Genomic DNA, 57,671 nt, shown 5'->3' with positions numbered 1-57,671 from the left:
CAAAAAAAGACGCCCATCAGCCGCATGGCGATGGGCGCTTCAACAATTGATCCATCGGGGTAGTGGATCAATTGACAGCACAATGTCGTCGGAGCCGCCGCGGTACGGCCGGCGGACTCTTCCCCTCGACTACAGCTTCGTATGCGTGATATCGCACGGATTGCCGCACCGCCTCTCCCGTGCTGCCCGGCCCGGTCTTGCCGATTCGTCGCGCACGGTCGCGGGCGGCATGCGGATGCATGCGGCGCGCGCCGCGCACGAGTTTCTCGTGCGCGTGAATGACGATCCGGAGTTCATGCTCGCCCATCTGCGTGTACGGGCGGTTGCCCCGCGACGGCCAGCCGGCGTCGGCCGGGCCTCGTGCGTCATGCATGCACGCCGTCGTTCGGGACAAACCCGCGTGGTTCGGATGGAACGGAAAGCCGCGCGTTCACGTCGCCGTCATCGGCGGCGAAGCGAACTCACGAGCAGGTCGGCGATTCATGTTTGCAACACGACACGTTGCGATTCGGTCTGTTCTCATTCTCTTGTCCCCGTCTTCGATGCATCCGACCCACTGAAGCGATTGCCCGGGCCTTACTCCACCGGTGATCGCGCTCACGGCGCATACAGACATGCAAGGAGCGCACCATGCATCGCAGTGCAAGGCTGCACGGGCCCTCAAATGATCGCGGGGCAGATCGCGCGACCGCACATCCGCCCGAATGTTTCGAAACTGAAACTGAAACGGCGGCAAACCGCTCGCGCGATCGGCAGCCGGCCGCGACGCCGGCGTTGCGGGAATGAAATGCGCTCTCGCCGGACGCCCCATCTGCACGATGCCGACGATCCGCTTACAATCGCGCGATCCCGGCCGCCCATGCTGGAACGATCCGACGCGCTCGTCGAACCTGCGCGCCTCGCCTCCAAGGAGTCGACATGACCCTGCCCGCCCCCGATCGCACCGACGCCGCGCGCCGCGTGTTCGCGTCCGAGCGGCTGTCGCTCGGCCTGACGCTGCCGCTGCTGCGCAGCGGCCGGACCGTCGCCGATTTCAACGAGCAACTGGAGCTCGCGGCGCTCGCCGATGCGCTCGGCTTTCGCGCGCTGTGGATTCGCGACGTGCCGCTGAACAGCGCCGACTACCCCGACCCGGTCGGGCATCTCGATCCGTGGGTCCTGCTCGGCGCGCTCGCGTCGCACACGCGCCGGATCGCGCTCGCCAGCGGCGCGATCGTGCTGCCGCTGCGTCATCCGCTGCACGTCGCGAAAGGCGCGCTGTCGGTCGCGACGCTGTCCGGCGGGCGCTTCATTCTCGGCCTCGGCTCCGGCGACCGGCCGCCCGAGTACGCGGCGTTCGGCGTCGATGCCGACACGCGGCGCGATCGCTATCGCCGCCATTGGGACATCGTCGCGGCCGCGCTCGGCGTGCCGTCCCGCGTGCTGCCCGACGAGACGCCACGCGACGCGCCCGAGTTCGCGCTGCTGCCGCGCGGCGGCGCTCCAGTCCCGATGCTCGCGGTCGGCTCGGGCGGGCAAAGCGTCGACTGGATCGCGCGCCACGCGATCGGCTGGATGACGTATCACCGCGACCCGGACACGCAACGCGCACGTCATTCGATGTGGCGCGCGGCCGTCGACCGCCTCGCGCAACCGGCGTTTCGCGCGTTCGGCGTGTCGATGCGGCTCGATCTCGATGCGAATCGCGACGCGCCGGCCACCGCGCTGTCGCTCGGTTACGCGACCGGACGCAATGCGCTGATCGACATCCTGCGCGACATGCGAGCGGCCGGCACGCACCACGTTACGCTGAATCCGGGCTCGGACCGGCCCGTGCGCGAGGTCGTCGAGGAACTCGCCGAGCATGTGCTGCCGGTCTTTCACGACGAGAACGACTGATTCATCAGGAATCCGGAGCGGACCGAGCCGCTCACGCAGCACCAGCCGCGCGTTGCAACGGATCGGTCCGCCGCGCAGGTTTCGTTCCCGTCTCGACTGCCGCCCGGGGCCGCGTTGCTGCCCGATGATCCAGCCGTAGCCGCCCGCCCGAATTCCGGATCGTGAACGACATCGGCCGGACCCCGTCTGCCGTTGACGCATGCGACCCGGCGAGCACCGCCCATCCGGTTTCCCCATGCTCGATGCGAAGGTTCGCCGACGGAACTATTCGATTCCGATCGCGATCATGTTAACTTCCGTCCATCGACTCGACCGCCGGGCCACGCACCGACGCGCGCCCGCATGCCCACCCATGCGAAACCTCCTGCTCGGCTGGCTGCTCGCCGCCGTCGTCTCGGCTGCCCATGCGGCGGCCGCTCCCGCCGCCGCATCGGCTGCTTCCAGCGCCGCACCCGTGCTGACGCCGCAACAGGCGCAGCAGGCGCTCTCCGTGCTGCAAAACCCGCGCGAGCGCCAACAGGTCGAAACGACGTTGCGCGCGATCGCGGCCGTCGGCGTGCTGAGCGCGCCCGCGCTGCCGGCAAGCGGCGCGGCGCCGGCGAGCGCGGCATCGGCCGCCGCCCCCGCCGCGCTCACGACGAACGGGCTCGCGTCGATGGTCGTCCGGCAAGGGTCGCGCTGGGCCGGCGAAATCGGCGGCGCGCTGAACGAATCGCTGCGCTCGCTGCTCGACGTCGGCTCGGTCGGCCGCTGGTGGCATGAGCGGCTCGCGAACGCCGACGCACGCGCGAACCTCGCGCGCGCGCTCGCCATCATCGTTGCCGTGCTGGTGCCTGCGCTGGTCGTCGAATGGTTCGCGAAGCGGCTGCTGCGGCGTGCACTCGCCGCGCTGAGCGCGCGGCGCGCCGAAGCGTCGGACCACACCGACGCCGAACCCGTCGAACCCGAGCCGCCCGGAACCGGCGACGACCCCGCGCCAGCGCACGAAGCGGCAGCAACCGCAGCCGGCACCGCAACGGCAAGCGACGCGACCGACACGACCGCCGCGGCCGGCGCACGCCCTGCTGCGTCGCAAGGCCGCGGCCACGCGCGGCGTCAAACCACGCTGCTGCGCCGGATGCCGCGCGCGCTCGTCAGCCTCGCGCTGCGCGCGGTGCCGCTGCTGGTGTTCGTCGGCGTCGCGAGCCTGACGATGTCCGTCCTCGACGGCGCCGGCACGCCGACCGACACCGCACTCGAATCGCTGATCGACATCTACGTGATCTGCCGCCTCGTGACGATCGTCAGCCGGTTGTTCTTCCAGCCCGATGCGCGGCAGCTGCGGCTGCTGCACATCAGCGACGCATGGGCCGCGTTCGCGCAGCGTTCGATCGCGCGGATCGTGATCGTCGTCGGCGCGTGCACGGCCGCGGTCGAGATCGCCGGCAGCTTCGGCCTCAGCGACGCCGGTCACGTCGCGCTGCTGAAGGCGGTCGCGCTCGTCGGCCACCTGATGATCTCGGCGCTGATCGTGCGGTGCCGCCAGCCGGTCGCCGTGCGCATCCGCGCGGCCGGCGAAGCGCGCCCGGCGTTCGCGACGCTCACCCATGCGCTCGCCGACGCGTGGGCGCCCGTGTCGGTGTTCGTCGTGATGGCGTTGTGGTTCGTGTGGGCGCTCGACGTCCATAACGGCTACCGCGTGCTGATCACGCTCGGCGGCCGCTCGATCGCCGTGATGATCGGCATGCGGATCGTGTCGATCGTCGTGTTCGGCGGGCTCGCGCGGCTGTTCCAGCGCCGCGACGACGACCGCACGCTCGTCCATCTGCACGCGTATCGCTACTACCCGCTGGTGCGGCGGATCGTGTCGGCGGTGATCGCGGTCGTGACCGCGATGCTGCTGTTGCAGACCTGGGGCGTGCCGATCTTCCACGCGTTTCAGGCCGGCACGATCGGCCATCGGCTCGCGTCGGCGCTGTTGACGATCGCGATCGCGGCCATCGCCGCGCTGATCGTGTGGGAAGCCGCGAACATCGCGATCGAGCGCCGTCTGCAGCTGTGGACGCGCGAAGGCAACCTCGTGCGCGCGGCGCGCTTGCGCACGCTGCTGCCGATGCTGCGCTCGCTGCTGTTCATCATGATCGCGCTCGTCGTCGTGTTGACGGGCTTGAGCGAAATCGGCGTAAACATCGGGCCGCTGCTTGCCGGTGCGAGCATCTTCGGCGTCGCGCTCGGCTTCGGCTCGCAGAAGCTCGTGCAGGACTTCATTACCGGGATCTTCCTGCTGATGGAAAACGCGATGCAGGTCGGCGACTGGGTCACGCTCGCCGGCGTGTCGGGCACGGTCGAATACCTGTCAATCCGCACCGTGCGGCTGCGCGCGGGCGACGGATCGCTGTACACGATCCCGTTCAGTTCGGTGACGACCGTCAACAACACGAATCGCGGGCTCGGCAATGCGGCCGTCAAGGTCAGCATCGCGTACGGGCAGGACATCGACCAGGCGATCGCGACGCTGAAGGAGATCGGCGCCGCGCTGCGCGACGATCCCGATTACAAGGACGGCATCCTGTCGGACTTCAGCTACTGGGGCGTCGATCAGGTCGACGGCGCGACGATCACGCTGGCCGGGCAAATGCAATGCAAGGACTCCGCACGCTGGGGCGTGCAGCGCGAGTTCAATCGGCGGATCGCGGTGATGTTCCGCGAACGCGGGATCTGGATCGCGAACCCGCAGCGCAGCGTCGTCGCGTATGACCCGACCGCGCAGCCTGTCACGGCCGGGAACGGCGACAGCCGCGAGGACGGCGGCAACGCGGGCGGCCCGCCGGCTGCCGAACCGCCGCCGCCCGCTGCACCGGCACACAAGCCGGACTGATCGCGCGGAGGCCGGCGGCATGGCCGCCGCGCATCGCGCCGGGCTGCTCCGATGAGCGCCGCGCTCAACGCGCGGCGGTTTTCTTCGCGCGCCGAACGCGTTTCGCTGCGTCTCCCGGCGCGGCCGGTTTCGCGCCGGCGCGCACGTCGCCGCCCGCTGCGCCGCGCTGCGCATGCCAGTGCTCGAGCAGCACGCGTGTCTGATCGGCAACGGTCGCCATCACGAGCACGCCGCCTTCGCCGTCGAAGCTGTCCCAGTCGAGCAGGCGCAACGCCGAGCGCGGCACGAGGTGGAATACCGTCAACTGGCCGAACAGGCTCATCACCCGCAGCCGCGTGACCGGATCGTCCGCCGGACGGCCCGAAATCCGGCCGATCAGTTCGGCGCTCACGTCGTTGAGCGGCTTGCGCACGCGCTTCATCAGGATTTCCGTCGCGCTCGCCGGCTCCTGCCCGAGCTGCTCGCGCGCGAAGAACATCCGCTGCCCGAGCGTCTTCGGCGCCGTGAACATCCGGTCGGCCAGCATCCGCAGGATGCCGATGAACGCATCGATCAGCGCATCGACGTCCGCATCGGCGTCCAGCACCGCCCGTGCGTGTTCGATCGCGGGGCCGAGCACGCTCCAGCCGAGTTCGGCCATCGCGTCGACGCACGCGCGGTAGACGCCTTCCTTGTTCTCGAAGTAGTACTGCAGCGCCGGCGCGTTGACGCCGGCCTTCGCGGCGATGTCGCGCGTCGATGCGCCGGCGAATCCGAATTCGCCGAACAGCTCGATCGCCGCCTCGATGATCCGCTGGCGTGTCTCGTCGCCGCGCGCGTAGCCGCTCGTCGATGTGCGACGCAGCTTCTTCGCTTCGTTCATGCGTTCCTCGTCATTCGATCGACCAACATTCTACTTGACACAATTTTAGCAACTGGAATAATTCTTCCGATCGGAATAAATTGGATGCCCGCATGTCCACGCAGCAAGACCCGCCATCGCAAGCAAACCGTCAGGAAACCGCATCATCGCCGCGCAACGGCGGCTCGAAGCGGCGCATCGTGTTCGCCGTCGTCGTGGTCGCGGCGATCGGCGGCGCCGTATGGTTCGGCCGGTGGTGGACGGTCGGCCGCTTCATCGAAAGCACCAACGACGCGTACCTGCAGGCAGACAACATGACGGCCGCGCCGAAGGTCGCCGGCTACGTGACCGACGTCTACGTTCGCGACAACCAGGCCGTGAAAGCCGGGGACCCGCTCGTGCGCCTCGACCTCCGCCAGTACCAGGTCGCGCTCGCGCAGTCCACAGCGACCGTCGACGCGCGCCGCGCCGACATCGCCCGCGCCGAAGCCGAGATCAGCCAGCAGCGCGCGAATCTCGCGCAGGCCGAAGCGCAGGCGAAGGTGTCGCAGATCAACGCGCGGCACGCGAGCGACGAATACGTCCGCTATGCGCCGCTCGCGGCGACCGGTGCCGAAACGCAAGAACGCGTCGCCGATCTGAAGAGCACGCGCGACCAGGCCGCCGCGACGCTCGCCGCGAACAACGCGGCGATCGCCGCCGCCCGCACGCAGATCGCGTCGTTCACCGCGCAGCTGCAGCAGGCGCGCGCGCAGCTCGAAGCCGCGCAGGCGAGCGCCGCGCAGGCGCAACTGGACCTCGACAACACGATCGTGCGCAGCACGCTCGACGGACGCGTCGGCGACCGCACGGTGCGCGTCGGGCAGTACGTGCAGCCCGGCACGCGCCTGCTGACCGTCGTGCCGGTCGATTCGATCTATCTCGTCGCGAACTTCAAGGAAACGCAGATCGGCCGGATGCGCATCGGCCAGCCCGTCGAGCTGCACGTCGACGCGCTGCCCGACGACACGCTCACCGGCACCGTCGACAGCTTCGCGCCCGGCACCGGCGCGCAATTCGCGCTGCTGCCGCCGGAGAACGCGACCGGCAACTTCACGAAGATCGTGCAGCGCGTGCCGGTACGCATCCGCCTCGCCGCGAACGCGCGCGCGCAGCGGATGCTGGTGCCGGGGCTGTCCGTGACCGTCGACGTCGACACGCGTCCGGACGGCGCCGGGAAGCATCATGGCTGACGCCGCGAACACCGCCGCGCCTGTCCCGCCGCACGAAGGCCGCGCGAGCGTCACCGACTGGATCGCGGTCGCGGCCGGCGCGCTCGGCGCGCTGATGGCGACGCTCGACATTTCGATCACGAACTCCGCGCTGCCGCAGATCCAGGGCGAAATCGGCGCGACCGGCACCGAAGGCACGTGGATCTCGACCGGCTACCTGATGTCGGAAATCGTGATGATTCCGCTTGCCGCGTGGCTCACGCGCGTGTTCGGACTCCGTAACTTCCTGCTGACGAACGCGGCGCTGTTCATCGCGTTCTCGATGATGTGCGGCTGGTCGAATTCGCTCGCCATGATGATCGCCGGACGCATCGGTCAGGGCTTCACGGGCGGTGCGTTGATCCCGACCGCGCAAACCATCATCCGCACGCGGCTGCCGCTGTCGCAGCTGCCGGTCGGGATGACGCTGTTCGGGCTGATCGTGCTGCTCGGCCCGCTGTTCGGCCCCGTGCTCGGCGGCTGGCTCGCGGAGAACGTCAGCTGGAGCTGGTGCTTCTTCCTGAACCTGCCGGTGTGCCTGCTGCTGATGGCGCTGCTGGTATTCGGACTGCCGTCTGACAAGCCTCAATGGACCACGTTCTTCAACGCGGACTGGCTCGGGATCGCGGGCCTCGCGATCGGGCTCAGCTCGCTGACGGTCGTGCTCGAGGAAGGTCAGCGCGAACGCTGGTTCGAATCGCAGATGATCGTCACGCTGAGCTACGTGTCGCTCGCCGGGATGATCCTGATCGCGCTGTCGCAGCGTTTCGCGAAGCGGCCGATCATGCGCCTGTCGCTGATGCGCAATCCGCGCTATGCGAGCGTGATCGTGATCGTGTCCGCGGTCGGCGCCGGGTTGTACGGCGTGTCGTACCTGCTGCCGCAGTTCCTCGCGATCGTCGCGGGCTACAACGCGGAGCAGGCGGGCGCGATCATGCTGCTGTCGGGCCTGCCCGCGTTTCTCGTGATGCCGATCCTGCCGCGCCTGCTCGGCAAGGTCGACTTCCGCATTCTCGTCATCGCGGGGCTGCTGCTGTTCTGCCTGAGCTGCATGCTCGACATCAGCCTGACCGCGCAGAGCGTCGGCCACGATTTCGTGTGGTCGCAGCTGATTCGCGGCGTCGCGCAAATGCTCGCGATGATGCCGCTGAACCAGGCGTCGATGGCGGCCGTCGCGCGCGAGGATTCCGGCGATGCCGCCGGGCTCTACAACATGGCGCGCAACCTCGGCGGCTCGATCGGACTCGCGATCATCGGCACCGTGATCGACCGGCGCACGACCTTCCATGCAGCCGCGATTCGCGAATCGGTGAGCGCGAATTCGCTGATCGGGCAGGAACGGCTGTCGGCATATGCGGCGAACTGGTTCGCGCATACGGGCGACCTCGCGTATTCGAACCTGCGCGCGCTCGGCCAGCTCGCGCGGCAGATCCAGATCCAGGCGATCGTGATGACCTACTCCGAAACTTTCTACGTGCTCGGCCTCGCGCTGCTCGCGTGCGTGCCGCTCGCGCTGTTGCTGAAGACGCCGCGCGGCCCGCAGCCGGCGTCGTCCGGCCATTGAACCGTCTTACGCGATGAAGCCCTTCTCCCTGCCCCGCCATCCTGCGCTCGCGCTGTGCGCGGCCGCGTGCGTGCTCGCCGGCTGCACCGTCGGCCCCGACTACCGCGGCGCGCCTGCGGCACCCGACGCGCCGACCTTCGTGCGTGCGCCGGCTACCGGCATCGATACCGCCGCCCCCGCGCCGAGCGCATGGTGGCATGCGCTCAACGATCGCCAGCTCGACGACCTGATCGCCGCCGCGCTCGCGCACAACCCCGATGTGCATGCGGCGCAGGCGCGGCTGCGCGCAGCGCGCGCGCAGCTGTCGCAACAGCGTGCGGCGCAGTTGCCGAAATCGTCGGCCACCGTCGCCGCGATCCGCATGCGCGAACCGGACGTCAGTGCGCTCGGCTCGTTGCTGCCGTCCGGCAATTCGAACCAGCCGGACGGTTCATCGCCGTCGTTCGGCGGCACCGGTCCGCTGCAGCTCTATTCGGCCGGCTTCGATGCGACGTGGGAAATCGACCTGTTCGGCGGCACGCGCCGTGCGGTGGAAGCCGCGTCCGCGCAAGCCGAAGCAGTCGACGCCGACCTCGCCGACACGCAGGTGTCGATCGCGGCCGAAGTCGCAACCGCGTACGTCGATCTGCGCGACCGGCAGCAGCGGCTCGCGCTGTCACAGCGCACGGCCGAGCTGCAACAGCGGATGCTCGAACTCACGCAGCAGCGCCGCGCACGCGGTGCCGCGGCCGACGTGGACATCGAGCGCCTGACCACGCAAGTCGAGAACACGCGTGCGTCACTGATTCCTCTCGATGCGCAGGTGACGGAGTCGCTCGACCGGCTCGCGATCCTGACCGGACGCGCGCCCGGTGCGCTCGACGCGGCGCTGTCGGCGTCGCGCGCGGCGCTGCCGACGCTGCCGGGCAGCGTGCCGGTCGGCGATCCGGCCGCGTTGCTCAAGCAACGCCCCGACATTCGCGCGGCCGAGCGCCGGCTCGCGTCGAGCAACGCGCAGATCGGCGAGCACGTCGCCGACTATTTCCCGAAGGTCACGCTGCTCGGCGATCTCGGTTTCAGCGCGACGGACCCGGGCCACCTGTTCCGCAAGCAGAACTTCACGTGGGTCGGCGCGCCGTATCTACAATGGAACATCCTCGACTTCGGCCGCACGCGCGGTGCGGTGCGCGCGGCCGAGGCGTCGCGCGACGAAGCGCAGGCGAATTATCGGAAGGCGGTGCTCGGCGCGTTGCAGGACGCCAACACGGCATTGCAACGCTACGGGCACCAGCGCGATCACGTCGTCGCGCTCACCAAGGTGCAGACGTCGGCCACGCATTCGGCCACGCTGATGGACCAGCGCTATCGCGCAGGCGTCGCATCGATGATCGATCTGCTCGATACCCAGCGCGAAGCGCTGGCCGCGCAGCAGAACGTGATCGCCGGGCAAGCCGAGCTGATCAAGGACTACGTATCGCTGCAGAAGAGCCTCGGGCTCGGCTGGCAGACGAACGCGGGGTGATGCACGGCCGGGCGTAACCGGCGCCCCGGCCGATCCCTCGCCACACGCCCGCCGCGCCAGCTCGACGCGGCACGACACCGAACGACGATCCCGGCGCGGCACCGCGCGCCGCCGGGCCGGTTCGTCAGACGACATTCTCGTCGCCCGTTCTCCCGCATTCCGTCCTCGCACTTCATCGGCCGCGGCGATTCTTTCGCCGTCTCCATCGAATCTCCATCTTCCCGCATGAAAGACGCCAACCAGGCGCCTCACACTCCAGCCCGTCAAAGCAGGCAGTGGGCTGCCTGCGCTTCCTGGAGTCGCTATGAAGAATCAACAACGATGCCGCTACGGCGCCGCCTGCGCGCTGATGGCGGCCCTGCTCGCAGGCTGCGGGCCCGCGCAGCCACAGGCTGCCGCGCCGGCCATTCCGGTCGCGGCGATGACGCTGTCCGCCGCGCGTCTCGACGTGACCGAGGATCTGCCCGGCCGCGTCGCGGCGGTACGAATCGCTGAAATCCGGCCGCAGGTCAGCGGCATCGTGCAGCGCCGGCTGTTCGAGCAGGGCACCGAAGTACGCGCCGGCCAGCCGCTGTTCCAGATCAATCCCGCGCCGTTCAAGGCCGACATGGACACGGCCGCCGCGTCGCTGCAACGCGCGCAGGCCGCGCTCGAACGCGCCAAGGTGCAGACGGCGCGCTTCAAGCCGCTCGTCGAGGCCGACGCGATCAGCCGCCAGGTGTACGACGACGCGGTGTCGCAGCGCGACCAGGCCGCCGCCGACGTCGCGCAGGCCCGCGCAACCCTCGCGCGCCGCCAGCTCGACCTGAAATTCGCGACCGTGGAAGCACCGATCGCCGGCCGCATCGACCAGGCGCTCGTGACCGAAGGCGCGCTGGTATCGAGCACCGACGGCCAGCCGATGGCACGCATCCAGCAGATCGACCAGGTCTACGTCGACGTACGCCAGCCGGCCGCATCGCTCGAAGCACTGCGGGGCGCGCTCGCGGCGCAGCCGCAAGCGGCCGGCGGCAACGGCCTGCCGGTCGACGTGCTGCGCGACGACGATACGCGCTACGACGCGCGCGGCCGCATGCTGTTCTCCGGCGTCAACGTCGATCCGGGCACCGGCGACGTGCTGCTGCGCGTGCTGGTCGACAACCCGAAGCGCCAGTTGCTGCCGGGCATGTACGTGCGCGCCCGCATTCCGCGCGCGCACTACGCGAACGCGGTGACGGTGCCGCAGCAAGCCATCGTGCGCGCCGGCGGCAAGCCGCAGGTGTGGGTGCTCGACGCGAAGGGCATCGCGCATCTGAAGGCCGTCGAGGTCGGCGAGCTGACGAACCGCAGCTACCGCATCGAGTCGGGCCTGCAGGCCGGCCAGAGGATCGTCGTCGAAGGGATGGAGCGCCTCGCCGACGGCGCGGCCGTGACCGCGACCGACTGGAAGGCGCCCGACGCGGTCGCCACCGCGGCCGCGCACTGAGCCGGGGAGCATCCAGTCATGGCTGAATTCTTCATCCGCCGCCCGATCTTTGCGTGGGTGATCGCGCTCTTCATCGTCCTGACGGGATTGATCGCGATCCCGCAACTGCCGGTCGCGCGCTACCCGTCGGTCGCGCCGCCGTCCGTCACGATCACCGCGAGCTACCCGGGCGCCACGCCGCAGACGATGAACGACGGCGTGCTGAGCCTCATCGAGCGCGAGCTGTCCGGCGTCAGGAACCTGCTGTACTTCGAATCGTCGGCCGACACGTCCGGCAGCGCGCAAATCATCGTGACGTTCAAGCCTGGCACGAATCCGGAGATGGCGCAGGTCGACGTGCAGAACAAGATCAAGTCGGTCGAGCCGCGCCTGCCCGCGGCCGTACGCCAGAACGGGCTGATCGTCGAATCCGCGTCGTCCGGCTTCCTGATGCTGATCGGCCTGCGCTCCGACAACGGCCGCTTCGACGAAGGCGCGCTCGCCGACTACATGGCGCGCAGCGTGTCCGAGGAGTTGCGGCGCATCGACGGCGTAGGCCGCGTGCTGCAGTTCGGCTCCGAGCGCGCGATGCGCATCTGGGTCGATCCGCAGAAGCTGATCAACTTCGGCCTGTCGATGAACGATCTGACGACCGCGATCGGCCAGCAGAACGTACAGATCGCGCCCGGCAGCCTCGGTGCGCTGCCCGCGCTGCCGGGCCAGCGCGTGACCGTCCCGCTCACCGCGCAGGGCCAGCTCATGACGCCGGAGGAATTCGCGAAGGTCGTGCTGCGCGCGAACGCGGATGGCTCGAAGGTCGTGCTCGGCGATGTCGCGCGCGTCGAACTCGGCTCGCAGAACTACACGTTCGTGAGCCGCGAGAACGGCAAGCCGGCCACGCTCGCCGGCGTGCAGCTCGCGCCGGGCGCGAACGCGGTGAAGACGGCCGACGCGATCCGCGCACGGATGGCCGAGCTGAGCAAATCGATGCCGGCCGGCATGACCTACTCGATTCCGCTCGACACGTCCCCGTTCGTGAAGATCTCGATCGAGAAGGTGATCGCCACGCTGTTCGAGGCGATGGTGCTCGTGTTCCTCGTGATGTACCTGTTCCTGCAGAACGTGCGCTACACGCTGATCCCGGCGATCGTCGCGCCGGTCGCGATGCTCGGCACGTTCGCGGTGATGCTGCTGGCCGGCTTCTCGATCAACGTGCTGACGATGTTCGGCATGGTGCTCGCGATCGGCATCATCGTCGACGATGCGATCGTCGTCGTCGAGAACGTCGAGCGCCTGATGGCCGAAGAACGCCTGTCGCCGAAGGAGGCCACGTCGAAGGCGATGAAGGAAATCACCGGCGCGATCGTCGGCATCACGCTGGTGCTCACCGCGGTGTTCATCCCGATGGCGATGGCGAGCGGCTCCGTCGGCGTGATCTACAAGCAGTTCACGCTGTCGATGGCCGTGTCGATCCTGTTCTCCGCGCTGCTCGCGCTGACGCTCACGCCGGCCCTGTGCGCGACGATGCTCAAGCCGGTCGAACCGGGCCATCACGAGAAACGCAGTTTCTTCGGCTGGTTCAACCGCCGCTTCGAGCGCCTCACCGCGTGGTACGAAACGCGTGTCGGCCGCCTGGTCGGCCGCACGGGCCGCGTGATGCTGGTGTTCGTCGCGATCTCGGGCGTGCTCGTGTTCGGCTTGCGCAGCCTGCCGTCGTCGTTCCTGCCCGACGAGGACCAGGGTTATTTCATCACCAGCTTTCTGCTGCCCGCGGACGCTACCACCGAGCGTACGCATGACGTGGTCAAGACGCTGGAGAAGCATCTTGCTTCGCGCCCGGCAATCCAGTCCAGCATTTCCGTGATGGGTTACGGCTTCTCCGGCCAGGGCCCGAACGCCGCGATGAACTGGGCCGTGCTGAAGGACTGGAAGGACCGCCACGGCTCGTCGACCCTCGAGGAAGGCATGCTCGCGCAACAGGCGATGACCGGCGCGACCGAAGGCATGGTCATGAGCCTGCTGCCGCCGGCCATCGACGAACTCGGCAACAGCTCGGGCTTCTCGATGCGTCTCGAAGACCGCGCGAACCAGGGCAATGCGGCGCTGAAGGCGGCCGAGGCGAAGCTGCTCGAGCTTGCCGCGCAAAGCAAGGTCGTGACAGGCGTGTACCCGGACAGCCTGCCGGCCGGCACGAGCATCCGCCTCGAGATCGATCGCGCGAAAGCGCAGGCGCTCGGCGTGTCGTTCACGACGCTCAGCGACACGCTGTCCACCGCGATGGGCTCGACCTACGTGAACGACTTCCCGAACGCGGGCCGCATGCAGCAGGTGATCATCCAGGCCGACGCACCGGCCCGCATGCAGATCGACAACGTGATGAAGCTGTACGTACGCAACGCGGCCGGCGGGATGGTACCGCTGTCCGAAGTGGTGCGCCCCGTGTGGGCCGACACGCCGCTGCAGATGGTGCGCTTCAAGGGCTATCCGTCCGCGCGGATCTCCGGCAACGCGGCGCCCGGCCAGTCGAGCGGCGCGGCGATGGCCGAGATGGAACGCCTCGCCGCGCAACTGCCGCCCGGATTCGCGGTCGAGTGGACCGGCCAGTCGCTGCAGGAGCGCCAGTCGGCATCCCAGGCGCCGATGCTGATGGCGCTGTCGATGATCGTCGTGTTCCTGGTGCTCGCCGCGCTGTACGAAAGCTGGTCGATCCCGCTGTCGGTGATGCTCGTGGTGCCGCTCGGCCTGCTCGGCGCGATCGGGGCGGTGCTGTTGCGCGGCTTGCCGAACGACGTGTTCTTCAAGGTCGGGATGATCACCGTGATCGGCCTGTCCGCGAAGAACGCGATCCTGATCGTCGAATTCGCGAAGCAGTTGCGCGAGGAAGGCAAGGGACTGATCGAGGCGGCCATCGAATCGTCGAAGCTGCGGCTGCGCCCGATCCTGATGACCTCGCTCGCATTCGGCCTCGGCGTGGTGCCGCTGATGGTCGCGACCGGCGCCAGCGCCGAAACGCAGCACGCGATCGGCACCGGTGTGTTCGGCGGCATGGTGACCGCCACGGTACTGGCCGTTTTCTTCGTCCCGGTGTTCTTCGTGTTCGTGACGAGCATCCAGGAACGCATCGGGGCCGGGCGCGCTGCGCGCCGGAAGCCGGATGCGCTGCATAACGAACAAGGAGATTGATCAGATGCGAATGCTCATTCTTTCCGCCGCGGTTTCCGGCGCCCTCGCGCTGTCCGGCTGTTCGCTGACGCCGGCGCTGGTGAAACCCGCGATGCCGGTGCCGACCGCCTATACGGCCGCAGCGGCCGCCGATCTCCACGCGAACGCGGCCGATCTCGGCTGGCGCACGATGTTCGGCGATCGGCGCCTGCAGCGCCTGATCGAAGTTGCGCTGCGCAACAACCGCGACCTGCGGCTCGCCGCGCTGAACGTCGAGGCGGCCGAAGCGCAGTACGGCATCCAGCGTTCGGCGCGCCTGCCGTCGATCGACGCCGGTGCAAGCTTCACGCGCCAGCGCACCGCGGCCGACACGCAGTCGAATCCGCCGCTGTTCGATTCGACGCGGAACCAGTACGGCGTGAACGTCGGCGTCAGCGCGTTCGAGATCGACCTGTTCGGCCGCGTGAAGTCGCTGTCGGATGCGGCGTTCGCGCGCTATCTCGCAACCGATCACGGCCGCCGCGCGGTACAGATCTCTCTCGTCGGCGCGGTGGCGGATGCGTATTTCGCCGAGCGCCTCGCACTGGAGCAGCGCGCGCTGGCCGAGCGCACGCTCGCCGACTGGCGGCAGTCGCTCGACCTCGCGCGCCGGCTGAAGGACGCGCACCAGGCGAGCGGCGTCGACATCGCGCAAGCTGAAGGGCAGGTCGCCAGCGCGAGCGCCGATCTCGAGGCGCGCACGCGGGCCGTCGAGCACGCGCGCAACGCAATGCGCGTGCTGCTCGGCAGCGAGCCGCCGAAGGACCTCCCCGCCCCGCTGCCGCTCGAGCAGCAGCCGGTGATCACGCAACTGCCCGCCGGGCTGCCGTCGGAGCTGCTGTTCCGCCGGCCCGACATCCAGCAGGCCGAACAGAACCTCGTCGCGGCCAATGCCGACATCGGCGCCGCGCGCGCAGCGTTCTTTCCGCGTCTGTCGCTGACCTCGTCGATCGGCTTCCTCAGCCCGGCGATGGGCAGCCTCTTCGCCGGCGGGCAAAACGTATGGAGCTTCGCGCCGCAGGTCACCGTGCCGATCTTCCAGGGCGGCCGATTGCGTTCCGAGCTGCGCGTCGCGGAAGTGCGCAAGTCCAGCGCGGTCGCGGAGTACGAACGCGCGATCCAGATCGCGTTCCGCGAAGTCGCCGACGGTATCGCCGGACGCGAAACGTTCGGCCGGCAGATCGAAGCACAAACGCGCGTGGTCGCATCGGCCGAGCGCCGCACCGACCTGTCGACCCTGCGCTATCGCGCGGGCGTCGAGGGGCGGCTGGAACTGCTGGACTCGCAGCGCCAGCTGTACGCGTCGCGGCAAGCGTTGCTCGACCTGCGCCGCAGCGAACTGGCGAATGCCGTGGCGCTCTACAAGGCGCTCGGCGGCGGACTGACCGATACCGACGTCGCTCCGTCGGCCAACACGGCATTGCAACGATGAGCGCGCTGATCCTGATTGCCGAGGACGAACCCGACATCTCCGAGATCCTCGACGCGTACCTGACGCATCACGGCTTGCGTACCTATCGCGTCGGCAACGGACAGGCGGTGCTCGACGTGCAGCCGCATCTCGTGCCCGACCTGATCCTGCTCGACATCTCGCTGCCAGGCAGAAGCGGCTGGAACGTGCTGGCCGAACTGCGCCGGCGCTGCACGACGCCGGTCGTCGTCGTCACCGCGTTCGACCGGGACGTCGACCGGCTGCAGGCGCTCGGCAGCGGCGCGGACGACTACATCGTGAAGCCGTTCGACCCGGCAGACGTGGTCGCGCGCCTGCGCGCGATCCTGCGGCGCGTGCGTACGCCGCGGGCCGCGCACACGCTGCGGGTCGGCGATCTGGAGATCGACATAGCCAGCTACCTCGCGCGCGTGCGCACGGAATCCGCCGACGTGCCGATCGCGTTGACGCTCACCGAGTTCCGGCTGCTCGCGCACATGGCGCGTGCGCCGAGCCGCGTGTTTACGCGCGGCGAGCTGCTCGACGCGTGCATGGCCGACGCGGGCGCGATGGAACGCACGGTCGACAGCCACGTCAGCCGGCTGCGCAAGAAGCTCGAACAGGCCGGCGCGCCGGGGATGCCGGAGGTGATGCGCGGCGTCGGCTACCGGTTGCGACGCATGCCGTGAACCGGCCGGCAACGCCGGGCCGGCACATCGGGCGCGCGATCGCACTGCTCGCGCTCGTCGCCGTGCTGGCCGGCGGCATTGGCGTGTCGATCGTGGACGCGCTGCGCCGCCCGGACGAACTGCCGCGCGACGCGCTGCCGCACGACGCATTCACGTATCCGGTGCTGGCGGCGCTGCTGCTGATCGGGCTGCTCGCGGCGGCCGTCGATCTGTGCAGACTGATTCGCCGCACACTCGGCGCGCTCGATTCGGGCGCGCACACCGCGGAACGGATCGGCGCCGGCGATCTCACGGTGCATGCGCTTTCTCGCGACGGTTGCCCGCATGCGACGTCGAAATTCATCGAGGAATTCAATGCCATGACCGTTCGTCTCGAACATGCCACTGCGTTCGAAGCGACGCCCTCGCCCGACAATGCGCACCGCGTTGCACGCGCCCCGCTTGTCGACCTCGAAGTGCGACTCGACGAGATCAGGATGCGCGCGGCGGCAACCGGCGACGCGTCCGACGCACGGTTGCTGCACTGTATCGACGATCTCTTCCGCCTCGTCGACGACTTGCAGGCCATCGAGCGGCACGACACACCGATGCTCGAGCATCGGCGGCAAGTGCGCCGTTGAAGCCGGCGAAGCGCCAGGATCCGTGCGGCTGCCGCGCTTGCGCAGCGCGCCTGCGCACTGGAAGGTTTCCTCCACAACCATTCGCGCATTACGAACGGAAACGTCGATTATCCGGTGGCACGATCCGACATTCCATTCAGCGACGTCTCTGAAAATTACAAAACCCCTCTGATTTTTTCAAAAGCATTTCAGTCAATCCTATTTAATTTTGTTTCATATGATCAGAAAAAGTTTGACACCGAACTTTCGTTCTTGATACCGTCCGATGCAAGCAATCTGACCAATTGCAGATCCCACAAACGATTCCGCTCCACGCATTTCGCTTTCGCCGCACCGAAGTTCTCGCCGCCGACTGCGTCGTGTTCCGTCGGCGCATGCAACATCCCGATGCATTTCATTGGGCAGCTGCCGTCCGGCAGCGGGCCGAAGGACCGAACCGAATGAGCAGGATACCGAAATTGTTGCTCTAGCCTCCGTACCCGCGCGCCGCAGCGCGGTGCAGCACTCCCGTTACCCAGCATTCCAGCATTTCGCCCCCGGAGAATCACCGTCTTGCCGGGTCGGGCGAAAGGCCCCGTCGCGCCCGCGCCATCCGCGCGGGCGCGGCGGAAGCCGGCGGCGCACGATCCGCGCCGCCGTCGACCGTAGTCGGTCGTGCAGTTCGATGTTCAACCGGAGGGGTAATTCAAAATGAATCAGGTTGCAGACAAGAAACAAAAGCACACTCGCATCGCCAAGCTCGCCTTCGCCGCTGCCGCCGCCGCGGCCGCGACGTTCAGCGTCGCGACGGTCCATGCCGCACCGGCCGCCGGCTGGACCGAAACGCGCACCAAGGGATTCCTGCCGCTCGTCCAGCAGGGCGAAAGCAGTACCGCCGGCGCGCCGGCGGCCAGCACCGCGGCAGCTGCCGCGACCGAGATGGCGGCCGGCGAATCGGTCGACATCGTGCTCGGGCTGAACCTGCGCAACGAGGCGCAGCTCGATCAGTACCTGCGCGACCTGCATACGCCGGGCTCGCCGCACTACAGGCAGTTCCTCACGCCGGCGCAGTTCGCCGCGCAGTACGCGCCGACCGACGAGCAGGTCGCGTCCGTCGTCGCGCACCTGCGCAAGGCCGGCTTCGTCAACATCGTCGTCGCGCCGAACCGCCTGCTCGTGTCCGCGTCCGGCACCGCGGCCACGGTCAAGTCGGCGTTCCGCACGACGCTCAAGCGTTTCACGCACAACGGCCGCAGCGTCTACGCGAACAGCGATGCCGCACAGGTGCCGAACGCGATCGGCGGCATCGTGGGCGCGGTGCTGGGCCTGCAGAACGTCGAACTCGTGCATACCGGCGCCGGCGGCACGCCGCAGGGCAACACCAGCAACCTGACTATTCCGGCGGGCGCATCGGCGGTGCCGCACAACCCGACCGAGTTCTCGTCGATCTATGGCGGCGACGGCACGCCGACCGCGTCGCAGACCACCGTCGGCATCATCTCGGAAGGCGACCTGTCGCAGACGGTCAGCGACCTGAACACGTTCGCCGCGAACAACGGCCTCGGCACGATCAGCAGCAGCATCGTGCATACCGGCCCGTCAGGCAGTTCGTACACCGATACATCCGGCACCGTCGAATGGAACCTCGACAGCCAGTCGATCGTCGGCGCGGCCGGCGGCAGCGTGAAGCAGGTCGTGTTCTACGTCGCGCCGTCGATGACGCTCACCGCGATCACCGCCGCCTACAACCGGGCGGTGAGCGACAACGTCGCGAAGGTCATCAACGTGTCGCTCGGCGTGTGCGAATCGTCTGCATACAGCACCGGCTCGCAGGCGACCGACGACACCATCTTCAAGCAGGCGGTCGCGCAGGGGCAGACTTTCTCCGTGTCCGCCGGCGACCACGGCGCGTACGAATGCGCGAGCGGCAAGCCGTCGCGTTCGACTTATACGGTCAGCGAACCGGCGACGTCGCCGTACGTGATCGCGGTGGGCGGCACGACGCTGTTCACCAATACGTCGACCAACGCATACAACAGCGAAGTCGTGTGGAACGATCCGAGCTGGCAGTCGGGCACCGTGTGGGCGACGGGCGGCGGTTACAGCAAGTACGAGGCCGCGCCGTCGTGGCAATCGTCGACGCTCACGGGATCGACCAGGCGCGCGCTGCCGGACGTCGGTTTCGACGCCGACCTGCGCACCGGCGCGATCCTGGTGGTGAACGGCAAGACGTCCGACACGCTGTGGGGTTCGGGCTACCTGAACAACGAAGGCGGCACGAGCCTCGCCGCGCCGATCTTCACCGGCATCTGGGCACGGCTGCAATCGGCGAACAACAACGCGCTCGGCTTCCCCGCGTCGAGCATCTACAAGTACTTCCCGAGCAACGCGGCGCTGCTGCACGACGTGACGTCGGGCAACAACGGCAGCGGCACGTACGGCTACAACGCGAAGGCCGGCTGGGACGCGACGACGGGCTTCGGCAGCGTGAACATCTCGAAGCTGAACACGTTCATCCAGAGCACGTCGGATTTCGCACGCTGATCGCGCGATGATGGGACGGTTCCGGGTGCGGATGGTGCAGTGCGCCCGGAACCGTGTGCGCAGCCGCCGCCGCGAGCCGACGTCACAGCTGCGATTCGATCGGGAACAGGCCGAGGAACCAGACTTCCATACGCCGCGCCGTCGACACCTCCGGTTCGTGATCGAACTCGGTCACGTTGCCGTCGTCGTCGGTCTGAATCCACTTGAGCCGCCCGTTTCCGGCCGGATCGGTCCGCACCTCGACACGCCACGCGATCCGATCGAGCCGCGGCTCCAGGTCGTTCGCGACTTCGGATGCAATTGCCGGGCTCTCGCAGTACACGCCGATCTCGGTGTTGAGATTCAGCGAGCGCGGATCGAGATTCATCGAGCCGATGAAGATGCTCTTGCGGTCGAATACATACGTCTTCGCGTGCAGCGATGCGCGCGACGAACCGATGATCACCTGCTTCGAGATGCTCCTGTCGCCGGACGGGCGCCGCTCGTAAAGCCGCACGCCGGCGTCGACGAGCTCGCGCCGGTAGCGCCGATAGCCGGCATGCACGGCCGCGACGTCGGTCGATGCGAGCGAGTTGGTCAGGATCGTCACGCGCACGCCGCGCGCGGTCAGCGCATGCAGCCGCTCGACCATCTCGTTGCCCGGCACGAAATACGGCGACACGATCAGCAGCTCGTGCTCGGGCCGCAGCGCGAGTGCGCGCAGTTGCGGCATCAGGTGCCCGTCGCTGTCCTTCGGTGCGCGCGCGATCTTCGCCGGATCGTCGTACAGCACCGTCGCATGCCCCCACGACAGGTCCGTGTCCTGCCCATGGACGATCTGGTCGAGCCGCTGGTGCGCCTCGAGTACGTAAGGATTGTCCTCCATCGCGCGCAGGTAATCGCGCAGCCGTTCGCGCTCGCGATCGAGCCCGCCCGGCGCCGCGTCATGGCCGACCAGCGCACTGATTGAAAACGCATACGGCGAATTCCAGAACGTATCGAACTCGGTCGAGATGTCGTTCACGACGGGGCCGTGCACGACCACGTCGAGATCGCCGAATTCGAGCATCGACGACGCGCCGAAATACTCGTCGCCGATATTGCGGCCGCCGACGATCGCCGCCTGGTTGTCCGCGATCATCGCCTTGTTGTGCATGCGCCGGTTGACGCGCGAGAACTCGAGCACCGTGCCGATCTTCTTGAAGTGACGCGTCGCGACCGGATTGAACAGCCGGATCTCGATGTTCGGATGGGCGCTGATCTCGAGCAGCTTGCGGTCGTCCGCGTTCGTGCCCAGATCGTCGAGCAGCACGCGCACGCGCACGCCGCGATCGGCCGCGCGCATCACCGCATCGGCGAGCTCGTGTCCGGTCAGGTCGTCGTGCCAGATGTAGTACTGCAGGTCCAGCGAGCGGTCCGCGCGATCGGCGAGCAGCACGCGCGCATCGAGCGCATCGACCGGATCACGCAGCAGATGAAACGCGTCCTGGCCCGGATGCGCGTCGGCCTGCTGCCTGAACGCGATCCCGAGCCGCGTGTTCGCGGTGTCGGTGTACGCATGCGTCGGCGCGCGGTCGGTCTGCGGCGGCAGGCTCGCGCACGCGGCAAGCGTCAGCAACGACAGAATCGCACTCCACGAACGCAGCATGGTCATGATGGACGCCCTCCACTGTCGGGCGAAGTCGGTTTGTGTTTGTTCTGGCTGTCGGGCGGACCCGCGGCGCTTGCGATCGGCACGCGCGCTCTAAGGATATCGATCTCGATCGCGCGTGCCGATCGCGCTACAGCATACTTCGATTGATATCGGGCCGGCACGCGCTCCATGATTCGACGGTGGCGGCGATACGACATCTTGCGGCGCGCTAAAAGAAATCCCGCGATGCCTTGCGGCATCGCGGGTTTCGCGTCTTCCTCGAGCGACCGTGGAAGCGAATCTGGTGGGCCCCCCGGGAGTCGAACCCGGCACCAACGAATTATGAGTTCGCTGCTCTAACCAAGCATGAGCTAGGGGCCCAAATGAGAAGCACGGCGTGCTACACGCTGCGCCGGCAACGAAGCCGGGCCGGCATTGTAACAACAAAGACCATCAAGAGGACAAACGCCACCGGCATCGCGTGGATACCGGCGGCGTTCGCGGGTGAGACGCTGGAAATCAGTTCCCTTCGAGGAACGACTTCAGCTTGTCGGAACGGCTCGGATGACGCAGCTTGCGCAGCGCCTTGGCCTCGATCTGACGGATCCGCTCACGCGTGACGTCGAACTGCTTGCCGACTTCCTCGAGCGTGTGGTCGGTGCTCATCTCGATACCGAAGCGCATCCGCAGCACCTTCGCCTCGCGCGGCGTCAGCGAATCGAGCACGTCCTTCACGACGTCGCGCATGCTTGCATGCAGCGCGGCATCCGCCGGCGCGACCGTGTTGTTGTCCTCGATGAAGTCGCCGAGATGGGAATCGTCGTCGTCGCCGATCGGCGTTTCCATCGAGATCGGCTCCTTCGCGATCTTCATGATCTTGCGGATCTTGTCTTCCGGCATCTCCATCTTCTCGGCGAGCGTTGCCGGATCCGGCTCGAGGCCGGTTTCCTGCAGGATCTGCCGCGAGATGCGGTTCATCTTGTTGATCGTCTCGATCATGTGAACCGGAATACGGATCGTGCGCGCCTGGTCCGCGATCGAACGCGTGATGGCCTGACGGATCCACCACGTCGCGTAGGTCGAGAACTTGTAGCCGCGACGGTATTCGAACTTGTCCACCGCCTTCATCAGGCCGATGTTGCCTTCCTGGATCAGGTCGAGGAACTGCAGGCCGCGGTTCGTGTACTTCTTCGCGATCGAGATCACGAGACGCAGGTTGGCCTCGGTCATTTCACGCTTCGCCTGGCGCGCCTTCAGTTCGCCGGCCGCCATCTGGCGGTTGGTTTCCTTCAGGTCCTTCAGCGGCAGCACGACGCGCGCCTGCAGGTCGAGCAGGCGCTGCTGCTGTTCGCGGATCGCCGGGATGTTGCGCGACAGCACCGCGCTGTACGGATGACCTTCGGCCGCGATCTTCTCGGCCCAGTCGAGATCCGTCTCGCTGCCCGGGAAGCGCGCGATGAATTCCGAACGCGGCATCCCGCACTTGTCGACGACGATGTGCAGGATCTGACGCTCGACCTGACGCACCTCGTCCACTTGCGCACGCAGCGTGTCGCACAGACGCTCGACGGTACGCGCGGTGAAGCGGATCGTCATCAGCTCGCTCTGGATCGTTTCCTGCGCCTTCAGATAGGACTTCGACTTGTAGCCTTCCTTCTCGAACGCGCGGCGCATCTTGTCGAACCACTCGCTGATCTGCGCGAACTTCTCGAGCGATGCGCGCTTGAGGGCTTCGAGCTGGGCGGCGTTGGCCGACGCCTGTGCGGCGCCGTCATCGTCCTCCTCTTCCTCTTCTTCCTCTTCCTCTTCTTCCTCGTCGTCCTCGTTCTCGATCGCTTCGGCTTCCTTCGCGGAGAAACCGTCGGTATCGGCGGCGTCAGCGGCATTCGGATCGAGCAGACCGTCGACGAGCTCGTCGACGCGGATCTCTTCGTTCGCGACACGCTCGGCCATCGCGAGGATGTCGGCGATCGTCGTCGGGCACGCGGAAATCGCCATCACCATGTGGCGCAGGCCGTCCTCGATCCGCTTCGCGATCTCGATTTCGCCTTCGCGCGTGAGCAGCTCGACCGTGCCCATCTCGCGCATGTACATCCGGACCGGATCGGTCGTGCGGCCGAATTCCGAATCGACGGTCGACAGCGCGACTTCCGCTTCTTCCTCGACTTCATCGTCCGACGACGCGGCCGGCGCATTGTCGTTCAGGAGCAGCGTTTCCGCGTCCGGCGCCTGCTCGTAAACCGCCACGCCCATGTCGTTGAACGTGCCGATGATGCCTTCGAGGGCTTCGGTCTCGGTGAAGTTGTCCGGCAGGTGGTCGTTGATTTCGGCATACGTGAGGAAGCCACGCTCCTTGCCGAGCTTGATCAGCGCGCGCAGCTTCACGCGGCGCTCTTCGAGCTCCTCGGCCGTACCGGGCGTGCTCGTCGCGAACGCTTCCTTCAGCAGCGCCTTTTCCTTGGCGCGGCGATCGCGCACCTTGGATTTGCCCGGGGCAGCCGCGGCTGCGGGCTGCTCGTCGCTCTGATTTGCGTCGTCATCGACGGATACTTCGTTCAGCTTTTTGGTCATGGAGTTCGCCGTACCGGCTATATCGACTCGCGGCTGCTGGACGACAGCCGGTTGAACCGTGGGTGCATGAGTAGTACGTACTGCCGTTTCGTCCGCGGCGGCAGTCGTGTCCCTTGCGCTTTTCGCACTTGCCCGCTTCGCCGCCGGCTTGGCCGGCCCGGAGTCGGGTCTGGCGGCAGCCTTTGATCTGGCTGCCGGCGCCGGCGCAGCCTGAGCAGTGCCGGCCGCGGTTTTCTTTCCTGCAGGAGCTGACGTGGCTGAAGACGTTGTCCTGGTGGAAGAAGCAGACTTGGCCGCTGTGACCTTTTTGGTCGGCTCCGTCGAGCCCTTGCCCGTTGCTTTCTTTCCGCCTGTCGTCTTTGCCATCGCGATTCTCGCCTCTGCTTGGAAAACAAACCGCTGGAAACCTTATATTATAGCACGCTGGGGAGCCCCTCTCTCGGCGCCCCGGCCGCCTACAGCCCGAGCCGACGCTTCATGTCGGTTCGCTGCTGGTTCAATTCCGTCAATTCCGCCAGCTCCTCGGGCGTGAACGCGGATTGCCGCGCCAGCCGGTCGAGCCGGTCGCAGCAGGCGTCGTAGCGCATCTTGAGCACCGCCGCCTGCAGTTCCTCCCCCGCGATCCGTTCCTGCTCACGCTGCCGCTCGGACACCGTCTCGTCGTCCGGATTCTGTAACAGCAAATCGCGGACGTTTTCATCATAGTCCAGAATTTCGCGGAAGATTTCCTCGTAAGTCGCCGCGTTCGATGACGTTCGCAGGACATCCGACAGCAGCCGGAACTCGGCGCCGTCGCCGAGCGCACGCGCGTGGTCGACCACTTCGGCGAACAGCTCGCCGATGCGCGGCAGCGCGCGCAGGGTCGCAAGCTGTTCGTCGTCGAGCTGCGACGCGATCCGCGGATGCATCACCAGTGTACGCAACGCCCGCTTTTCGCTGTCGGTCACGCGCCGCCGCTCGCTGCGCGCGGGCGCCTGGCGCCCCGGCGCCGCGATGCGCGCATCGACGTCCGACAGCGCCGCGACCTCCTCGAACGGGATGTCGAGACGGTCGGCGAACATGTGCATGATCTGCGCGCGCAGCGCGTTCGCCGGCAGCGCCTGCAGCAGCGGCTTCGCGTCGAACAGCGCCTTCGCGCGCCCTTCCGGCTGATCGAGCGCCTTGCCGGCAATTGCTTCGTTCAACAGAAATTGCGACAACGGCATCGCGCGCTCGACCTGCTCGGAGAACGCGTCCGCGCCGAATTCGCGGACATAGCTGTCCGGATCATGTTCGGCCGGCAGGAAAAGGAATCGGATCGTCCGGTTGTCCGCCGCATGCGGCAGGCACGCCTCGAGCGCGCGGCGCGCCGCACGCCGGCCGGCCGAGTCGCCGTCGAAGCTGAAGATGACCGTATCGGTCTGGCGCAGCAGCTTCTGCACGTGGATCGGCGTACACGCGGTGCCGAGCGTGGCGACCGCGTTCGGAAAGCCGAGCTGCGCAAGCGCGACGACGTCCATGTAGCCTTCGACGACCAGCACGTACTTGCGCTCGCGGATCGCGAGCCGCGCCTCGAACAGCCCGTACAGCTCGCTGCCCTTGTTGAACAGCGGCGTTTCGGGCGAGTTCAGATACTTCGGTTCGCCGCTGCCGAGCACGCGGCCGCCGAACCCGATCACCTGCCCCTTCACGTTGCGGATCGGGAACATGATCCGCTCGCGGAACCGGTCGTAGCGCCGGGCGACGCCTTGCGCGTCGGTCTTCTCGCTGACGATCACGAGCCCCGATTCGACCAGCGAATCGTCGCGGTAGTCGGGGAACGCGGCTTCGAGGTTCTGCCAGCCGTCCGGCGCGTAGCCGAGCCCGAAGCGCGCGGCGATCTCGCCGGTCAGGCCCCGGTTCTTCAGGTACTGGATCGCGACCGTCGCGCCGCGTAACTGCTTGCGGTAGTAGTCGCACGCGACGGACATCACGTCGGACAACGCGGTCGCAACCGATTTCGATACGGGCGCCGGATAATCGCCGCCCGCGCCGCCTCCGCCCCCGCCACCGCCGCGCATCGACGGTTCGTGCGGCACGGTCAGCCCGACCGACTGCGCGAGTTCCTGCACGGCCTCCGGGAACGTCAGCCCCGCATGCTCCATCAGAAAGCCGATCGCGGTGCCGTGCGCGCCGCAGCCGAAGCAGTGATAGAACTGCTTGGTGGGGCTGACGGTGAACGACGGGCTCTTCTCGTTGTGGAACGGGCACAACCCCATGAAGTTGGCGCCGCCCTTCTTGAGCTGCACGTACCGGCCCACCACGTCGACGATATCGACGCGGTTCAGCAAATCCTGCAGGAACGAATGCGGAATCACCGTGGGATCGAGCGAAAAAAGACAATACGATGCCCCGGCGCACGCGCATGCGACGCGCCGGAAAGCGGGTTTTACTTCGACAGCGCGGCCTTGACCTGCGCGGAAACGGCCGTCATGTCGGCACGGCCGGCGAGCTTGCCCTTCAGCACGCCCATCACCTTGCCCATGTCCTGCGGGCCGGCTGCGCCCGTTGCCGCGACCGCGGCCTGGACTTCGGCAGCCACTTCGGCGTCCGACAGCTGGGCGGGCATGTAGGCGCCCAGCACGGTCAGCTCGGCCTGCTCCTTCGCGACGAGATCGTCGCGGCCGGCAGCCTGGAACTGGCTGATCGAGTCCTTGCGCTGCTTGATCATCTTGTCGATCACGGCGGTGATGCCCGCGTCGTCGAGGGTGACCCGATCGTCGACCTCGCGCTGCTTGATCGCGGCCAGCAGCAGGCGAATCGTCGCCAGACGCTCGCTTTCCTTCGCGCGCATCGCGGCCTTCATGTCTTCGCTGATCTGCTCTTTCAAACTCATCTTGCACCCGGGATGAAAACGTGACTTCGACGCCCGCGAACGGGCGTCAACACAAAAACCCGCTTGGGACTATGTCTCAAGCGGGTTGCTCGAATCCGGCATCGGCGACCTTCGCACGATTGCCCCGTGACCGAGGCCGATCATGCGGAGGGCGCCGGTGCGCCGCTCAGCGAACCGCGCGGCGCTCAATCGTTCAGTACAGCTTCTTCGGCAGCGTCTGGCTGCGGATGCGCTTGTAATGACGCTTCACCGCAGCAGCCTTCTTGCGCTTGCGCTCGGCGGTCGGCTTCTCGTAGAACTCCCGCGCACGAAGCTCGGTCAGCAGACCGTTCTTCTCGATCGTGCGCTTGAAGCGACGCATGGCGACTTCGAACGGCTCGTTTTCTTTAACGCGAATGATCGTCATGATCCGACACGAATAAAGGTTTGCAGGGAAGATTTACGAGTATAGCAGAGCGCCGCACGAAGACATAAGCGGCGGCCCCGGCAACGGCCGGCGCCGTGCGTCAGGCCGCGCGCGCGAACTCCGCGGCCGCCTGGCCCGCCGCCGTACCGGACGCCCACGCCCACTGGAAGTTGTAGCCGCCGAGCCAGCCCGTCACGTCCACCGCCTCGCCGATGAAGAACAGGCCCGGCACCCGCGCGCTCATCATCGTCGCCGACGACAGTTCGCGCGTATCGACGCCGCCCTTCGTCACCTCGGCCTTCTTGTAGCCTTCGGTGCCGTTCGGCGTCAGCGTCCAGCCGGACAGCGCTTCGCCGATCTGGCGCAGCGTCTTGTCGGGCAGGTCCGCGAGCCGCGCATCGACCGCGACGCGGTGCGTGTCGAGCCACGCGTGCGCGAGCCGCGACGGCACCCAGTCCGCGAGCAGCGAGCCGATCTGCCGCTTCGACGTGCGCTTCGCTTCGAGCAGTTCGGCCACGGCGTCGCGCTGCGGCAGCAGGTCGATGCGGATCGGGTCGCCGGGCTGCCAGTAGCTGGAAATCTGCAGGATGCCGGGGCCCGACAGGCCGCGGTGCGTCAGCAGCAGATCCTCGACGAATTCGCCGCCGCGCTTGCGCTCGCCGGTCGACACGCGCACTTCGAGCGACACGCCGGACAGCGCCGCGAACGGCGCCCAGTCCTGCTGCGCGAACGTGAGCGGCACGAGCGCCGGGCGCGTATCGACGAGCTTGTGGCCGAACTGCTTCGCGAGCCGGTAGCCGAAGTCCGTCGCGCCGATCTTCGGGATCGACAGGCCGCCGGTCGCGACGATCAGCGCCCGCGCGCGGATCGGCCCCGCCTGCTGCGTGTCGAGCGTGAAGCCGTCGGCCGGCGCGTGACGCACCGCGTCGACGACCACCGGGCGGCGCCACGCGATGCCGCCCGCATCGCATTCGTGCTTCAGCACGTCGATGATCGCGTCGCTGCCGTGGTCGCAGAACAGTTGCCCCTTGTGCTTTTCGTGCCACGTGACGCGATGGCGCTTCAGCAGCCCGAGGAAGTCGCGCGGCGTGTAGCGCGCGAGCGCCGAGCGGGCGAAATGCGGGTTCGACGACAGGTAGTTGTCGGGGCCCGCGTAAAGATTCGTGAAGTTGCAGCGGCCGCCGCCCGAGATGCGGATTTTCTCGGCGAGCCGCGGCGCGTGGTCGATCAGCACCACGCGGCGGCCGAGTTGCCCGGCGACCGCGGCGCTCATCATCCCGGCGGCGCCCGCGCCGATCACGGCGATGTCGTAAGTTTCCATGGCGCGGATTGTACCTGCCCGGCCTTCGGCCCGGGACCGCCGTCAGCGGCGGCCAGCGCCCGCCTGCTATAATTTCCGGTTACGTTGACCTTCCTGCGGCGCGCTCGAACCGGCACGCCCCGCCCCGACCCATGCTCGTTCTCGGCATCGAAAGCTCCTGCGACGAAACCGGCCTCGCGCTCTACGACACGCAGCGCGGCCTGCTCGCGCACGCGCTCCATTCGCAGATCGCGATGCACCGCGAATACGGCGGCGTCGTGCCCGAGCTCGCATCGCGCGACCACATCCGCCGCGCGCTGCCGCTGCTCGAGGAAGTGATGGCGCGAAGCGGCACGCGTCGCGACGACATCGACGCGATCGCGTTCACGCAAGGCCCGGGCCTTGCCGGCGCGCTGCTGGTCGGCGCGAGCATCGCGAATGCGCTCGCGCTCGCATGGAACAAGCCGACCGTCGGCATCCACCACCTCGAAGGCCACCTGCTGTCGCCGCTGCTCGTCGACGAGCCGCCGCCGTTCCCGTTCATCGCACTGCTGGTGTCGGGCGGCCATACGCAGTTGATGCGCGTGACCGACGTCGGCGTATACGAAACGCTCGGCGAAACGCTCGACGACGCGGCCGGCGAAGCGTTCGACAAGACGGCGAAGCTGATCGGCCTCGGTTATCCGGGCGGCCCGGAAGTGTCGAAGCTCGCGGAAACCGGCACGCCGGGCGCGGTCGTGCTGCCGCGGCCGATGCTGCACTCGGGCGATCTCGACTTCAGCTTCAGCGGCCTGAAGACGGCCGTGCTCACGCAGATGAAGAAGTTCGAAGCGGCGAAGCTCGAAGGCGAAGCACTTGAACGCGCGAAGGCCGACCTCGCACGCGGCTTCGTCGACGCGGCCGTCGACGTGCTCGTCGCGAAATCGCTCGCCGCGCTGAAGAAGACGAAGCTCAAGCGCTTGGTGGTTGCAGGCGGCGTCGGCGCGAACCGCCAGTTGCGCGCGGCGCTGTCGGCTGCTGCCGCGAAGCGCGGCTTCGACGTGCACTACCCCGATCTTGCGCTCTGCACCGACAACGGCGCGATGATCGCGCTGGCCGGCGCGCTCCGGCTCGGCCGCTGGCCCGAGCAGGCGAATGCCGACTACGCGTTCACGGTGAAGCCGCGCTGGGATCTCGCGTCGCTCGCGCGCTGAGTCGCTCGGCACGCCGAAACGCACCGGCACACGCCCAAAAAGCACGAAGGCCGCTCGATCGAGCGGCCTTCTTTCATTGCAGCGGTGAAACGACGCCGCGACGCAGCGCACGCTCCGCGTTATGCGGCGTGTCGCTTGTCGCGCTCGATCAGCGCATACGCGCTGTGATTGTGAATCGACTCGAAGTTCTCGGCCTCGAGCACGTACGCGATCACGCGCTCGTCCGCATCGAGACGCTGCGCGACGTCGCGCACCAGATCCTCGACGAACTTCGGGTTTTCGTACGCACGCTCCGTGACGAACTTCTCGTCCGGACGCTTCAGCAAGCCCCACAACTCGCACGATGCCTCTTCTTCGGCGATGCGGATCAGCGCCTCGACCGGCAGGTCGGCCGCGAGTTCAGCATCGATCGTCACGTGCGAGCGCTGGTTGTGCGCGCCGTACTGCGAGATCTTCTTCGAGCACGGGCACAGGCTCGTCACGGGCACGAGCACCTTCAGGAACACGCGCGTTTCGCCGTTGCGGCGATCGCCCGCGAGCGTCACCTCATAGTCGAGCAGGCTCTGCACGCCCGACACCGGCGCCGTCTTGTTCACGAAGTACGGGAACGTGACCTCGATGCGGCCCGCTTCCGCTTCCAGCTTCTCGAGCATCGACGCGAGCATCGCGCGGAAGCGCTCGACCGTCAGCGGCGCGCGGTTCTCTTCGAGCAGTGCGACGAAGCGCGACATGTGCGTGCCCTTCTGATCGGCAGGCAAGCGCACATCGAGATTCCAGACGCCGACGCTCGGCTGCACGTCGCCGCTTTCGGTGCACACCGTCAACGGATGCCGGACCGCCTTCACGCCCACGCGCTGAATCGGAATCTGGCGGGTATCCACCGTGCTCTGCACGTCGGGCATCACGAAGGCGGGATTCATCTGGTTCATCTTGTTCAATCCTTGTAAGCCGCGCGTTCGACGACGCGCACGCCGCGTCACGCGGCAGCCGGAAAAGCAACATGGGCCCGCAGGCCCATGTTTTCCGCATCAATGTAGACCGGTTGCGCCAGTCGCACCGACGCCGCCCGCAGGCGGCGCCAGCTTATGCGACGCGCTTCGCCTGACCGGCGACATCGGCCGCCGGGCTCAGGAAGCGTTCGCGAATCGATTTCGCGATGCCCGCGCCGTCGAGGCCGCATTGCGACAGCAGCTTCGCGGGATCGCCGTGATCGATGAACTGGTCAGGGAGGCCCAATTGTAGTACGGGTCGGATAACCCCACTCTCCATCAGGGCTTCGACGCAGGCCGAGCCCGCACCGCCCATCACGCAGCCTTCCTCGACCGTGACGACGTAGTCGTGCGTTTCGGCAAGCTCGCGCACCAGCGCCGCATCGATCGGCTTCACGAAGCGCATGTTCGCGACCGTTGCGTCGAGTTCGTCGGCCGCCGCGAGCGACGGTGCGACCATCGTGCCGAACGCGAGGATCGCGACGCGCTTGCCTTCCGGCTGCGTGGTACGGCGACGCACTTCGCCCTTGCCGAGCGGGATCTCGGTGAATTCCTTCACCGTCGCCACGCCCGTGCCCGCGCCGCGCGGATAACGCACCGCGGTCGGGTTCGGCTGCTGAAGCGCCGTGTGCAACATCTGGCGGCATTCGTTTTCGTCGGACGCAGCCATGATCGTCATGTTCGGGATGCAGCGCATGAACGCGAGATCGTACGCGCCCGCGTGCGTCGCACCGTCGGCGCCGACGAGGCCCGCGCGGTCGATCGCGAACACGACAGGCAGGTTCTGCAGCGCGACGTCGTGGATCAGCTGGTCGTACGCACGCTGCAGGAACGTCGAGTAGATCGCGACGACCGGCTTCAGCCCTTCGGTCGCGAGGCCGCCCGCGAACGTGACCGCGTGCTGCTCGGCGATGCCGACGTCGTAGTAGCGGTCCTTGAAGCGCTTCTCGAACTCGACCATGCCCGAGCCTTCGCGCATCGCGGGCGTGATGCCGACGACGCGCGTATCGCGCTCGGCTTCGTCGCACAGCCACTCGCCGAACACTTGCGTGTACGTCTTCTTCGCGGGCGTGGCCGACGGCTTGATGCCTTCGGCCGGGTTGAACTTGCCGGGGCCGTGGTAGAGCACCGGATCGGCTTCGGCGAGCTTGTAGCCCTGGCCTTTCTTCGTCACCACGTGCAGGAATTGCGGGCCGCGCAGTTCGCGGATGTTCTGCAGCGTCGGGATCAGCGAATCGAGATCGTGACCGTCGATCGGGCCGATGTAGTTGAAGCCGAACTCCTCGAACAGCGTGGCCGGCACGACCATGCCCTTCGCGTGCTCCTCGAGCTTGCGCGCGAGTTCGAGCACCGGCGGCGCCACGCTCAGCACGCGCTCGACGCCCGCGCGCGCGGCCGCGTAGAAACGGCCCGACATCAGGCGCGCGAGATGGCGGTTCAGCGCGCCGACCGGCGGCGAAATCGACATGTCGTTGTCGTTGAGGATCACGAGCAGCTTCGCATCCTCCGACACGCCCGCGTTGTTCATCGCCTCGAACGCCATGCCGGCCGTCATCGCGCCGTCGCCGATCACCGCGATCGAGAAGCGGTCGTCGCCGTTCAGCTGGCTGCCGATCGCCATGCCGAGCGCGGCCGAGATCGACGTGCTCGAGTGCGCGGTGCCGAACGTGTCGTATTCCGACTCGCTGCGGCGCGGGAAACCCGAGATGCCGTCGTACTGGCGCAGCGTATGCATCTGGTCGCGGCGGCCCGTCAGGATCTTGTGCGGATAGGTCTGGTGACCCACGTCCCACACGATCCGGTCGTTCGGCGTGTTGAACACGTAGTGCAACGCGATCGTCAGCTCGACCGTCCCGAGGTTGGACGACAGATGGCCGCCCGTCTTCGACACGCTGTCGAGCACGAACGCGCGCAGTTCATCCGCGAGCGGTTGGAGTTGGCGACGATCGAGGCGGCGCAGATCCGCCGGGTCGTCGATGGTTTTCAGCAAGTCGTACATCGTCGTTCCATTGTAGGAAATCAAACGCGCCCGCATTCTGTTGCACGCACCGTAGCGTGTGCGCGGCGGCGGGCTTTCGCGTCAGCTGACCCGGTTCACCACCAGGTCGGCAAGTTCGGCGAGACGCTGCGCGCGCGCGCCGAACGGTTTCAGCGCATCGTGCGCTTCGGCGCGCAGCTGTGCTGCGAGCTCGCGCGATGCGTCGAGGCCGAGGATCGATACGTAGGTCGGCTTGTCGTTCGCCGCATCCTTGCCGGCCGTCTTGCCGAGCGTGGCCGAATCGGTCGTGACATCGAGAATGTCGTCGACGACCTGGAACGCCAGCCCCACGGCGCCCGCATAGACGTCGAGTGCCGCCATCGCGTCCGCCGACGGCGTGTCGCCCGCCAGCGCGCCCATCCGCACCGCCGCGCGCAGCAGCGCGCCTGTCTTCATCCGGTGCATCGTCTCGAGCTGCTCGCGCGTCAGTTTGAGGCCGACGCTCGCCAGGTCGATCGCCTGCCCGCCGGCCATGCCGATCGAGCCGCTCGCGAGCGCCAGCTCGCGCACGAGCGCAGCTTGCTGTACCGGCGACAGCGCGGCGGCGTCGGTCAGCGCGACGAACGCCTGCGACTGCAGCGCATCGCCGACCAGCAGCGCCGTCGGCTCGTCGTACTGCACGTGCACGGTCGGCTTGCCGCGCCGCAGCGCGTCGTCGTCCATGCACGGCATGTCGTCATGCACGAGCGAATAGACGTGGATCATCTCCAGCGCGGCCGCCGCCGCGTTGCGCGCCGCCTCGGCCGCGCCGGTCAGTTCGCCGGCTGCATGGCACAGCAGCGGGCGAACGCGTTTGCCGCCGCCGAGGACCGCATAGCGCATCGCTTCGTGGAGTTGCGTGGGCACCACGTTGTCGGCCGGCAAATAGTGGCCGAGTGCGTCCTCGACACGGTCGAGCACGGACCGCATCCATTGTTCGAATGTCATAGATCGTCGTCTTCGCCGTCCGTGGCGGCCGTTCCGGATGAGAGCGGCTTCAGCGTCGCGCCGTCGAGCACGCGAACCTGCTGTTCCACTTTCTCAAGCTGCTGTTGGCAAAACGCAACGAGGGTCGCACCGCGCCGATACGCGGCGAGCGAATCCTCGAGGCTCAGCGCGCCGCCTTCCATCCGGGCAACCAGCGTCTCGAGTTCCGCGAGCGCCGTTTCATAGTTGTCCGGCAACGGTTCGGTGCCGTTGCCGGGCGGCGTGGCGCCTGGGGATGCGGTTTTCGCCATGGACGAGGTGTGAAATTTCAAAACAAGTCGGACATTCTACGGCAAAAGAGAATTTTCCGACCTGCTGACTTGGGCGCCCGGGCAGGCGTCGGGGCCCCTTCCCGGGCACACATTGTGCGCCAATCGGTCGCAGCCCGACAAAAAATTGACACAAATCAGGCACTTAATCCTGGCCATGCGGGGCGAACCGGGTATAATTCTCCGTTTCCCTAAATCGATTTTTCGATGGTTGGGTTGTTCACTGCTTTCACGCTAACACCGGGAGTGGGAATGTCCAATCTGAGCGATGCGCTTCAGTTGAAGTCGGCTCACAGCCAGCTTCCAGTCACTGCATATTTCGATGAGGCGCTGCTTGAGCGCGAGATCGAAACCCTCTTCAAGAAAGGTCCTCGTTACGTCGGGCACGAGCTGATGGTGCCCGAGGCGGGGGATTACTTCGCGCTGCCGTCCGAGAAGGAAGGCCGCGTGCTGGTCCGCAATACGGCGAACCAGGTCGAACTGCTGTCGAACGTGTGCCGTCACCGGCAGGCGATCATGCTGAACGGGCGTGGCCACACGCAGAACATCGTGTGTCCGCTGCACCGCTGGACGTACGATCTGGAAGGCCAGCTGCTCGGCGCGCCGCACTTCCCCGACAAGCCGTGCCTGAACCTCGGCAAGAGCCCGCTGCAGAACTGGCAGGGGCTGCTGTTCGAGGCCGAAGGCCGCAATGTCGCGCGCGATCTCGCAAACCTCGGCACGAAGCATCACTTCGACTTTTCCGAGTACCTGTTCGATCACGTCGAAGTGCACGAGTGCGATTACAACTGGAAGACGTTCATCGAGGTCTACCTCGAGGATTACCACGTCGTCCCGTTCCATCCGGGCCTCGGCAGCTTCGTGTCGTGCGACGATCTCAAGTGGGAGTTCGGCGACTGGTACAGCGTGCAGACGGTCGGCGTGCACAACGCGCTCGCGAAACCGGGCAGCGCGACCTACCGGAAGTGGCACGAGCAGGTGCTCAAGTTCCGCAACGGCGTGCCGCCGGAGTTCGGCGCGATCTGGATGGTCTATTACCCGGGCCTGATGATCGAGTGGTATCCGCACGTGCTCGTCGTGTCGTGGCTCATTCCGCGCGGGCCGCAGAAGACGACCAACATCGTCGAGTTCTATTATCCGGAGGAAATCGCGCTGTTCGAACGCGAGTTCGTCGAGGCCGAGCGCGCCGCATATATGGAGACGGCCGTCGAGGACGACGAAATCGCGATGCGGATGGACGCCGGCCGCCGGGCGCTGATGGCGCGCGGCGAATCGCAGGTCGGCCCTTACCAGAGCCCGATGGAAGACGGCATGCAGCACTTCCACGAGTTCCTGCGCCGCCAGCTCGGCGACATCTGATCCCGCGCGCGCCGCACCGGCGCCGCACGGGATTCGGCATATGAAAAGACGGGTTTCGGCCCGTCTTTTTTTGTTTAGACTTGGAGTATCAGGCCGTTTGCACTCCAGGGAGCCGTCATGCCACACACCCACTACACCACGCTCATCTCCGCAGCGAATCTCGCCGAGCGTCTGGCCGCGGCGCCGGGCAGCGTCGCCGTGTTCGACTGCCGCTTCGACCTCGTCGATCCGGCCGCGGGGGAAGCCGCCTATGCAGCCGGCCACATTCCGGGCGCGCAATATCTTCATCTCGACCGCGACCTGTCCGGCCGCAAGACCGGCACCAACGGCCGCCATCCGCTGCCGACGCGCGATGCGTTCGCCACGCTGATGGCGAACCGCGGCGTCAGGCAGGGCCAGCAGGTCGTTGCCTACGACGCGCAAGGCGGTGCGTATGCGGCGCGGCTGTGGTGGCTGCTGCGCTGGCTCGGGCACGATTCCGTCGCGGTGCTCGACGGCGGCCTGCAGGCATGGGAAGCAGCCGGCCAGCCGCTGACGGCCGACGTGCCGCACCCGGCCGCGGGCGACTTCCGCGCGGGGGCGCCGCTCGACTCGACGGTCGACGCGGCGGCCGTGCTCGCGAACGTGACGTCGGCCACGCGCGTCGTGATCGATGCGCGTGCGCCGGACCGCTATCGCGGCGAAAACGAAACGATCGATCGTGTCGGCGGCCACATCCCCGGCGCACGCAACCGTTTCTTCAAGGACAACCTGACCGCCGACGGCCGCTTCAAGAGCGGCCATGAACTGCGCGAGACGTTCACCGCGCTGCTGGCCGGCACCGAGCCGAACAACGTGATCCTGCAATGCGGGTCCGGCGTGACCGCATGCCACAACGCGCTCGCACTCGAGGTCGCGGGGCTGCACGGCGCGTCGCTGTATCCGGGCTCGTGGAGCGAATGGAGCGCCGATCCGTCGCGGCCGATCGCAACCGGCCCGAATCCGTAAGCACTCGCGCGGCGCGACGAGGATGCCGCGGCGGCCGATGCCGCGGCGGCCGATGCGGCCGCGACAGTTGCCGCCGTTCGGCGTTTACATCACGCCGTACTTGTGGAACCACTCGATCGCGCGCTTCCAGCCGTCCTCGGCATCGCCTTTCACGTAACTCGGCCGGTAGTCGGCGAAGAACGCGTGACCGGCATCCGGATACACGACGATCTCCGACTGGCGAGCGAGCGGCGAATCGCTCGTCTGGATCGCCTTGCGCATGTCGGCGAGCGATGCCTGCGTGATGTTCGTATCCTTCTCGCCGTACAGCCCCAGCACCGGCACCTTCAGCAACGACGCATGGTCGACCGGATTGAACGGCGTCATCTCGTCGGTCTTGCCCTCGACGAACCCGTACCACGCGACGGCCGCGCGCACATGCGGATTGTGCTCCGCATACAGCCACGCCTGACGGCCGCCCCAGCAGAACCCCGTCACGCCGACACGCGACAGGTCGCCGCCGTTCTTGCCGGCCCACGCGACGGTCGCGTCGAGATCCTCCGTGACCTGACGGTCCGGCACCTTGCTGATGATGTGGTCGTACAGTTCCTTCATCGTCGGATACTTTGCCGCGTTGCCCTGCCGCGCAAACAGGTCGGGCGCGATCGCCAGATACCCGAGCTTCGCGAAGCGGCGGCACACGTCCGCGATATGCGCGTGCACGCCGAAGATCTCGTGGATCACGATGACGACCGGCAGGTTCGTCTTGTCGACCGGTTGCGCGCGGTACGCGGGGATGCTCGCATCGCCCGAGCGGATCTCGATGGTGTCGACGTCCAGGCCGGCGGCGTCGGTCGTGACCGTCTGCGCCGATACGGGCAGCACCGCCGCCGCGAAGGTGCCGCCGAGCGCGGCCTGCATGAACTTGCGGCGCGAGAACGGAACGTGGGGAACCAGGCTGTCGACTTCGGGTTTCAACATGAATGCACTCCTCGATTGGGCGCCGCCGCCGAGGCCGCGAACCGGGCCCGACGGGGCATCGCGCCGGCGGACGGCGCGGATGTCGCGGCGGTTGGCACCCCGCCGCCACGCGAAAACCCGGACAAGATGCCCAATATTCCGTTGTCGCGTCAACTGTCAGATGTGTAAGACTCGATTACGAACGCGTGAGCCGGTCGCGTCGATCGCGGCACCGACGTGGCGACCGCGCGGTGCCGTCCGCACGCGCCGCACAGCAGCCGAGCGCCGTTGCGCGACCGAATGCGTGCGCATGCAACGAAGAACCGCGTGCGGCAAACGGCGCCGCATGCGCATGCGCGATCATCGCGTTCCCGAAACGACTACGGGCACGAAACCCGCTCGATGCGCGCTTCCTGCCCGTCCGTGCGAAACCGTCCGCCCGTGTCAGTGCAGCTTGACGCGCGGCAGCGTCGTGCGGCGCAACCAGTGCGCGACCGTATCGAGCATCATCCGCGGATAGCCGTGGAGCGCCGCGATGTGCAGCCGGTACAGCGACATGTACATGAACCGCGCGAACAGCCCTTCGATCAGCATGTTGCCGCCGATCAGCCCCCCCATCAGGTTGCCGACCGCACTGAAGTGGCCGAGCGACACGAGCGAGCCGAAATCGCGATACGTGAATTCGGGCAGCGGCCGGCCGTCGAGCCGGCAGCCGATCGCGTTCAGCAGGAAGCTCGCCTGCTGGTGCGCGGCCTGTGCGCGCGGCGGCACGTTGCGTTCGTTGCCCGGCCACGCGCAAGCCGCGCAGTCGCCGAGCGCGAACACGTTGTCGTCGGTGAAGGTCTGCAGCGTGCGGCGTACGTCGAGCTGGCCGAGCTTGTTGACCTGCAGGCCGTCGAGATGCGACAGCACCGCCGGCGCCTTGATGCCGGCCGCCCAGACCGTGAGATCCGCGCGCACCGCCTTGCCGCTCGCGGTATGCACGACACCGGGCCCGACCTCGGTCACCCGCTCCGACAGCATCAGCCGCACGCCGAGTTTTTCGAGCAGCTCGGCCGTTGCGGTCGACACGCGCTCCTGCAACGCCGGCAGAATGCGCGGCCCCGATTCGATCAGCACGATCCCGACGTCGTGCCGCGGATCGAGCTTGTGCAGCCCGTACACGGACAACACCTGCGCGGTATTGCGCAGCTCCGCAGACAATTCGACGCCGGTCGCACCGCCGCCGACGATCACGACCTGGATGCGCGGCTCGGCCGCCGCACCGGGCGCGGGCTCCACTGGCGCCTGATGCTCGGCGCGCATGCACGCGGCGATCAAGCGCTTGCGGAAGCGCTCGGCCTCGCCCACCGTATCGAGCGCGATCGCGTTTTCGGCCGCGCCCTGCACGCCGAAGAAGTGGGTCGTACTGCCGATCGCGATCACCAGCGTGTCGTATTCCAGGTCGCGCGCGGGCAACAGTTCCTCGCCGTCGCTGTCGTTGACCGGCGACAGCGTGATGCGCTTCGCCGCGCGGTCGAGCGCGGTCAATTCGCCCTGCTGAAACTCGAAGCCATGCCAGCGCGCCTGCGCCGCGTATTCGAGCTCCTGCGTGAACGGGTCCATGCTGCCGGCCGCGACTTCGTGCAGCAGCGGCTTCCAGATGTGGGTCGGATTGCGGTCGACGAGTGTGACCAGCGCACGCGCGGGACGATTGCCACGCGCACCGTAACGGTCGCCGAGCCGCGTCGCCAGTTCCAGGCCGCCCGCGCCACCCCCTACGATGATGATCCGATGCATCTGATTCCCCCTTTGCGATTCGAAACTGCTGCCGCCGGACGATGCAGACGCGATCCGTTCGCGCCGCCCGTTGGATTAACCGGTCCGGACATCATCGTTGTGCAGTTCGAAGCACTTCGATGCGCGCGATACCGGAAAGCGGAACGCGCAGCGCGCCGCCCCGCGACAATGACCTGACTGATGTGCATTGTCCGGGAGCTTGCGCGTTGACGACAAGCAAACCATCTCGATATTCAGCATCCCTGCAACAATATGCCGCGGGAAACGGGGTTCGCGCGGGGGTGCGTCAGTGTGCCTCTTCCCAGTTCGCGCCGGCACCGACTTCGGCGACCAGCGGCACCTTCAGCTTCGCGACCCCGCACATCATTTCCGGCAGCTTCTCGCGCACGAGCGGCAGTTCGTCGTCGGGCACTTCGAGCACCAGTTCATCGTGCACCTGCATGATCATCCGCGACGCGAGCCGGTCGCGCGTGAGCCAGCCGTCCACCGCGATCATCGACAGCTTGATCAGATCGGCCGCGGTGCCCTGCATCGGTGCATTGATTGCCGCGCGCTCGGCGGCCTGCCGGCGCGGCCCGTTGCCGCCGTTGATCTCCGGCAGCCACAGACGGCGGCCGAAAACGGTTTCGACGTAACCCTTGTCCTTCGCGGCGGCGCGCGTGTCCTCCATGTACTGCGCGACACCGGGGTAGCGCGCGAAATAGCGGTCGATATAGAGCTTCGCCGCATCGCGCGTGATGCCGAGGTTCGATGCGAGGCCGAACGCGCTCATCCCGTAGATCAGCCCGAAGTTGATCACCTTCGCGATCCGGCGCTGGTCGGAGTTGACTTCCAGCGGCGTCACGCCGAACACTTCGGCGGCCGTCGCGCGGTGAATGTCCTCGCCCTGCGAGAACGCGCGCAGCAGCGACGCGTCGCCGGAGATGTGCGCCATGATCCGCAGTTCGATCTGCGAATAGTCGGCCGACACGATCCTATGGCCCGGCGATGCGATGAACGCTTCGCGGATCCGCCGGCCTTCGGCCGTGCGCACCGGAATGTTCTGAAGATTGGGATCGTTCGATGCAAGCCGGCCGGTGACGGCGACGGCCTGCGCGTAGTTCGTGTGCACGCGGCCCGTCGCCGGGTTCACCATGCGCGGCAGCTTGTCGGTGTACGTCGACTTCAGCTTCGACAGCCCGCGATGCTCGAGCAGCAGCTTCGGCAGCGGATAATCCTCGGCCAGTTTCTGCAGCACTTCTTCGTCGGTCGACGGTGCGCCGCTCGGCGTCTTCTTCACGACCGGCAACTGCAGCTTCTCGAAGAAGATCTGCCCGATCTGCTTCGGCGAGCCGAGATTGAATTCGCCGCCGGCCAGTTCGTACGCCTGCCCTTCGAGTTCGATCAGCCGCGTCGCGATCTCGCTGCTTTGCGCCTGCAGCAGCGCGTCGTCGATCAGCACGCCGGTGCGCTCCATCTTGCGCAGCACGAGCGATACCGGCATCTCGATGTCGCGGTACACGCGCTCGAGGCCCGGTTCGCGCGCGACCTGCGGATACATCGCGTGATGCAGTTGCAGCGTGATGTCCGCATCTTCGGCCGCGTACGCAGCGGCCTGGTCGAGCGCGACCTCGTCGAAGCCGATCTGCTTCGCGCCCTTGCCGGCAACGTCTTCGTACTTGATCGTCTTGACGCCCAGATGACGCAGCGCGAGGCTGTCCATGTCGTGCGTGCGGTGCGATTCGAGCACGTACGATTCGAGCAGCGTGTCATGCTCGATGCCGTTCAGTGCGATGTCGTAGTTCGCGAGCACCTGCGCGTCGTACTTCAGGTGCTGGCCGACCTTCTTGCGATCGGCCGATTCGAGCCACGGCTTCAGACGCGCGAGCACGTCGTCGAGCGGCAGCTGCTCGGGCACGTCGGGGCCGCGATGCGCGACCGGCAGATACGCAGCCTTGCCCGGCTCGACCGCGAACGACAGGCCGACGAGCCGTGCGGTCATCGGATCCAGCGACGTGGTTTCGGTGTCGAACGCGGTCAGTGCGGCCGCATCGATCTTCGCGAACCACGCGTCGAACTGCTCCCAGGTCTGGATCGTGTCGTATTCGCGGACGACGTCCGTCGCCACCACCGGCGCGGGATCGCCTTCCGGCGCATCGGCGCCGCCGCCTTCGGCGGGCGCGCTCTCGACTTCGCGCAACCACGTCTTGAAGCCGTAGCGCGCGAAGATGTCGCGCAGCAGGTCGCGCGCTTCGCCGTCCGTCTTCAGCGACGCTTCGATCGATTCGAGATGCGGCGCGAGATCGCATGATGTATCGACGGTCACGAGCTTGCGGCCGAGCGGCAGGAAATCGAGCGCGCGGCGCAGGTTGTCGCCGACCACGCCCTTGATCTCGCCCGCATGTTCGATCACGCCGTCGAGACTGTCGTATTGCGACAGCCACTTCACGGCCGTCTTCGGCCCGCACTTCTCGACGCCCGGCACGTTGTCGACGGTGTCGCCGATCAGCGCGAGGTAATCGATGATGCGCTCGGGCGGCACGCCGAACTTCGAGATCACGCCCTCGCGATCGAGCGTTTCGTTCGTCATCGTGTTGACGAGCGTGACGCGATCGGTCACGAGCTGCGCGAGATCCTTGTCGCCGGTCGACACGATCACGTTCATCCCGTGCCGCTCGGCTTCGCGCGCGAGCGTGCCGATCACGTCGTCAGCCTCGACGCCCTCGACCATCAGCAGCGGCCAGCCGAGCGCGCGCACCGCGCCGTGGATCGGCTCGACCTGCAACGCGAGGTCGGGCGGCATCGAAGGCCGGTTTGCCTTATAGTCGGCATAAAGGTCGTCGCGGAACGTCTTGCCCTTTGCATCGAACACGCAAGCGCTATACTCTGCACTGACTTCCTTGCGCATACGGCGCAGCATGTTGATGATTCCGTAGAGCGCTCCGGTCGGCTCCCCGCCAGGGCCACGCAAATCAGGCATCGCATGGTAAGCCCGATACAGATAGCTCGAACCGTCAACCAATAGCAGGGTCTTACCTTCCAGATTTCGTTCTTCAGGCATTATGAACAAGAGAAAAGTGATTCCGAGTCTGCGTTCGCTCGCAGATCAAGAACGCGCGACGGCCAAGAAGGCGCGCGCATCGTGGCAGATGTTCACGATTATGGCAGAGTTTATCGAGGCGACCGAGTACCTGTCGGAGATCCGCCCGGCCGTCAGCATCTACGGTTCTGCCCGTCTGAAACCCGACACGCCGCACTACAAGCTCGCGGTGCAGATCGCACGCAAGCTGTCCGACGCCGGCTTCGCCGTGATCTCCGGCGGCGGCCCCGGCATCATGGAAGCCGCGAACAAGGGCGCGCACGCCGGCAAGGCGCCGTCGGTCGGCCTGAACATCGAATTGCCGCACGAGCAGGCCGGCAACCACTACCAGGACATCTCGCTGCGCTTCCGCCATTTCTTCACGCGCAAGGTCACGTTCGTGAAGAACTCCGACGCGGTGATCGTGATGCCGGGCGGCTTCGGCACGCTCGACGAACTGTCCGAAGTGCTCACGCTGATCCAGACGAAGAAGTCGCGCCTCGTGCCGATCATTCTCGTCGGCAGCGAGTTCTGGAAGGGGCTGCTGCAATGGTTCCGCGACCAGCTGATTCCGAACGGCCTCATCAATCCGGAAGACATGGACCTGATGCAGGTGATCGACGATCCCGACCAGGTGCTCGACGCGGTGCTCGCGTTCTACGAGGACAGCGGCGACGAAGAAGGCTCGGACGGTGGCGACGATCACCCGCCGCCGCCCGAAGAAGACCGCATGTTCTATCTGTAATTCGATCGATGTCGATGGCCGGCTTCACGGTCGGCATCTCGCTTCGCGCGCGGCAGGCCCGGCGATTTCGCCGCCTGCCGCGTGTCATTTGTAACATCGCATTATTCGCGCGGTGCCGCCGCGCACCGCCGAATGTCAAATCCGCATGGCCCGCATCGCTCGACGCGGTTGCCACGCTCCGCGCCTGCGGCGCGTCAATGTCAAATCGTGCGGGCTGCCATTCCGCGGCCCGGCCTGCGTCGCGACAATCCGCCGTAACAAACTCGTCTCGCCTTTTTCGCGCCGCACCCGCACACTTGCTGTCGTCGGCGTGGCGTCCCCCCGGTGGAACGATCCCCCCTCGCGTCCATCGCGTCGCGCCGGCCTTTCGACAACGACATCACGGAAAACAACATGAAACGCTCGCTGATCGCCGCGGCCTTCGCCGGCCTCGGTCTTTCGCTGTCCGGCCTCGCTCACGCCGTCAACGTCGACGTCAACATCGGCACGCCTGCGCCGGTCGTCGTCGCGCCTGCGCCCGTGGTGGTGATCGGCTGGCACGGCGACCGCTACTGGGACGGCCACCGCTACTGGGAGCGCCGCGAATGGGAAGACCACGAGCGCCATCATGGTCGCGAAGGCCGCGGCTATCACTGCCCGCCGGGACACGCGAAGAAGGGCGAATGCTGAACGCGTGAACGCCGGGCCGATCGGCCCGTGCGCCGAAGCGGAAAGAACGAGGCCGCACGCGAACGAGAGTTCGCGTGCGGCCTTTGTCGTTGCAGGCCCAGCGGCGTAGTCCGTTACTGGAACGCCACTTCCGCGAAGCTGCGCAATTTGCGGCTATGCAGCTTGTCGAGCCCGTTCGTGCGCAGGATCTCCATCGCCTTCACACCGATCTGCAGGTGTTGATCGACCTGCCCGCGATAGAACGTGTCGGCCATGCCCGGCAGCTTCAGCTCGCCGTGCAGCGGCTTGTCCGACACGCACAGCAGCGTGCCGTACGGCACGCGGAAGCGGAACCCGTTCGCGGCGATCGTCGCGCTTTCCATGTCGAGCGCGATCGCGCGGCTTTGCGACAGCCGTTGCACGGGCTCGCGGTGATCGCGCAGTTCCCAGTTGCGGTTGTCGACGCTCGCGACCGTGCCCGTGCGCATCACGCGCTTGAGTTCCGCGCCTTCGAGCCGCGTGACCTCTGCCACGCCGCGCTCCAGCGCGAGCTGCACTTCCGCGAGCGCCGGGATCGGCACCCACAGCGGCAGGTCGGCATCGAGCACGTGATCCTCGCGCACGTAACCGTGTGCGAGCACGTAGTCGCCGAGGCGCTGCGTGTTGCGCAGGCCCGCGCAGTGGCCGAGCATCACCCATGCATGCGGACGCAGCACCGCGATGTGGTCGGTGATCGTCTTCGCGTTCGACGGGCCGACGCCGATGTTGACCATCGTGATCCCGCTGCCGTCCGCGCGCTTCAGGTGATACGCGGGCATCTGCGGGAGCCGCGGCGGCGCGGTGCCCTCGGCCGCCTCGCTGCCGAGGTTCGCGTTGTACGTGACGACGTCGCCCGGCTCGACGAACGCGCTGTATTCGCTGCGGTACGCGCGCACCTCGGGATCGTCGCTTTCCGTCATCATCGTGCGGCCGAGCTTCACGAACTCGTCGATGTAGAACTGGTAATTCGTGTAGAGCACGTAGTTCTGGAAGTGCGTGGGTGACGTCGCCGTGTAGTGGCGCAGCCGGTGCAGCGAAAAGTCGACGCGCGCCGCGGTGAACAGCGCGAGCGGATGCGGCTCGCCGGGCGCCGGCTCGAACGTGCCGTTGACGATGCGGTCGTCGAGGTACGACAGGTCGGGCGTGTCGAAGATGTCGCGCATCGCGAGCAGGCGGTCGCGGTCGAGTTCGCCTTCGAGATGGATGCCTTCGGGAAACGCAAAATGAACGGGGATCGGCTGCGACGACACGCCGATCTCGATCTTCACATGGTGGTTCTTCGACAGCAGGCGCAGCTGCTCGCGATAGTAGTTCGCGAACAGGTCCGGGCGCGTGACGGTCGTCTCGAACACGCCGGGGCCCGCGACGAAGCCGTACGACCGGCGCGAATCGACGTGCGTGTTGACGTCGGTACGGATCCGCACGAACGGATAGCACGCACGCACGTGCTCGGTGAACGGTTCGTGGCGGCGATAGCGCGCGAACGCGTCGCGCAGGAAGCCGGTATTGGTGTCGTAGATGGCCGACAGCCGCGCGACGGCGGCGATGGGATCGTCGAAAGCTTCGACGGGCGGGCTCTCGGGCGTCAGCACCCGGTGCCGGCGGCTCAAATCGTTCTTCATTTTCATCACCTCGTCTGATCGAACGACATTACCACGGAACCCGGTCACGCTCATGGCCGCGCGCTTGCATGCCGCTTGCACGCGAGGGCCGGCCCGCGCGCAGTATTTGCTAAAATCGGCAGGTTCACTGGAGACTCATCATGAAGCCGCTCATTCTCGTCGCCGCTGCCGCCGCGTTTGCTGGCACGTTTGCCGCCGCCGGCGCCGCTTACGCCGCCGGCGGCACGCCCGACGCCGATGCACAGGCGCGGGCCGAGGCCAACGAAGCCGCCGGTCTGCCCGATCTCCGCAAGATCAACCGGCCGGGCGCCGAAGTCACGTCGAAGGTCGACTTCGCGGACATTCGCCGCACGCCGAGCTTCCACGAGAAGAGCAAGAACGGCACCGAAGTCACCGAGTATCGCGATCGCGGCAAGCCGGTCGAGATCGACGTGAAGTCGAATTTCGGCACGCGCTACCAGATGAGCTCGACGCTCGACACGTCGCCGAAGCCGCACGACGCGGGCATCCCGGTCACGCGCCTGCCTTCGGTCAACCTGCGCTACTGATTTCCCGCCGCGCCGCGCCCGTTCCGACGCGGCGCGCAGGCTCCTCGTTCACCTCCTGTCGCGCCGTACGCCGCCGCGCGTGCCGACAACTGATCAGACGCATCTCGCATGGCCGTTTTCACCGCTGTTTCCGACTCCGATCTCGCGCAATGGATGCGCCACTACGAACTGGGCGACGTGCTGGCGTTCCGCGGCATCCCGTCCGGCATCGAAAACAGCAATTTCTTTCTGACGACGACGCGCGGCGAGTACGTCCTGACGATCTTCGAGAAGCTGACGGCGGAGCAACTGCCGTTCTACCTGGACCTGATGCGGCACCTGGCGAGCCACGGCGTGCCGGTGCCGGATCCGGTCCCGCGCGATGACGGCGCGCTGTTCGGCGAGTTGCACGGCAAGCCGGCGGCGATCGTCACGAAGCTCGACGGCGCCGCCGAACTCGCGCCGGGGGTCGAACACTGCATCGAGGTCGGGCAGATGCTCGCTCGCCTGCACCTCGCCGGCCGCGACTATGCGCGCGAGCAGCCGAACCTGCGCAGCCTGCCGTGGTGGCAGGAGAACGTACCGGCGATCGTCCCGTTCGTTTCCGGCGCGCAACGCGCGCTGCTCGAGGGCGAGCTCGCGCACCAGACGGCGTTCTTCGCGTCCGACGACTACGCGGCCCTGCCCGGCGGCCCGTGCCACTGCGACCTGTTCCGCGACAACGTGCTGTTCGCGCACGCGGCGCCGGATACCGGCCATGCGGTCCGGCTCGGCGGCTTCTTCGACTTCTATTTCGCGGGTTGCGACAAATGGCTGTTCGACGTCGCGGTGACCGTCAACGACTGGTGCGTCGACCTTGCAACGGGCGTGCTCGACGTCGCGCGCACGGATGCGCTGGTGCGCGCGTACCAGACGGTCCGGCCGTTCACGGCCGAGGAGCGCCGCCACTGGAGCGACATGCTGCGCGCGGGCGCGTACCGCTTCTGGGTGTCGCGCCTGTACGACTTCTACCTGCCGCGCGCGGCCGAAATGCTCAAGCCGCACGACCCCGGTCATTTCGAACGGATCCTGCGTGAGCGTATCGCGCACACGCCCGTGCTTCCCGAGACCCATACCGCATGCAACTGATCGAAGTGCCCGCGAAAGCGGGCTATGTCTGGTTCCGTCAAGGCATCTGGCTGTTCCGCCGGAATCCGCTCGCGTTCATCACGCTGTTCTTCACGTACCTGCTGGCGATCACGCTGGTGTCGATGGTGCCGGTGATCGGCGCGGCGCTGCCGCTGCTGTTCATTCCCGGCATCGCGGTCGGCTTCATGGCCGCATGCCGCGACACGGTGGCCGGCAAGCCGGTGATGCCGACGATCCTGATCGACGGCTTCCGCTCGTACGGCTCGGCGACGACGCAACGCCTGCTGGTGCTCGGCGTCGTCTATGTCGTGCTGATGGTGCTGGTGTTCGCCGCGTCGTCGATCATCGACGGCGGCGGGCTGCTACACATGATGCTCGGCGCGACGGGCGACACGAACACGACACCCGAAACGCTCGCCACGCAGGGCACGCTCGGCGCGCTGCTGTTCGCGACGCTGCTCTATGCGCCTGTCGCGATGCTCTTCTGGTTCGCGCCGGTGCTCACCGCGTGGCACGACATTCCGCCGGCCAAGGCGCTGTTCTTCAGCGTCGTCAGCTGCTGGCGCAATCGCGGCGCATTCGTCGTGTACGGGCTGCTGTGGTTCGGCGTCGCGCTCGGCACGTCGTTCGGCCTGTCGCTGCTGCTGCAGGCGCTCGGCGCCGGCGCATACGTGCTGACGATCATGATGCCGGTGACGATCGTCATCGTCACGATGATGTACTGCTCGTTCTACGCGACGTATCGCGGCTGCTTCGGCGTGCAGGAGCCGGGCGCCGCGACGCCCACGTCCGGCCGCTGACGGCGGCACGGCCGGCCGCGCGTGCGCTGCCGGCCGTCGATCTGCTCCCCTGTCGCCCCGGCGCCGGTCCTCTCCCACCGGCGCCTGCCGCCGATTCCCGCAGCGCGCTCCTGTTCAACTAGACCTTTTGCGCGCAAAATGATTTGTGTGCAAATCGTTAGCGCGTAAGCCACGCGCCCCGGATCATGGACCGCCTGCCCCCGCTGCCCCAGACGCTCGACGAGCAACTCTGCTTCGCGCTCTACTCGACTTCGCATGCGATGACGAAGGCGTACAAGCCGTTGCTCGACAAGCTGTCGCTGACGTATCCGCAATATTTGGCGATGCTCGTGTTGTGGGAGCGCGACGACATTGCGGTGAAGGACATCGCCGCCCGCCTCGACCTCGACCCGGCCACCGTCACGCCGCTGCTGAAGCGGCTGGAGGCACTCGGCTATGTCGAACGCGCGCGCAGCGCGTCCGATGAGCGCGTCGTCAACGTACGCGTGACCGCGGAAGGCCGCGCGCTGAGGGACAAGGCGCGGTCCGTGCCCGCCGAACTCTTTTGCGCGATGCAGCAGACTCCCGAGTTCCTCGTCCGGCTGCGCGCGGATCTCCAGCAGCTGCGCAGCGCGTTGTCGGCGTCGAACGAAGACTGACGAAAGCCGGCGAACCGCGGTAGATCCTGGACGGGCCCGGCGCTCCCGGGCTCTTTCTTCAAAATTTCGTTTGCACACAAATTATTTGTTCTCTATATTTTGTCCGTGGCCGGCGACATCGCGTTTGCCCGGACCGCTTTCCTCTCATTCTTCCGACAGGAGCTGCACGATGAACATTCTGTACAAGACCAGCGCCACGAGCACAGGCGGCCGCGACGGCCGCGCGGTATCCGCCGACAACAAACTGGAAGTGAAGCTGGCCGCGCCGCGCGAGCTCGGCGGCACGGGCGCAGAAGGCACGAACCCGGAGCAGCTGTTTGCCGCAGGTTACTCGGCCTGTTTCCTGAGCGCGATGAAATTCGTCGCCGGCCAGAACAAGCAGACGCTCCCGGCAGACACGCAAGTCACCGCGGAAGTGGGCATCGGCCCCAACGACGCAGGCGGCTTCGGCCTCGACATCGAACTGCGCGTGTCGCTGCCGGGGCTCGACAAGGCGGACGCGCAGGCGCTGGTCGACAAGGCGCACCACGTGTGTCCGTACTCGAACGCGACGCGCAACAACGTGCCGGTGCGTCTGACGGTTATCTGACGCACCGCTCGACGCCGAATGCAAAAAGGGCATGTGCGGCTGCCTGCCGCACACGCCCTCTTGCGTAATGCGTTGCCACGCCGGCTGCGCGCCGGCCCGCGCTGCGCTGCTTAACGCGCGCCGAACGAGAACGGACGGTTCATCGCCGCTTCACGATCGATCTTGCGCATGCGGAATTCGAGATCGTAGATGTCGGTGGCTTCGGCCAGGTACGCGTCGGCGCGCTCTTTCGCGGCCTTTTCGGCGTTCTTGGTCAGCATCAGGAAGAGGTGGCTCAGCAGGTACATGATCGATCTCGCTTTCCAAAGGTTCTTTGACTAGGGTTTTCCCGAATTATAGGGAAAACCCTAGTCTTTGGCTAGCATCGATCAAACGGTGCGTCGTTCGGTCGCCACAGTGCGACGATTCTGTTCGAAGAAAGACCAGATCATCGCGCTCGCGTCGGGGCCGACCGCCGCATGAAACGGCACCGCCTCGTCACCGCCGGACCACGCGTGATCGAGCCCCTTCACGTGACAAAGCCGCACGACCGTCTCGCCCTCCCGGCGCACGTCGGTGATCTGCGCGCCTGCGCCGCGCGTTTCCACGCGCTCGCCGCCGCGCAGCGCGCCGCGGCTATCCGCGAGCCCGTTCAGGCGCATGAACTGCACCGTCAACTGATCGGCATTCTTCGGCGCGACGACGCGATCGCCGTCGCCCTGGACGATCAGCGCAGGCATTCCCGGATACGTACTGGCGTCGACGAGCGCGTCGACGGTAGCGGCCGGGTTCTGCCGCAGCCCGCGCCGCATCACGTCCATCGCCGTGATGCCGGAATTCGCCTCGCCGAGCGCGGGGCCCGAGTGCAGCGCGACCGCGGCAAAGCGGTCCGGATGATGCAGCGCGAGCAGCGCCGCGAGGCCCGCACCGGCCGACAGCCCAGCGACGTAGACCCGCGACGCGTCGAAGCCGTGCTCGTCGACGAGGGCATCGACGAGCGACGCGACCGCATCCGCTTCGCCGCGGCCCGCGCGGTCGGTGTCTTCATACCAGTGCCAGCAGCCATGCGCGTGCGCGCGCTGCGACTGCTCGGGGTAAAGCACCGCGAAGCCGTGCTGGTCGGCCAGCAGGTTCATCCGCGTACCGTGTGCGAACTCGTCGGCCGACTGCTTGCAGCCGTGCAGCATCACGACGAGCGGCCTCGGGCCGCGCGAGCGGCCGGGCGGTATATAAAGCGCGTAAGCGAGCTGCTGGACCAGGCGGCCCAGCGCCGGCGCCATCGGATGCTCGCCGCGCGTCCATTCGCCGGCCGCCCAGGCGGCCACGCGCGGCCGCACGCGCGACTCGCGCGGCGGCGACGGAGCGGTTGCGGCTGGCGACGCTGCGGCCTCGAGCGCATCGCGCGCGATCCGCTGCGCGTCACGCGCCGCGCGTTTGGCGGCCGGAGACAACATGCGTTTCATGCCGCCCAGCCATACCTTCGTCAGACTTTTGGTCATCGATCAGGCTCGCAGTCAGGAAAAATAGGGGTACGACAGTCGGTGCATCGTTCAACTTTGTGCAATGCACCATAACACTGTTTCTGGGATTTTTCCTGCGCGCGGATAGTTCCCCGCCGGGCAAAAAACGGGCCGCGAGCACACGCGGCGCTATACTCGGGTCTAACCGCTTGTATCCGTTGTAGTCGTTCTTCCCGGCTCGCGCGTTGATTTGAGCATTCGTCCCGCCTCTGCCCGTTCCCTCCCGATGTTCGACCTGTCCTCTCACCTGTGGATCACGATCACCGCGTTCGGTGGCGCCGGCCTGACCTTGCCGCTCGCGATCACGATCGCCGTGTGGCTCGCGCTCGGCTACTCGTGGCAGCGCGCCGCCGCATGGCTCGGCGTGCTCGCGGCCGCGATCGGCGTCGTCGCGCTCACGAAGATCGCGTTCCTCGGCTGGGGCATCGGCATCCGCGCGTGGGACTTCACGGGATTCAGCGGCCACGCGATGCTGTCGACGTCGGTCTATCCGGTCGCGATCTTCCTCGCGCTGATTCGCACGCGCACGCCGGTGCGGATCGCCGGCATCGCGCTCGGGCTCGCGGCCGGCATCGCGGTCGGCGTGTCGCGCGTCGCGCTCGACGCGCATTCGCCGTCCGAGTCGATCACCGGCTGCATCGTCGGCGCGATCGCCGCGCTCGCGTTCATCGCCGGCTCGTGGCATGCGGTGCCGCACCGGTGGTCGGTGCCGGCGGTCGTCGTGAGCCTCGTGCTCGTCACCGTCGCGCTGCATGGCATCACGGTGCCGTCGCACCGCTGGGTCACGCGGGTGGCGCTGGAGCTGTCGGGGCACGAGCGGCCGTTCGTGCGCGCCCGATGGAAGGCCAATCCGAATTACCGGCCGGCGTCGCAGCCGTCGTCGCTGCACCGCACCGGATCGCCCGCGCCGCTGCTGCACGCGTGACCGGCCGCGCACGCGTCGTTCCAGCCGCCTTGCCAGTCTGAAGGTTTGCATGCGCACCGCCGCATGAGCGGTATGTCGAGCGTTATAGCCCGCGCTATATTACGATTACGGTTTTCGACCATTCCAACGATCCGACCATGCGCTCGACCGTTCGCCCGCTTCGCCGCACCCTGCTTCGTCTGCTGCCGCTCGTCACGCTCGCCGCAGGAATCGCGTCGAGCGCACCGGCTTGCGCCGCCGACGAACTGGTCGTGTCGGCGGCCGCGAGCCTGACGAACGCGTTCAAGGCGGTCGGCGATGCGTACCAGAAGCAGCATCCGGATACCAAGGTGCTGTTCAACTTCGGCGCGTCGGACGTGCTGATGCAGCAGATCGCCAAGGGCGCGCCGGCGGACGTGTTCGCGTCGGCCGACCAGAAGGCGATGGATCGCGCGGTCGCCGAAAAAGTCGTCGTGCCCGGCACGCGCCGCGATTTCGCCGCGAACTCGCTCGTGCTGATCGTGCCGGCGGACAGCCGCGCGGCCGCGCCGGCGTCGCTCAACGAACTGACGGGCCCCGGCGTGAAACGCATCGCGTATGGCGACCCGGCGTCGGTGCCGGTCGGCCGATACACCGAAGCGGCGCTACGCGCGGCAGGCGTGTGGGACGCGGTCAGCGCGAAGGGCGTGCTGGCCGCCAACGTGCGCCAGAGCCTCGATTACGTCGCGCGCGGCGAAGTCGACGCGGGCTTCGTGTTCGGCACCGACGCCGCGATCATGCCCGGCCGCGTGAAGGTCACGCTGACCGTACCGACGCAGACGCCCATCACCTATCCGATCGCGGTGGTCAAGGACAGCCGCCATGCCGCGCAGGCGCAGTCGTTCATCGACTTCGTCGCGTCGCCGCAGGGCCAGGCCGTGCTGTCGACGTTCGGCTTCAAGCCCGCGGGCAAGTGAGTACGCGATGATGCAGGACGCGTGGGTACCGCTGCTGCTGTCGCTGAAAGTCGCCGGCTGGGCGACCGCGCTCGACATCGTGCTCGGCGTCGCCGCTGCGTTCGTGCTCGCGCGCTGGCGTTCGCCGATGCGCGACGTGGTCGATTCGCTGCTGACGCTGCCGCTCGTGCTTCCGCCGACGGTGCTCGGCTACTACCTGCTCGTGCTGCTCGGCCGGCGCGGCGTCTTCGGCGCGTGGCTCGACCGGCTCGGCATCGAGCTCGTCTTCACGTGGCAAGGTGCGGTGATCGCGTCGATGGTGGTCGCGTTCCCGCTGATCCTGAAATCGGCACGCGCGGCATTCGAGAGCGTCGATCCGCATCTGGAGCGCGCGGCCCGCACGCTGGGGCTCGGCGAAGCCGCGGTGTTGTTCCGCGTGACGCTGCCGCTTGCCGCGCGCGGCATCCTGGCCGGTGCGCTGCTCGCGTTCGCGCGCGCGCTCGGCGAATTCGGCGCGACGCTGATGATCGCCGGCAACCTGCCCGGCCGCACGCAGACGCTGTCGGTCGCGATCTACGCGGCGGTGCAGGCCGGCGACGACGCCACGGCCAACTTCCTCGTGCTCGTCACGTCGATCACGTGCGTGCTCGTGCTGCTCGCGACCGGCTGGCTCGTGCCGTCGCGCGCCGGACGGAGTCAGCCGACATGACGCGCACGCCGCATCGACTTTTGCGTCCGCATCGGCATCGCCGGGCCGCGCCGGTCGCGCCGGTCGCGGCGACGTGCGCCGGCGCCGACACCGCGCACGCGGTCTTGCGCGCGGGCGGCGCCGCACGACGGAGGTCCGCATGAGCATCGCCGTCGATATCCGCAAGACCTACGCGAATGCCGAGCGCCGCTTCACGCTCGACGTGTCGTTCGCCGCCAATGCGCAGCGGGTCGTGCTGTTCGGGCCGTCCGGCGCGGGCAAGAGCATGACGCTGCAGGCGATCGCCGGCTTGCTGTCGCCGGACGAAGGCACGATCACGCTGAACGGCGAGCCGCTGTTCGACGCCGCGCGCGGCATCGACGTGCCGACCCGCGCGCGCCGCGTCGCTTATCTGTTCCAGGATTACGCGCTGTTTCCGCATCTGAACGTGCGCCAGAACATCGCGTTCGGGCTCACGTCCGGGCTGCGCAATCCGCGCGCGAAAACGGTGCCGCCCGAAGTCGCTTACTGGCTGCAGGCGTTCGAGCTCGACACGCTCGCCGGGCAGTTTCCGGCGCAGCTGTCGGGCGGACAGAAGCAGCGCGTCGCGCTCGCGCGCGCGCTGGTTGCGCAGCCGCGCATCCTGCTGCTCGACGAGCCGTTCGCGGCGCTCGACGGCGCGCTGCGGCAGCGCATGCGCGATGAGCTCGCCGAACTGCAAGCGCGGCTCGACATCCCGATGGTGCTCATCTCGCACGACCCCGACGACGTCGCCGCGTTCGGTGACCAGGTCGTGCAGTTGAACGAAGGGCGGGTGCAGCCGGCAGCGCCGCACGCCGAGCGGCCGACGCGCGTCGCCTGAGCGCGAAGGGTTGGCCGTCGCGGCCATGTAGGAGCCTGAGAGAAGCCGCCCGGGGCGGAATACGATGGAACAAGCCGTATGCGGCAGCGGGGCCGGCGCGTCGTGCACGTCGGGGGCGCCGGTTTCGCCTCGTCGGCCGTGGATCTGCGGCGGCGTTCGGCGTTCGGCACGCAGCATGCAATTCGGCGATGGCCCGCCCCCGCTCCACCCTCGCGCACGCTCAGCCCGTCACCGCGAGAATCACGCTCGATGCCTTGAACAGCGCAATCGCACGCCGCCCGGTGTCCAGCTGCAACGCGCGAACGCTGTCGTTCGTGACCACCGCCGTGAGGGTGCCGCCGCCGTCGAGCGCCAGCGTCACCTCGCTGTTGACCGCACCCGCCGCGACGGCGTCGACGGTGCCACGCAGTTGATTCCGTGCGGATACCTTCAACGCCCCTTCGCCGTCGTCGTCGACCGCCAGCACGACCCACGACGCCTTCACGAGCGCGCATGCAGCGGCGCCCGGCTGCAGGCCAAGCGCGTCGGCGCTTTCGTGCGTGAGCACCGCGACGATCGCCTGCCCGCCGGGCAGCACGAGCGTCACCTCGTCGTTCACCGTGCCGCGCACGATCGACTCGACCTTGCCGAACAACTGGTTGCGCGCGCTCGTCTTCATCCCGATCCGGCCGATCAGCGCCCAGTCGACGTCGAAACCGGACACCGCCGCGCTGGCGGCGTCGATGAAACGGCGATGCTCGCGCTCGATCGTACGGAACGCCGTAATCAGCGACGTCGCGCGCGGCGTCAGCGTCGTGCCGCCGCCGCCCTTGCCGCCGGTCGACCGCGTGACGAGCGGCTCGCCGGCCAGATTGTTCATCGTGTCGATCGCGTCCCACGCGGCCTTGTAGCTGAGGCCGACGGCCTTCGCCGCACGCGTGATCGAACCGGTCTCGCCGATCGCCGCGAGCAGCGCGATGCGGGTCGCGCCGCCGAGCGTCTGCTCGCCTGCACACAGCCACAGCTCGCCGCCGAGTTCGAGCGGTGCGGCGGAGGAAGAAGGAGGCGACGCGTCGGTCATCGGTCTGTCCGAAGAAAACGGGGAGCCATTATAGTGAGCGCGCCGCTCAACGCGATCGGGCATCGAGCTTCGGCGGACGCAGGCTCGCGAGCAGCGCCTCGGCGTCGCGCGCCGCGCGCTGTTCCAGCGCGGCGCCGTAGCCGCGCACGAAGCCGAGCTGATAGGCGGGCGCCGCCAGTTGCTCGAGATGATGCAGCGCGACGATCGCGTCGTTCGCTTCGCCGAGCACGCTCTGCACACGCGCGAGCGTCTTGACCGTTTCGGTGCGCGTGCGACGCGACGCCAGCGACGCGAAGAATTCGAGCGCGTAGCGCAGCCGCTTCGCATCGATCCGCACGCGGTGGCGCGCGGCCGTATCGAGCGACGTGAGCGACGGCGACGCATACAGATGACCGAACAGCCGCCGCACGCGCTTGGTCGCGTGACGCCGCAGCGACGGCGCGCCGTCGTCGCCGGCATCCGGCAGCGCGAGCGTGCTCAACCATTCGAGCCAGCCGAGCGTGAGCCGCGCATAGCGCGCCGAATGCAGCGCCTGGCGCAGTTCGACGCGCGCGGCCAGCGCCTGCGCGCGCGCCGCATCGAGCGTGCCGTTCCAGTCCGCGCCGCCGCCGTCGGCTTCGATCAGCCCGGGCAGGCTCTCGGTCGAGAACACGTCCCAGTCGCGCACGGTGCCGAGCAGCGACGCGAGCCAGCGCAGGTCGGCGCCGAAAGTTTCCTTCCATCGATCGTCCGCGAAGCGCGGAAAGAAGCGCATCAGCGTGCGCAGCCGGCGCAGCGCAACGCGCATCTGGTGTACGAACTCGGGATCGTCGCGCTCGAGCACGCCCGCTTCGTTGCCGAGCCATTGCGCGGCGATGTCGCCGGACAGCGCGAACAGCGCGGCCCGCTGCGTGCGGATGCCGGTCAGATCGACGGATTGCGCCTTGATCGGACCGGCGACCGCGGGCTCGCCCGCACACGCGCGATCGATCACGCTCGTCAGCTGCACGAATGCAGGCCATGCGCCGCTCAGTTCGCGCGCGGCAGCGAACAGCGCGCGCAATGCCGCGGTGCGTGCCGCGACGGTTTCCCAGTCGGGCGCCGCGAGCCGCAGTTCGACATGACGGCGCGGCGGCTCGGCGCCGCCGTCCAGCGTGACGTCGTCGAGCGTCATCTCGACCACGACGCCGCTGTCGTCCGCCCATCGCCCGCGCCGCCGCTCGCTGACGAGCCGCAGCGGCACTGGCCCGGTCGATGCGGCGACCGCGGCTTCATCGACGGGGCCGGGCACCCGTTCAGCGCCCTCGCCGGCCACGACGATGCCCGCATGTTCGGCGTCGAACAGCTCGCGCATGACGACGCCGGGCGCGAACGCGTGCGTGCGCGACGCGACGACCCGCCGCCCGTGCGCATTCGACTCGACCCACGTCCACCAGCTTTCGCCGGGGCTCGGCTCTGCCTCCCCGATCCGGCACGGCTCGATCGTCACGCGTTCGTGGCCACGCCGCATCCGCACCTGCGGGCAGATTCGCCACGCGCGGACAAGTTCTGCGCCGAAGTCGCGCTGCTCGCCACGGGCCCGGCTCCCGGTCTTGACCGGCCAACCTTCGAGCGACAGGCACAACACGATTTCCAGCACACGCGACATGGGGGCTCCCGCACATGAACAAGCGCCGGCGCATCCTGCGCGCCGGCGTCGACAGTGAAGCAGCTTCCATAGTACACGGCGCGCCAGCGCGCGGACGACGATCTGGCCCTGCCGCGCTGCCGTACATCAACCGACGTGTCAGACCACGTACTGGGCGATGCCGTTGCCGAACGACCAGTCCTCCTTCAGCACCTCGACGAGGCTGATGAATACGTCCTGAGGCCGCACGCCGGGCTGCGCGGCGAGGTTCTCGGCGATCGTCCGGTACAGCGCCTTCTTCTGCTCCAGCGTGCGCGTGTTGTTCGCGGTGATCTGGATCATCACGAGATCGTCGCTGCGCTCGATGTCGAGGTAGTGGCGGCCGAAGAAGAAATTCTCGGCCGAGTGCTCGGTCACGACCATGAAAATGTCGTCCTCGGGCACGTTGAAGGTGTGCCTCAGCGCGCGATGCACGCCGTCGACGAGTGCCGCGCGGTAGGCGGCCGGTTTGCCTTCGCGTACTGCGATACGGGTGAACGGCATGATCCTGCTCCTTTCGGTGACGTTGGCTTTCGAAAAACGCCACGTCAGGTTAGGCGCGCATAACTATAATGAACAGTCATTCATCAATATTTCATCCATTTACATCTGAAATGAAAGTCCTCGACCTCGATGCGGTGCGCGCGTTCGTGCTGGTCGCCGATCTCGCGAGCTTCACGCGCGCCGCCGACGCGCTCGGCACCACGCAGTCGGCCGTCAGCCTGAAGCTGAAGCGGCTCGAGGCGCACCTCGGCAAGCCGCTGCTCGCGCGCACGCCGCGGGTCGTCAAGCTCGCGGCCGACGGCGAGAACTTCCTGCCGGCCGCCCGCGCGCTGCTCGACGCGCACGACCAGGCGCTCGGCGCAATCTCGGCCGGCACGCACAGGCTGTCGCTCGGCGTCAGCGAGCACGTCGCCGTGCCGGACCTGCCGGCCGTGCTGACCAGCCTGCACCGGCAGGATCCGGGGCTGTCGCTGGAAATGCACCTGGGGATGTCGGCGAACCTGCTCGCGCAATACGACGAACGGCGGCTCGACGCAGCGATCGTCCGGCACGAACCGGGCGAGGATCCGCCGCGCGACGACGGCGCGCTGCTGTTTACCGAACCGCTGGCATGGCTCGCCGCGCCGGACTGGGCGCCGCGCGCGGGCGAGCCGCTGCCGCTCGCGGTACTGGCCGGGCCATGCGGCGTGCGGGCCGCCGCGCTGCGCGCGCTCGACCATGC

At 67.5% G+C, this 57,671-nt stretch carries 46 protein-coding genes and 1 tRNA gene; 26 read left to right on the top strand and 21 right to left on the bottom strand.

The genetic code is table 11. The features are described from left to right. Positions 1-918: 918 nt before the first annotated feature. Together BSE24067_RS23345 and BSE24067_RS23340 are read left to right on the top strand one after the other, a co-directional pair. Entirely contained in the window at positions 919-1,878 is a 960-nt protein-coding gene (locus BSE24067_RS23345; RefSeq protein ID WP_151062447.1) for a TIGR03571 family LLM class oxidoreductase, read from the top strand. A gap of 352 nt (positions 1,879-2,230) precedes the next feature. Next, complete coding sequence (locus tag BSE24067_RS23340; protein WP_151062448.1) at positions 2,231-4,735, top strand: mechanosensitive ion channel family protein; 2,505 nt, start codon at positions 2,231-2,233, stop codon at positions 4,733-4,735. 64 nt (positions 4,736-4,799) lie between these two features. Here the strand turns inward: BSE24067_RS23340 and BSE24067_RS23335 are convergent, their stop codons facing one another. Then, complete coding sequence (locus BSE24067_RS23335; RefSeq protein ID WP_151062449.1) at positions 4,800-5,597, bottom strand: CerR family C-terminal domain-containing protein; 798 nt, start codon at positions 5,595-5,597, stop codon at positions 4,800-4,802. Between the two features lie 92 nt (positions 5,598-5,689). Here BSE24067_RS23335 and BSE24067_RS23330 point away from each other — a divergent pair, with 92 nt between their 5' ends. The 9 genes from BSE24067_RS23330 to BSE24067_RS23290 all read left to right on the top strand — a co-directional run bounded on the left by BSE24067_RS23330 (position 5,690) and on the right by BSE24067_RS23290 (position 19,797). Beyond that, on the top strand, positions 5,690-6,808 hold the full coding sequence (locus tag BSE24067_RS23330) for an HlyD family secretion protein (protein WP_151062450.1): 1,119 nt from the start codon (positions 5,690-5,692) through the stop codon (positions 6,806-6,808). Continuing rightward, positions 6,801-8,390 carry a DHA2 family efflux MFS transporter permease subunit gene (locus BSE24067_RS23325; RefSeq protein WP_151062451.1) on the top strand — a complete coding sequence of 530 codons (1,590 nt, stop codon included), beginning with the start codon at positions 6,801-6,803 and terminating at the stop codon, positions 8,388-8,390. The genes BSE24067_RS23330 and BSE24067_RS23325 overlap by 8 nt, the downstream gene beginning before the upstream one ends. A 13-nt stretch (positions 8,391-8,403) precedes the next feature. Continuing rightward, a complete protein-coding gene (locus BSE24067_RS23320) occupies positions 8,404-9,891 on the top strand; it encodes an efflux transporter outer membrane subunit (protein WP_151062452.1) in 1,488 nt (495 codons plus the stop codon). A gap of 304 nt (positions 9,892-10,195) precedes the next feature. Continuing rightward, a complete protein-coding gene (locus BSE24067_RS23315; RefSeq protein WP_151062453.1) occupies positions 10,196-11,356 on the top strand; it encodes an efflux RND transporter periplasmic adaptor subunit in 1,161 nt (386 codons plus the stop codon). Positions 11,357-11,374: 18 nt separating this feature from the next. After that, positions 11,375-14,518 (top strand): multidrug efflux RND transporter permease subunit, encoded by a 3,144-nt coding sequence (locus tag BSE24067_RS23310; RefSeq protein ID WP_151062454.1) that lies wholly within the window; start codon positions 11,375-11,377, stop codon positions 14,516-14,518. A 4-nt stretch (positions 14,519-14,522) separates the two neighbouring features. Then, positions 14,523-15,968 (top strand): efflux transporter outer membrane subunit, encoded by a 1,446-nt coding sequence (locus tag BSE24067_RS23305; protein WP_151062455.1) that lies wholly within the window; start codon positions 14,523-14,525, stop codon positions 15,966-15,968. Next, entirely contained in the window at positions 15,965-16,654 is a 690-nt protein-coding gene (locus BSE24067_RS23300) for a response regulator (RefSeq protein ID WP_151062456.1), read from the top strand. The genes BSE24067_RS23305 and BSE24067_RS23300 overlap by 4 nt, the downstream gene beginning before the upstream one ends. Continuing rightward, positions 16,651-17,274 carry a histidine kinase gene (locus BSE24067_RS23295; protein WP_151062457.1) on the top strand — a complete coding sequence of 208 codons (624 nt, stop codon included), beginning with the start codon at positions 16,651-16,653 and terminating at the stop codon, positions 17,272-17,274. The genes BSE24067_RS23300 and BSE24067_RS23295 overlap by 4 nt, the downstream gene beginning before the upstream one ends. Before the next feature lie 690 nt (positions 17,275-17,964). Then, complete coding sequence (locus tag BSE24067_RS23290) at positions 17,965-19,797, top strand: S53 family peptidase (protein WP_151062459.1); 1,833 nt, start codon at positions 17,965-17,967, stop codon at positions 19,795-19,797. An 82-nt stretch (positions 19,798-19,879) separates the two neighbouring features. Here the strand turns inward: BSE24067_RS23290 and BSE24067_RS23285 are convergent, their stop codons facing one another. From BSE24067_RS23285 to BSE24067_RS23255, 7 genes are all read right to left on the bottom strand, one after another. Then, the gene (locus BSE24067_RS23285; protein ID WP_151062460.1) at positions 19,880-21,430 is read right to left on the bottom strand and encodes a phospholipase D family protein; all 1,551 of its coding nucleotides are present in this window, start codon (positions 21,428-21,430) and stop codon (positions 19,880-19,882) included. Between the two features lie 281 nt (positions 21,431-21,711). Next, a tRNA-Ile gene (locus BSE24067_RS23280) sits at positions 21,712-21,790 on the bottom strand. Between the two features lie 138 nt (positions 21,791-21,928). Next, positions 21,929-24,346 carry an RNA polymerase sigma factor RpoD gene (rpoD, locus tag BSE24067_RS23275; protein ID WP_151062461.1) on the bottom strand — a complete coding sequence of 806 codons (2,418 nt, stop codon included), beginning with the start codon at positions 24,344-24,346 and terminating at the stop codon, positions 21,929-21,931. Positions 24,347-24,435: 89 nt separating this feature from the next. Beyond that, positions 24,436-26,316 (bottom strand): DNA primase, encoded by a 1,881-nt coding sequence (gene dnaG / locus BSE24067_RS23270; protein WP_151062462.1) that lies wholly within the window; start codon positions 26,314-26,316, stop codon positions 24,436-24,438. A gap of 71 nt (positions 26,317-26,387) precedes the next feature. After that, complete coding sequence (locus tag BSE24067_RS23265) at positions 26,388-26,834, bottom strand: GatB/YqeY domain-containing protein (protein WP_040139376.1); 447 nt, start codon at positions 26,832-26,834, stop codon at positions 26,388-26,390. Between the two features lie 193 nt (positions 26,835-27,027). Continuing rightward, a complete protein-coding gene (gene rpsU / locus BSE24067_RS23260) occupies positions 27,028-27,240 on the bottom strand; it encodes a 30S ribosomal protein S21 (RefSeq protein WP_006479415.1) in 213 nt (70 codons plus the stop codon). Between the two features lie 100 nt (positions 27,241-27,340). After that, positions 27,341-28,561, bottom strand: a complete 1,221-nt coding sequence (locus BSE24067_RS23255) for a BaiN/RdsA family NAD(P)/FAD-dependent oxidoreductase (protein ID WP_151062463.1) — start codon at positions 28,559-28,561, stop codon at positions 27,341-27,343. A gap of 131 nt (positions 28,562-28,692) precedes the next feature. On the opposite strand from BSE24067_RS23255, the gene tsaD reads away from it, so the two are divergent. After that, positions 28,693-29,733, top strand: a complete 1,041-nt coding sequence (gene tsaD / locus BSE24067_RS23250) for a tRNA (adenosine(37)-N6)-threonylcarbamoyltransferase complex transferase subunit TsaD (protein ID WP_151062464.1) — start codon at positions 28,693-28,695, stop codon at positions 29,731-29,733. A 119-nt stretch (positions 29,734-29,852) separates the two neighbouring features. Here the strand turns inward: tsaD and folE2 are convergent, their stop codons facing one another. The 4 genes from folE2 to BSE24067_RS23230 form a co-directional block, all read right to left on the bottom strand. After that, positions 29,853-30,662 (bottom strand): GTP cyclohydrolase FolE2, encoded by an 810-nt coding sequence (gene folE2 / locus BSE24067_RS23245; RefSeq protein WP_151062465.1) that lies wholly within the window; start codon positions 30,660-30,662, stop codon positions 29,853-29,855. Between the two features lie 154 nt (positions 30,663-30,816). After that, positions 30,817-32,721 carry a 1-deoxy-D-xylulose-5-phosphate synthase gene (gene dxs / locus BSE24067_RS23240; protein WP_151062466.1) on the bottom strand — a complete coding sequence of 635 codons (1,905 nt, stop codon included), beginning with the start codon at positions 32,719-32,721 and terminating at the stop codon, positions 30,817-30,819. A gap of 81 nt (positions 32,722-32,802) precedes the next feature. Beyond that, complete coding sequence (locus tag BSE24067_RS23235; protein WP_151062467.1) at positions 32,803-33,687, bottom strand: polyprenyl synthetase family protein; 885 nt, start codon at positions 33,685-33,687, stop codon at positions 32,803-32,805. Further along, positions 33,684-33,977: an exodeoxyribonuclease VII small subunit gene (locus BSE24067_RS23230; protein ID WP_040139363.1), complete on the bottom strand. Its 294-nt coding sequence runs from the start codon at positions 33,975-33,977 to the stop codon at positions 33,684-33,686. Before BSE24067_RS23230 ends, BSE24067_RS23235 begins: the two co-directional genes overlap by 4 nt. A 270-nt stretch (positions 33,978-34,247) precedes the next feature. Between BSE24067_RS23230 and BSE24067_RS23225 the strand changes: the two genes are divergently transcribed. Both BSE24067_RS23225 and BSE24067_RS23220 read left to right on the top strand, forming a co-directional pair. Then, positions 34,248-35,354: an aromatic ring-hydroxylating oxygenase subunit alpha gene (locus tag BSE24067_RS23225; RefSeq protein ID WP_151062468.1), complete on the top strand. Its 1,107-nt coding sequence runs from the start codon at positions 34,248-34,250 to the stop codon at positions 35,352-35,354. A gap of 117 nt (positions 35,355-35,471) precedes the next feature. Next, positions 35,472-36,341, top strand: coding sequence for a sulfurtransferase (locus BSE24067_RS23220; protein WP_151062469.1), 870 nt, complete (start codon positions 35,472-35,474; stop codon positions 36,339-36,341). 84 nt (positions 36,342-36,425) lie between these two features. Here BSE24067_RS23220 and BSE24067_RS23215 read toward each other — a convergent pair whose 3' ends face one another. The 3 genes from BSE24067_RS23215 to polA form a co-directional block, all read right to left on the bottom strand. Beyond that, positions 36,426-37,301 carry a dienelactone hydrolase family protein gene (locus tag BSE24067_RS23215; RefSeq protein ID WP_151062470.1) on the bottom strand — a complete coding sequence of 292 codons (876 nt, stop codon included), beginning with the start codon at positions 37,299-37,301 and terminating at the stop codon, positions 36,426-36,428. A gap of 423 nt (positions 37,302-37,724) precedes the next feature. After that, positions 37,725-39,059: an NAD(P)/FAD-dependent oxidoreductase gene (locus tag BSE24067_RS23210; protein WP_151062471.1), complete on the bottom strand. Its 1,335-nt coding sequence runs from the start codon at positions 39,057-39,059 to the stop codon at positions 37,725-37,727. Positions 39,060-39,345: 286 nt separating this feature from the next. Next, on the bottom strand, positions 39,346-42,099 hold the full coding sequence (gene polA / locus BSE24067_RS23205) for a DNA polymerase I (RefSeq protein WP_151062472.1): 2,754 nt from the start codon (positions 42,097-42,099) through the stop codon (positions 39,346-39,348). A 1-nt stretch (position 42,100) separates the two neighbouring features. Here polA and BSE24067_RS23200 point away from each other — a divergent pair, with 1 nt between their 5' ends. Both BSE24067_RS23200 and BSE24067_RS23195 read left to right on the top strand, forming a co-directional pair. Then, positions 42,101-42,862 carry an LOG family protein gene (locus BSE24067_RS23200; RefSeq protein ID WP_151062473.1) on the top strand — a complete coding sequence of 254 codons (762 nt, stop codon included), beginning with the start codon at positions 42,101-42,103 and terminating at the stop codon, positions 42,860-42,862. A 393-nt stretch (positions 42,863-43,255) separates the two neighbouring features. Next, the gene (locus tag BSE24067_RS23195) at positions 43,256-43,531 is read left to right on the top strand and encodes a hypothetical protein (RefSeq protein WP_151062474.1); all 276 of its coding nucleotides are present in this window, start codon (positions 43,256-43,258) and stop codon (positions 43,529-43,531) included. A 113-nt stretch (positions 43,532-43,644) separates the two neighbouring features. Here the strand turns inward: BSE24067_RS23195 and BSE24067_RS23190 are convergent, their stop codons facing one another. Next, on the bottom strand, positions 43,645-45,171 hold the full coding sequence (locus tag BSE24067_RS23190; protein WP_151062475.1) for an AMP nucleosidase: 1,527 nt from the start codon (positions 45,169-45,171) through the stop codon (positions 43,645-43,647). Positions 45,172-45,311: 140 nt separating this feature from the next. On the opposite strand from BSE24067_RS23190, the gene BSE24067_RS23185 reads away from it, so the two are divergent. From BSE24067_RS23185 to BSE24067_RS23165, 5 genes are all read left to right on the top strand, one after another. Further along, a complete protein-coding gene (locus BSE24067_RS23185) occupies positions 45,312-45,719 on the top strand; it encodes a hypothetical protein (protein WP_151062476.1) in 408 nt (135 codons plus the stop codon). A gap of 108 nt (positions 45,720-45,827) precedes the next feature. Then, the gene (locus BSE24067_RS23180) at positions 45,828-46,826 is read left to right on the top strand and encodes a homoserine kinase (RefSeq protein ID WP_151062477.1); all 999 of its coding nucleotides are present in this window, start codon (positions 45,828-45,830) and stop codon (positions 46,824-46,826) included. Further along, positions 46,817-47,626, top strand: a complete 810-nt coding sequence (locus tag BSE24067_RS23175; protein WP_151062478.1) for a BPSS1780 family membrane protein — start codon at positions 46,817-46,819, stop codon at positions 47,624-47,626. The genes BSE24067_RS23180 and BSE24067_RS23175 overlap by 10 nt, the downstream gene beginning before the upstream one ends. 185 nt (positions 47,627-47,811) lie before the next feature. Beyond that, positions 47,812-48,264, top strand: a complete 453-nt coding sequence (locus BSE24067_RS23170; protein ID WP_151062479.1) for a MarR family winged helix-turn-helix transcriptional regulator — start codon at positions 47,812-47,814, stop codon at positions 48,262-48,264. A gap of 169 nt (positions 48,265-48,433) precedes the next feature. Further along, positions 48,434-48,853, top strand: coding sequence for an organic hydroperoxide resistance protein (locus tag BSE24067_RS23165; RefSeq protein ID WP_006753396.1), 420 nt, complete (start codon positions 48,434-48,436; stop codon positions 48,851-48,853). A gap of 110 nt (positions 48,854-48,963) precedes the next feature. Here the strand turns inward: BSE24067_RS23165 and BSE24067_RS23160 are convergent, their stop codons facing one another. Beyond that, complete coding sequence (locus BSE24067_RS23160) at positions 48,964-49,140, bottom strand: DUF3563 family protein (protein WP_151062480.1); 177 nt, start codon at positions 49,138-49,140, stop codon at positions 48,964-48,966. Positions 49,141-49,221: 81 nt separating this feature from the next. Next, positions 49,222-50,331, bottom strand: coding sequence for an extracellular catalytic domain type 1 short-chain-length polyhydroxyalkanoate depolymerase (locus BSE24067_RS23155; protein ID WP_151062481.1), 1,110 nt, complete (start codon positions 50,329-50,331; stop codon positions 49,222-49,224). A 247-nt stretch (positions 50,332-50,578) separates the two neighbouring features. On the opposite strand from BSE24067_RS23155, the gene BSE24067_RS23150 reads away from it, so the two are divergent. The 4 genes from BSE24067_RS23150 (at position 50,579) to BSE24067_RS23135 (ending at position 53,741) form a co-directional block, all read left to right on the top strand. Further along, complete coding sequence (locus BSE24067_RS23150) at positions 50,579-51,277, top strand: phosphatase PAP2 family protein (RefSeq protein ID WP_151062482.1); 699 nt, start codon at positions 50,579-50,581, stop codon at positions 51,275-51,277. A gap of 137 nt (positions 51,278-51,414) precedes the next feature. Continuing rightward, entirely contained in the window at positions 51,415-52,212 is a 798-nt protein-coding gene (modA, locus tag BSE24067_RS23145) for a molybdate ABC transporter substrate-binding protein (protein WP_151062483.1), read from the top strand. Between the two features lie 10 nt (positions 52,213-52,222). After that, positions 52,223-52,900 carry a molybdate ABC transporter permease subunit gene (gene modB, locus BSE24067_RS23140; protein WP_151062508.1) on the top strand — a complete coding sequence of 226 codons (678 nt, stop codon included), beginning with the start codon at positions 52,223-52,225 and terminating at the stop codon, positions 52,898-52,900. Between the two features lie 139 nt (positions 52,901-53,039). Continuing rightward, positions 53,040-53,741: a sulfate/molybdate ABC transporter ATP-binding protein gene (locus BSE24067_RS23135; protein WP_151062484.1), complete on the top strand. Its 702-nt coding sequence runs from the start codon at positions 53,040-53,042 to the stop codon at positions 53,739-53,741. 220 nt (positions 53,742-53,961) lie between these two features. Here BSE24067_RS23135 and BSE24067_RS23130 read toward each other — a convergent pair whose 3' ends face one another. The 3 genes from BSE24067_RS23130 to BSE24067_RS23120 all read right to left on the bottom strand — a co-directional run bounded on the left by BSE24067_RS23130 (position 53,962) and on the right by BSE24067_RS23120 (position 56,950). Further along, on the bottom strand, positions 53,962-54,801 hold the full coding sequence (locus BSE24067_RS23130; protein ID WP_151062485.1) for a TOBE domain-containing protein: 840 nt from the start codon (positions 54,799-54,801) through the stop codon (positions 53,962-53,964). Positions 54,802-54,847: 46 nt separating this feature from the next. Continuing rightward, entirely contained in the window at positions 54,848-56,428 is a 1,581-nt protein-coding gene (locus BSE24067_RS23125) for a CHAD domain-containing protein (protein ID WP_151062486.1), read from the bottom strand. Positions 56,429-56,566: 138 nt separating this feature from the next. Further along, positions 56,567-56,950, bottom strand: coding sequence for a tautomerase family protein (locus BSE24067_RS23120; protein WP_151062487.1), 384 nt, complete (start codon positions 56,948-56,950; stop codon positions 56,567-56,569). Positions 56,951-57,060: 110 nt separating this feature from the next. Here BSE24067_RS23120 and BSE24067_RS23115 point away from each other — a divergent pair. Next, a partial coding sequence (locus BSE24067_RS23115; RefSeq protein WP_174904866.1) for a LysR family transcriptional regulator occupies positions 57,061-57,671 on the top strand: 611 nt, incomplete at its 3' end.

Source organism: Burkholderia latens, assembly GCF_902499045.1.
Lineage (GTDB): Bacteria > Pseudomonadota > Gammaproteobacteria > Burkholderiales > Burkholderiaceae > Burkholderia > Burkholderia latens.
This window is presented reverse-complemented; position numbering and strand designations above follow the sequence as displayed.

Bases quoted from the DNA above. Each gene is read 5' to 3' on its own strand.
- BSE24067_RS23345 (WP_151062447.1), top strand. From the start codon at position 919: ATGACCCTGCCCGCCCCCGATCGCACCGACGCCGCGCGCCGCGTGTTC.
- BSE24067_RS23340 (WP_151062448.1), top strand. From the start codon at position 2,231: ATGCGAAACCTCCTGCTCGGCTGGCTGCTCGCCGCCGTCGTCTCGGCT.
- BSE24067_RS23335 (WP_151062449.1), bottom strand. From the start codon at position 5,597: ATGAACGAAGCGAAGAAGCTGCGTCGCACATCGACGAGCGGCTACGCG.
- BSE24067_RS23330 (WP_151062450.1), top strand. From the start codon at position 5,690: ATGTCCACGCAGCAAGACCCGCCATCGCAAGCAAACCGTCAGGAAACC.
- BSE24067_RS23325 (WP_151062451.1), top strand. From the start codon at position 6,801: ATGGCTGACGCCGCGAACACCGCCGCGCCTGTCCCGCCGCACGAAGGC.
- BSE24067_RS23320 (WP_151062452.1), top strand. From the start codon at position 8,404: ATGAAGCCCTTCTCCCTGCCCCGCCATCCTGCGCTCGCGCTGTGCGCG.
- BSE24067_RS23315 (WP_151062453.1), top strand. From the start codon at position 10,196: ATGAAGAATCAACAACGATGCCGCTACGGCGCCGCCTGCGCGCTGATG.
- BSE24067_RS23310 (WP_151062454.1), top strand. From the start codon at position 11,375: ATGGCTGAATTCTTCATCCGCCGCCCGATCTTTGCGTGGGTGATCGCG.
- BSE24067_RS23305 (WP_151062455.1), top strand. From the start codon at position 14,523: ATGCGAATGCTCATTCTTTCCGCCGCGGTTTCCGGCGCCCTCGCGCTG.
- BSE24067_RS23300 (WP_151062456.1), top strand. From the start codon at position 15,965: ATGAGCGCGCTGATCCTGATTGCCGAGGACGAACCCGACATCTCCGAG.
- BSE24067_RS23290 (WP_151062459.1), top strand. From the start codon at position 17,965: ATGAATCAGGTTGCAGACAAGAAACAAAAGCACACTCGCATCGCCAAG.
- BSE24067_RS23285 (WP_151062460.1), bottom strand. From the start codon at position 21,430: ATGACCATGCTGCGTTCGTGGAGTGCGATTCTGTCGTTGCTGACGCTT.
- rpoD (WP_151062461.1), bottom strand. From the start codon at position 24,346: ATGGCAAAGACGACAGGCGGAAAGAAAGCAACGGGCAAGGGCTCGACG.
- BSE24067_RS23265 (WP_040139376.1), bottom strand. From the start codon at position 26,834: ATGAGTTTGAAAGAGCAGATCAGCGAAGACATGAAGGCCGCGATGCGC.
- rpsU (WP_006479415.1), bottom strand. From the start codon at position 27,240: ATGACGATCATTCGCGTTAAAGAAAACGAGCCGTTCGAAGTCGCCATG.
- BSE24067_RS23255 (WP_151062463.1), bottom strand. From the start codon at position 28,561: ATGGAAACTTACGACATCGCCGTGATCGGCGCGGGCGCCGCCGGGATG.
- tsaD (WP_151062464.1), top strand. From the start codon at position 28,693: ATGCTCGTTCTCGGCATCGAAAGCTCCTGCGACGAAACCGGCCTCGCG.
- folE2 (WP_151062465.1), bottom strand. From the start codon at position 30,662: ATGAACCAGATGAATCCCGCCTTCGTGATGCCCGACGTGCAGAGCACG.
- dxs (WP_151062466.1), bottom strand. From the start codon at position 32,721: ATGTACGACTTGCTGAAAACCATCGACGACCCGGCGGATCTGCGCCGC.
- BSE24067_RS23235 (WP_151062467.1), bottom strand. From the start codon at position 33,687: ATGACATTCGAACAATGGATGCGGTCCGTGCTCGACCGTGTCGAGGAC.
- BSE24067_RS23230 (WP_040139363.1), bottom strand. From the start codon at position 33,977: ATGGCGAAAACCGCATCCCCAGGCGCCACGCCGCCCGGCAACGGCACC.
- BSE24067_RS23225 (WP_151062468.1), top strand. From the start codon at position 34,248: ATGTCCAATCTGAGCGATGCGCTTCAGTTGAAGTCGGCTCACAGCCAG.
- BSE24067_RS23220 (WP_151062469.1), top strand. From the start codon at position 35,472: ATGCCACACACCCACTACACCACGCTCATCTCCGCAGCGAATCTCGCC.
- BSE24067_RS23215 (WP_151062470.1), bottom strand. From the start codon at position 37,301: ATGTTGAAACCCGAAGTCGACAGCCTGGTTCCCCACGTTCCGTTCTCG.
- BSE24067_RS23210 (WP_151062471.1), bottom strand. From the start codon at position 39,059: ATGCATCGGATCATCATCGTAGGGGGTGGCGCGGGCGGCCTGGAACTG.
- polA (WP_151062472.1), bottom strand. From the start codon at position 42,099: ATGCCTGAAGAACGAAATCTGGAAGGTAAGACCCTGCTATTGGTTGAC.
- BSE24067_RS23200 (WP_151062473.1), top strand. From the start codon at position 42,101: ATGAACAAGAGAAAAGTGATTCCGAGTCTGCGTTCGCTCGCAGATCAA.
- BSE24067_RS23195 (WP_151062474.1), top strand. From the start codon at position 43,256: ATGAAACGCTCGCTGATCGCCGCGGCCTTCGCCGGCCTCGGTCTTTCG.
- BSE24067_RS23190 (WP_151062475.1), bottom strand. From the start codon at position 45,171: ATGAAGAACGATTTGAGCCGCCGGCACCGGGTGCTGACGCCCGAGAGC.
- BSE24067_RS23185 (WP_151062476.1), top strand. From the start codon at position 45,312: ATGAAGCCGCTCATTCTCGTCGCCGCTGCCGCCGCGTTTGCTGGCACG.
- BSE24067_RS23180 (WP_151062477.1), top strand. From the start codon at position 45,828: ATGGCCGTTTTCACCGCTGTTTCCGACTCCGATCTCGCGCAATGGATG.
- BSE24067_RS23175 (WP_151062478.1), top strand. From the start codon at position 46,817: ATGCAACTGATCGAAGTGCCCGCGAAAGCGGGCTATGTCTGGTTCCGT.
- BSE24067_RS23170 (WP_151062479.1), top strand. From the start codon at position 47,812: ATGGACCGCCTGCCCCCGCTGCCCCAGACGCTCGACGAGCAACTCTGC.
- BSE24067_RS23165 (WP_006753396.1), top strand. From the start codon at position 48,434: ATGAACATTCTGTACAAGACCAGCGCCACGAGCACAGGCGGCCGCGAC.
- BSE24067_RS23160 (WP_151062480.1), bottom strand. From the start codon at position 49,140: ATGTACCTGCTGAGCCACCTCTTCCTGATGCTGACCAAGAACGCCGAA.
- BSE24067_RS23155 (WP_151062481.1), bottom strand. From the start codon at position 50,331: ATGACCAAAAGTCTGACGAAGGTATGGCTGGGCGGCATGAAACGCATG.
- BSE24067_RS23150 (WP_151062482.1), top strand. From the start codon at position 50,579: ATGTTCGACCTGTCCTCTCACCTGTGGATCACGATCACCGCGTTCGGT.
- modA (WP_151062483.1), top strand. From the start codon at position 51,415: ATGCGCTCGACCGTTCGCCCGCTTCGCCGCACCCTGCTTCGTCTGCTG.
- modB (WP_151062508.1), top strand. From the start codon at position 52,223: ATGCAGGACGCGTGGGTACCGCTGCTGCTGTCGCTGAAAGTCGCCGGC.
- BSE24067_RS23135 (WP_151062484.1), top strand. From the start codon at position 53,040: ATGAGCATCGCCGTCGATATCCGCAAGACCTACGCGAATGCCGAGCGC.
- BSE24067_RS23130 (WP_151062485.1), bottom strand. From the start codon at position 54,801: ATGACCGACGCGTCGCCTCCTTCTTCCTCCGCCGCACCGCTCGAACTC.
- BSE24067_RS23125 (WP_151062486.1), bottom strand. From the start codon at position 56,428: ATGTCGCGTGTGCTGGAAATCGTGTTGTGCCTGTCGCTCGAAGGTTGG.
- BSE24067_RS23120 (WP_151062487.1), bottom strand. From the start codon at position 56,950: ATGCCGTTCACCCGTATCGCAGTACGCGAAGGCAAACCGGCCGCCTAC.